The sequence below is a fragment of the Ferrimonas balearica genome (assembly GCF_019802085.1).
Lineage (GTDB): Bacteria > Pseudomonadota > Gammaproteobacteria > Enterobacterales > Shewanellaceae > Ferrimonas > Ferrimonas balearica_B.
The window spans coordinates 56,714-111,531 of record NZ_JAHVHV010000003.1 but is presented as its reverse complement, the minus strand read 5'-3'; the positions used below and the strand labels follow the sequence as shown (position 1 = coordinate 111,531).

56 protein-coding genes (2 of these 56 running past the window's edge) are annotated in these 54,818 nt (G+C 65.0%); 32 read left to right on the top strand and 24 right to left on the bottom strand.

From position 1 onward, the window contains the following. On the bottom strand, window positions 1–3,228 hold the 5' portion of the coding sequence (locus KUV81_RS13250) for a S8 family serine peptidase (protein WP_222544361.1). Its footprint begins 1,731 nt before the window's first position; only the first 3,228 of its 4,959 coding nucleotides appear in the window; the start codon lies at window positions 3,226–3,228; its stop codon lies off the left edge, out of view. Window positions 3,229–3,662: 434 nt separating this feature from the next. Here KUV81_RS13250 and KUV81_RS13245 point away from each other — a divergent pair, with 434 nt between their 5' ends. The 11 genes from KUV81_RS13245 (at window position 3,663) to KUV81_RS13195 (ending at window position 16,092) form a co-directional block, all read left to right on the top strand. Further along, a complete protein-coding gene (locus KUV81_RS13245; protein WP_261389404.1) occupies window positions 3,663–4,598 on the top strand; it encodes a LysR family transcriptional regulator in 936 nt (311 codons plus the stop codon). Between the two features lie 119 nt (window positions 4,599–4,717). Further along, window positions 4,718–5,143 (top strand): autonomous glycyl radical cofactor GrcA, encoded by a 426-nt coding sequence (gene grcA, locus KUV81_RS13240; protein WP_222544359.1) that lies wholly within the window; start codon window positions 4,718–4,720, stop codon window positions 5,141–5,143. Between the two features lie 121 nt (window positions 5,144–5,264). Then, on the top strand, window positions 5,265–6,011 hold the full coding sequence (locus KUV81_RS13235) for an O-methyltransferase (protein ID WP_222544358.1): 747 nt from the start codon (window positions 5,265–5,267) through the stop codon (window positions 6,009–6,011). Between the two features lie 221 nt (window positions 6,012–6,232). Then, window positions 6,233–6,784, top strand: coding sequence for a hypothetical protein (locus KUV81_RS13230; protein WP_261389403.1), 552 nt, complete (start codon window positions 6,233–6,235; stop codon window positions 6,782–6,784). 124 nt (window positions 6,785–6,908) lie between these two features. Next, a complete protein-coding gene (locus tag KUV81_RS13225) occupies window positions 6,909–7,487 on the top strand; it encodes an anthranilate synthase component II (RefSeq protein WP_222544356.1) in 579 nt (192 codons plus the stop codon). An 85-nt stretch (window positions 7,488–7,572) separates the two neighbouring features. Further along, window positions 7,573–10,014: a S9 family peptidase gene (locus KUV81_RS13220; RefSeq protein ID WP_222544355.1), complete on the top strand. Its 2,442-nt coding sequence runs from the start codon at window positions 7,573–7,575 to the stop codon at window positions 10,012–10,014. Between the two features lie 90 nt (window positions 10,015–10,104). After that, window positions 10,105–11,181: an HDOD domain-containing protein gene (locus tag KUV81_RS13215; RefSeq protein ID WP_222544354.1), complete on the top strand. Its 1,077-nt coding sequence runs from the start codon at window positions 10,105–10,107 to the stop codon at window positions 11,179–11,181. A 333-nt stretch (window positions 11,182–11,514) separates the two neighbouring features. Beyond that, the gene (locus tag KUV81_RS13210; RefSeq protein ID WP_222544353.1) at window positions 11,515–12,732 is read left to right on the top strand and encodes an aspartate aminotransferase family protein; all 1,218 of its coding nucleotides are present in this window, start codon (window positions 11,515–11,517) and stop codon (window positions 12,730–12,732) included. A 48-nt stretch (window positions 12,733–12,780) separates the two neighbouring features. Further along, on the top strand, window positions 12,781–13,800 hold the full coding sequence (gene astA, locus KUV81_RS13205; RefSeq protein ID WP_222544352.1) for an arginine N-succinyltransferase: 1,020 nt from the start codon (window positions 12,781–12,783) through the stop codon (window positions 13,798–13,800). Window positions 13,801–13,814: 14 nt separating this feature from the next. Beyond that, the gene (astD, locus tag KUV81_RS13200; RefSeq protein WP_222544351.1) at window positions 13,815–15,275 is read left to right on the top strand and encodes a succinylglutamate-semialdehyde dehydrogenase; all 1,461 of its coding nucleotides are present in this window, start codon (window positions 13,815–13,817) and stop codon (window positions 15,273–15,275) included. Between the two features lie 19 nt (window positions 15,276–15,294). Then, complete coding sequence (locus tag KUV81_RS13195) at window positions 15,295–16,092, top strand: DUF1338 domain-containing protein (protein WP_222544350.1); 798 nt, start codon at window positions 15,295–15,297, stop codon at window positions 16,090–16,092. 153 nt (window positions 16,093–16,245) lie between these two features. Here KUV81_RS13195 and crp read toward each other — a convergent pair whose 3' ends face one another. The 5 genes from crp to KUV81_RS13170 form a co-directional block, all read right to left on the bottom strand. Continuing rightward, window positions 16,246–16,881: a cAMP-activated global transcriptional regulator CRP gene (crp, locus tag KUV81_RS13190; protein ID WP_222544349.1), complete on the bottom strand. Its 636-nt coding sequence runs from the start codon at window positions 16,879–16,881 to the stop codon at window positions 16,246–16,248. Between the two features lie 161 nt (window positions 16,882–17,042). Continuing rightward, window positions 17,043–17,951 carry a phosphoribulokinase gene (locus KUV81_RS13185; RefSeq protein ID WP_222544348.1) on the bottom strand — a complete coding sequence of 303 codons (909 nt, stop codon included), beginning with the start codon at window positions 17,949–17,951 and terminating at the stop codon, window positions 17,043–17,045. A 36-nt stretch (window positions 17,952–17,987) separates the two neighbouring features. Further along, a complete protein-coding gene (locus KUV81_RS13180) occupies window positions 17,988–18,254 on the bottom strand; it encodes a YheU family protein (RefSeq protein WP_222544347.1) in 267 nt (88 codons plus the stop codon). Further along, complete coding sequence (locus KUV81_RS13175) at window positions 18,244–19,224, bottom strand: DUF3187 family protein (protein WP_222544346.1); 981 nt, start codon at window positions 19,222–19,224, stop codon at window positions 18,244–18,246. Before KUV81_RS13175 ends, KUV81_RS13180 begins: the two co-directional genes overlap by 11 nt. A 49-nt stretch (window positions 19,225–19,273) precedes the next feature. Beyond that, entirely contained in the window at window positions 19,274–20,254 is a 981-nt protein-coding gene (locus tag KUV81_RS13170; RefSeq protein WP_222544345.1) for a hydrolase, read from the bottom strand. A gap of 85 nt (window positions 20,255–20,339) precedes the next feature. Here KUV81_RS13170 and KUV81_RS13165 point away from each other — a divergent pair, with 85 nt between their 5' ends. Beyond that, entirely contained in the window at window positions 20,340–20,843 is a 504-nt protein-coding gene (locus KUV81_RS13165; RefSeq protein ID WP_222544344.1) for a TAT leader-containing periplasmic protein, read from the top strand. Next, window positions 20,840–22,417 (top strand): GMC family oxidoreductase, encoded by a 1,578-nt coding sequence (locus KUV81_RS13160; protein ID WP_222544343.1) that lies wholly within the window; start codon window positions 20,840–20,842, stop codon window positions 22,415–22,417. The genes KUV81_RS13165 and KUV81_RS13160 overlap by 4 nt, the downstream gene beginning before the upstream one ends. A 51-nt stretch (window positions 22,418–22,468) precedes the next feature. Here KUV81_RS13160 and KUV81_RS13155 read toward each other — a convergent pair whose 3' ends face one another. Both KUV81_RS13155 and KUV81_RS13150 read right to left on the bottom strand, forming a co-directional pair. Next, window positions 22,469–22,954, bottom strand: coding sequence for a TIGR02444 family protein (locus tag KUV81_RS13155; protein WP_222544342.1), 486 nt, complete (start codon window positions 22,952–22,954; stop codon window positions 22,469–22,471). After that, window positions 22,954–24,852: an ATP-binding cassette domain-containing protein gene (locus KUV81_RS13150; protein ID WP_222544341.1), complete on the bottom strand. Its 1,899-nt coding sequence runs from the start codon at window positions 24,850–24,852 to the stop codon at window positions 22,954–22,956. The genes KUV81_RS13155 and KUV81_RS13150 overlap by 1 nt, the downstream gene beginning before the upstream one ends. A 70-nt stretch (window positions 24,853–24,922) precedes the next feature. Here KUV81_RS13150 and KUV81_RS13145 point away from each other — a divergent pair, with 70 nt between their 5' ends. Further along, window positions 24,923–25,117 carry a YheV family putative zinc ribbon protein gene (locus tag KUV81_RS13145; protein WP_222544340.1) on the top strand — a complete coding sequence of 65 codons (195 nt, stop codon included), beginning with the start codon at window positions 24,923–24,925 and terminating at the stop codon, window positions 25,115–25,117. Between the two features lie 35 nt (window positions 25,118–25,152). On the opposite strand, the gene lpoB is transcribed toward KUV81_RS13145, so the two are convergent. Genes lpoB through KUV81_RS13120 form a run of 5 tightly spaced genes read right to left on the bottom strand, consistent with a single transcriptional unit; the run spans window position 25,153 to window position 28,859 of the window. Continuing rightward, window positions 25,153–25,749, bottom strand: coding sequence for a penicillin-binding protein activator LpoB (lpoB, locus tag KUV81_RS13140; RefSeq protein ID WP_222544339.1), 597 nt, complete (start codon window positions 25,747–25,749; stop codon window positions 25,153–25,155). 23 nt (window positions 25,750–25,772) lie between these two features. Next, window positions 25,773–27,116, bottom strand: a complete 1,344-nt coding sequence (locus KUV81_RS13135; protein WP_222544338.1) for a COG3014 family protein — start codon at window positions 27,114–27,116, stop codon at window positions 25,773–25,775. After that, window positions 27,101–27,619 (bottom strand): peptide deformylase, encoded by a 519-nt coding sequence (def, locus tag KUV81_RS13130; RefSeq protein WP_222544697.1) that lies wholly within the window; start codon window positions 27,617–27,619, stop codon window positions 27,101–27,103. The genes KUV81_RS13135 and def overlap by 16 nt, the downstream gene beginning before the upstream one ends. Window positions 27,620–27,639: 20 nt before the next feature. Further along, window positions 27,640–27,852, bottom strand: a complete 213-nt coding sequence (locus KUV81_RS13125; protein WP_222544337.1) for a SlyX family protein — start codon at window positions 27,850–27,852, stop codon at window positions 27,640–27,642. 26 nt (window positions 27,853–27,878) lie between these two features. Next, window positions 27,879–28,859, bottom strand: coding sequence for an MDR family oxidoreductase (locus KUV81_RS13120; RefSeq protein WP_222544336.1), 981 nt, complete (start codon window positions 28,857–28,859; stop codon window positions 27,879–27,881). Window positions 28,860–29,029: 170 nt separating this feature from the next. Between KUV81_RS13120 and KUV81_RS13115 the strand changes: the two genes are divergently transcribed. Further along, complete coding sequence (locus KUV81_RS13115; protein WP_222544335.1) at window positions 29,030–29,395, top strand: YacL family protein; 366 nt, start codon at window positions 29,030–29,032, stop codon at window positions 29,393–29,395. Between the two features lie 3 nt (window positions 29,396–29,398). On the opposite strand, the gene KUV81_RS13110 is transcribed toward KUV81_RS13115, so the two are convergent. Continuing rightward, entirely contained in the window at window positions 29,399–30,013 is a 615-nt protein-coding gene (locus tag KUV81_RS13110; RefSeq protein WP_222544334.1) for a response regulator, read from the bottom strand. Then, window positions 30,006–31,688 carry a nitrate/nitrite two-component system sensor histidine kinase NarQ gene (gene narQ / locus KUV81_RS13105; RefSeq protein ID WP_222544333.1) on the bottom strand — a complete coding sequence of 561 codons (1,683 nt, stop codon included), beginning with the start codon at window positions 31,686–31,688 and terminating at the stop codon, window positions 30,006–30,008. Before narQ ends, KUV81_RS13110 begins: the two co-directional genes overlap by 8 nt. A 196-nt stretch (window positions 31,689–31,884) precedes the next feature. Here narQ and KUV81_RS13100 point away from each other — a divergent pair, with 196 nt between their 5' ends. The 9 genes from KUV81_RS13100 (at window position 31,885) to KUV81_RS13060 (ending at window position 40,910) form a co-directional block, all read left to right on the top strand. Beyond that, window positions 31,885–32,193: a hypothetical protein gene (locus tag KUV81_RS13100; protein WP_222544332.1), complete on the top strand. Its 309-nt coding sequence runs from the start codon at window positions 31,885–31,887 to the stop codon at window positions 32,191–32,193. A 187-nt stretch (window positions 32,194–32,380) separates the two neighbouring features. Beyond that, on the top strand, window positions 32,381–33,766 hold the full coding sequence (gene nrfA / locus KUV81_RS13095) for an ammonia-forming cytochrome c nitrite reductase (RefSeq protein WP_222544331.1): 1,386 nt from the start codon (window positions 32,381–32,383) through the stop codon (window positions 33,764–33,766). Between the two features lie 96 nt (window positions 33,767–33,862). Continuing rightward, window positions 33,863–34,111, top strand: a complete 249-nt coding sequence (locus KUV81_RS13090) for a GlsB/YeaQ/YmgE family stress response membrane protein (RefSeq protein ID WP_222544330.1) — start codon at window positions 33,863–33,865, stop codon at window positions 34,109–34,111. Between the two features lie 345 nt (window positions 34,112–34,456). Next, the gene (locus tag KUV81_RS13085; protein ID WP_222544329.1) at window positions 34,457–34,795 is read left to right on the top strand and encodes a P-II family nitrogen regulator; all 339 of its coding nucleotides are present in this window, start codon (window positions 34,457–34,459) and stop codon (window positions 34,793–34,795) included. 12 nt (window positions 34,796–34,807) lie between these two features. Then, window positions 34,808–36,061, top strand: a complete 1,254-nt coding sequence (locus KUV81_RS13080; protein WP_222544328.1) for an ammonium transporter — start codon at window positions 34,808–34,810, stop codon at window positions 36,059–36,061. Window positions 36,062–36,195: 134 nt separating this feature from the next. Continuing rightward, window positions 36,196–37,200, top strand: a complete 1,005-nt coding sequence (locus tag KUV81_RS13075; protein ID WP_222544327.1) for a Fe(3+) ABC transporter substrate-binding protein — start codon at window positions 36,196–36,198, stop codon at window positions 37,198–37,200. 3 nt (window positions 37,201–37,203) lie between these two features. Then, window positions 37,204–38,835: an ABC transporter permease gene (locus KUV81_RS13070; RefSeq protein ID WP_222544326.1), complete on the top strand. Its 1,632-nt coding sequence runs from the start codon at window positions 37,204–37,206 to the stop codon at window positions 38,833–38,835. Then, window positions 38,832–39,863 (top strand): ABC transporter ATP-binding protein, encoded by a 1,032-nt coding sequence (locus KUV81_RS13065; protein WP_409995572.1) that lies wholly within the window; start codon window positions 38,832–38,834, stop codon window positions 39,861–39,863. Before KUV81_RS13070 ends, KUV81_RS13065 begins: the two co-directional genes overlap by 4 nt. A gap of 126 nt (window positions 39,864–39,989) precedes the next feature. Next, window positions 39,990–40,910: a Dyp-type peroxidase gene (locus KUV81_RS13060; protein ID WP_222544696.1), complete on the top strand. Its 921-nt coding sequence runs from the start codon at window positions 39,990–39,992 to the stop codon at window positions 40,908–40,910. Between the two features lie 58 nt (window positions 40,911–40,968). On the opposite strand, the gene argR is transcribed toward KUV81_RS13060, so the two are convergent. After that, complete coding sequence (gene argR, locus KUV81_RS13055; protein ID WP_222544324.1) at window positions 40,969–41,439, bottom strand: transcriptional regulator ArgR; 471 nt, start codon at window positions 41,437–41,439, stop codon at window positions 40,969–40,971. Window positions 41,440–41,687: 248 nt separating this feature from the next. On the opposite strand from argR, the gene mdh reads away from it, so the two are divergent. Continuing rightward, window positions 41,688–42,626 carry a malate dehydrogenase gene (gene mdh / locus KUV81_RS13050; protein WP_222544323.1) on the top strand — a complete coding sequence of 313 codons (939 nt, stop codon included), beginning with the start codon at window positions 41,688–41,690 and terminating at the stop codon, window positions 42,624–42,626. 60 nt (window positions 42,627–42,686) lie between these two features. Here mdh and ispB read toward each other — a convergent pair whose 3' ends face one another. Beyond that, on the bottom strand, window positions 42,687–43,655 hold the full coding sequence (ispB, locus tag KUV81_RS13045) for an octaprenyl diphosphate synthase (RefSeq protein ID WP_222544322.1): 969 nt from the start codon (window positions 43,653–43,655) through the stop codon (window positions 42,687–42,689). A 264-nt stretch (window positions 43,656–43,919) separates the two neighbouring features. Between ispB and rplU the strand changes: the two genes are divergently transcribed. The 7 genes from rplU to KUV81_RS13010 all read left to right on the top strand — a co-directional run bounded on the left by rplU (window position 43,920) and on the right by KUV81_RS13010 (window position 48,140). After that, window positions 43,920–44,231 carry a 50S ribosomal protein L21 gene (rplU, locus tag KUV81_RS13040; RefSeq protein ID WP_222544321.1) on the top strand — a complete coding sequence of 104 codons (312 nt, stop codon included), beginning with the start codon at window positions 43,920–43,922 and terminating at the stop codon, window positions 44,229–44,231. Window positions 44,232–44,248: 17 nt separating this feature from the next. Continuing rightward, window positions 44,249–44,506 (top strand): 50S ribosomal protein L27, encoded by a 258-nt coding sequence (rpmA, locus tag KUV81_RS13035; RefSeq protein ID WP_222544320.1) that lies wholly within the window; start codon window positions 44,249–44,251, stop codon window positions 44,504–44,506. Window positions 44,507–44,677: 171 nt separating this feature from the next. Then, window positions 44,678–45,844, top strand: coding sequence for an Obg family GTPase CgtA (gene cgtA / locus KUV81_RS13030; RefSeq protein WP_222544319.1), 1,167 nt, complete (start codon window positions 44,678–44,680; stop codon window positions 45,842–45,844). A 66-nt stretch (window positions 45,845–45,910) separates the two neighbouring features. Further along, entirely contained in the window at window positions 45,911–46,675 is a 765-nt protein-coding gene (locus KUV81_RS13025) for a threonine/serine exporter ThrE family protein (RefSeq protein WP_222544318.1), read from the top strand. Continuing rightward, complete coding sequence (locus KUV81_RS13020; RefSeq protein ID WP_222544317.1) at window positions 46,672–47,136, top strand: threonine/serine exporter family protein; 465 nt, start codon at window positions 46,672–46,674, stop codon at window positions 47,134–47,136. Before KUV81_RS13025 ends, KUV81_RS13020 begins: the two co-directional genes overlap by 4 nt. Window positions 47,137–47,162: 26 nt before the next feature. Further along, window positions 47,163–47,654 (top strand): type 3 dihydrofolate reductase, encoded by a 492-nt coding sequence (gene folA / locus KUV81_RS13015; protein WP_222544316.1) that lies wholly within the window; start codon window positions 47,163–47,165, stop codon window positions 47,652–47,654. A gap of 93 nt (window positions 47,655–47,747) precedes the next feature. Next, entirely contained in the window at window positions 47,748–48,140 is a 393-nt protein-coding gene (locus tag KUV81_RS13010; protein ID WP_222544315.1) for a DUF3718 domain-containing protein, read from the top strand. 60 nt (window positions 48,141–48,200) lie between these two features. Here KUV81_RS13010 and KUV81_RS13005 read toward each other — a convergent pair whose 3' ends face one another. The 7 genes from KUV81_RS13005 to lptD form a co-directional block, all read right to left on the bottom strand. Further along, window positions 48,201–50,231 carry a methyl-accepting chemotaxis protein gene (locus tag KUV81_RS13005; protein ID WP_222544314.1) on the bottom strand — a complete coding sequence of 677 codons (2,031 nt, stop codon included), beginning with the start codon at window positions 50,229–50,231 and terminating at the stop codon, window positions 48,201–48,203. A 134-nt stretch (window positions 50,232–50,365) separates the two neighbouring features. Next, on the bottom strand, window positions 50,366–51,178 hold the full coding sequence (locus KUV81_RS13000) for a symmetrical bis(5'-nucleosyl)-tetraphosphatase (RefSeq protein ID WP_222544313.1): 813 nt from the start codon (window positions 51,176–51,178) through the stop codon (window positions 50,366–50,368). Next, complete coding sequence (gene apaG / locus KUV81_RS12995) at window positions 51,179–51,553, bottom strand: Co2+/Mg2+ efflux protein ApaG (RefSeq protein ID WP_222544312.1); 375 nt, start codon at window positions 51,551–51,553, stop codon at window positions 51,179–51,181. Then, window positions 51,543–52,352 (bottom strand): 16S rRNA (adenine(1518)-N(6)/adenine(1519)-N(6))-dimethyltransferase RsmA, encoded by an 810-nt coding sequence (rsmA, locus tag KUV81_RS12990; RefSeq protein WP_222544311.1) that lies wholly within the window; start codon window positions 52,350–52,352, stop codon window positions 51,543–51,545. Before rsmA ends, apaG begins: the two co-directional genes overlap by 11 nt. After that, complete coding sequence (pdxA, locus tag KUV81_RS12985) at window positions 52,349–53,335, bottom strand: 4-hydroxythreonine-4-phosphate dehydrogenase PdxA (protein WP_222544310.1); 987 nt, start codon at window positions 53,333–53,335, stop codon at window positions 52,349–52,351. Before pdxA ends, rsmA begins: the two co-directional genes overlap by 4 nt. Further along, window positions 53,332–54,624, bottom strand: a complete 1,293-nt coding sequence (surA, locus tag KUV81_RS12980; protein ID WP_222544309.1) for a peptidylprolyl isomerase SurA — start codon at window positions 54,622–54,624, stop codon at window positions 53,332–53,334. The genes pdxA and surA overlap by 4 nt, the downstream gene beginning before the upstream one ends. 92 nt (window positions 54,625–54,716) lie before the next feature. Next, window positions 54,717–54,818: the 3' portion of an LPS assembly protein LptD gene (gene lptD, locus KUV81_RS12975; RefSeq protein ID WP_222544308.1), read on the bottom strand. 2,184 nt of this gene lie beyond the right edge of the window; only the last 102 of its 2,286 coding nucleotides appear in the window; the start codon falls outside the window, past its right edge; its stop codon occupies window positions 54,717–54,719.

Genomic DNA, 54,818 nt, shown 5'->3' with positions numbered 1-54,818 from the left:
GTCACCGCCGATAACGGCCAGGCTGGCCACGATGTGGTCTTCGCCGTTCTTGGGATCCTCACCTTCCCACTTCCAGTTGCCGATCACCGCCCAGTAGGTGCCGGGCATGGGGTCGTTGACGGCACAGAAGTCGCCGTTGTCGGTGTAGGAGTAACAGATCGCCTCGTCCATCCACTGGATCTGGCCGTCGCCGTTGACGTCCATACCGAAGTCGATGCCGGTGTAGGCCACCTTGTCGGCGCTGAGCACCTCCCAGACGATGCGCTTGGTGCCTTCCGGTACGTCGAAGAAGATCACCTCGGAGCCGGGATCGTTCATCACCTCTTCGGTGGTGTTCTGATCCTCGTTGATCCGGGTCAGGGCGCGGGACAGGTGCAGATCGTAGCGCTCACCCTTGGTCAGGCCGGACACGGTGTAGTTGAAGGACTGGATCTCATCGGTCATCAGCATCGGGGTCAGGGTGTGACCGCTCTGACGATGGATGATGCCAGACACCTCTACCGGCAGGGTGTCACCGCTGTAGCGTACGCCCACGGGCAGGTACTGGTCCGGCAGGCTGTCGCTTTGCGGCTTCAGATCCACCCGGCCCAGCAGCTGCAGCATGCTGGTGTCGGCGCCGATGGCTTCCACTTCCATCACCTTGGCGGTCACCATGATCGCCTGGGTCTGACCGGCCATCAGGGTGAACTGCTTGGGTGAGACCTCCACTTCCAGCATCGCGGCGCCGTCCATGGGCAGCGGCTCGGCGCTGACGTCCCAGGTGCCGTCGGTGGTAGCGGTAAAGGTCCGCATCCAGGTGCAGGTACCGGCACAGTTGTCGTTGTACAGGTAGGGCAGGTTCAAGGTGGTGACGTTACCGCCGTTTTTCGGGTTGGCGGCACGGTAGTTGGCACCGGTTTCGTCCAGCAGCAGACCGGCCTTCTGGGCGCGGGCCACGTTGATCACACCACTACCGGCGTCGGCGTAGCCCGCCTGAACCGGATCATAGGGGTAGCCGTCCTTGGACCGGGTCACGCCGTCGAGGGAGGCGGTGGTCATCAGGGCGGACTGGATCATCGCCGGAGTCCAATCGGGGTTGGCCTGTTGCAGCAGGGCCATGGCACCGGCCACGTGGGGCGCGGCCATGGAGGTCCCGCTGATGGCGGCAAAGTCCGTCGGCATCGGCGCGGCGCTGAAGGGCATGTCATCCGCGTAGGCGGCGTAGACGGACACGCCCGGGGCGGCCAGGTTGGGGGACATTACGTCCGGGTTGGCCAGGTTGGGGCCACGGGAGGAGAAGTCCGCCACGTAGTCGGCCAGGGTTTCGGTGGTCACCACCTCGGCGGCGGTGATGGTGGCGGTGTGCCCCATGCCGCTGCCCAGCCAGTTCTTCAGGTCACGACCGACGTAGTAGTCGACGTGGATCCCGGGGATGGCGTAGGCGTCGTTGGCGATGTTGGCGGTATCCCCCCAGCTGGAGGTGTTGTAGAGGATAAAGCCTCCGGCACCACCGGCGGCGGCGTTGACCGCCTTGGTCACCCGGGCGATGTCGCCCCGCTCACACACCACGATGGGGGCGCTGGCGAAGGGGGTGCCGTCGGGATCCAGGTCGAAGGTGCCTTCGGCGAAGGGCTCGTTACAACGGGCGTCACCGTAGTCGGCAGCCAGCACGATGGGGCCGCTGTAGGCGCCGGTGATGCCGCCGCCCTCGACGTCGGCCGGGGCCGGGGTGTCGCCACCGGCCATGCCGGTCAGGGCCTTGTTGATCACCTCGATGCCACGACCGTGGGTGGTGGCCGCTACGGAGGTCAGCCAGGGAGAGAGGTGGTCGATGGCACCGCGGGCCTGGCTGGAGTACTGCGGGCTGTAGGAGTTACCGGCGGAAGCGGCCACGGAGATCCCCGCTTCGCGGGCGGCCAGGAAGGCCATCTCGATGGGGCTCTCCCAGGGGAAGCTGCCGAAGGTGGAGCCGATGGAGTAGTTGATGACGTCCACGCCGTCGGCGATGGCGTCTTCGATACCGGACATCAGGGCGGAGCCGGGGCAGCCGCCGAAGTCTTCACCGTAGCTGCCGTCGTTGGGCCAGCACACCTGGTACATGATCACGTTGGCGCGGGGCGCCACACCGGAGACCATGGGGAACTTGAGGCCGGTGGCGATGCCGTCGGACTCAACGGCAAACTCCGGTACCACGTAGTCCACGTCGTACAGGGTGTTACCGGCGGCGGTGGAGGCGGTGTGGGACCCGTGACCGTGGTAGTCCTCACCGTTGGCGGGACGCACGGGGTTCTCGATGTTCCACCAGGGCTCGTCCGGCTGGTAGACCGGCTCCCAGTACTTGTCGGTGATCACCTCGTAGGAGCGCACGCCGATCAGCTTGTCGTTACACATGCTGACGAACTCTTCCTTTTCACAGTCGCCGAGGAAGTTGCCGCTGCCCAGGGGGTTGGTGTAGGTGTAGCCGTCCTCCGGCATGTCGGAGAAGGAGACGTGGTCGGTGTTGATGCCGGTGTCCAGCACGCCCACGACGATCCCCTCGCCGCGGTGCTCCACGCCGGTCAAGCTGCCGTCCCAGAACTGGTCGGCGCCGATGTGCTGCGGGCCCACGTCGGTCTGCAGCTGGTGGATCTCCTCGAGGGTCACGCTGCGCACGCCGGGCTGGTTGGCCACGGCCGCGGCCTGATCCTGGGTCATCCGCAACGCCATGCCGTTAAAGGCCAGGCTGTACTGACCGATGACCTGGGGGTTGCTGCCAACGATACCGCTGATCTGGCCCAGCAGGGTGTCCTGCTTGCCGCGCAGATAGTGGCTGTACTGCTGTACCGCGCTGCTCTGCACGTTCAGCTTGTTGGCGCCATGGGCGTTGAGAGAGAAGGGGGCGGGGTTGTAGCGCGGTGCGGTGGCCTGCAGACCGGCGATGCCGCCGTGATACAGGGCCGCGGGCTTGTCCGCCAGTTCGATGATGTAGGTTTGCTCGCCGGTCAGGCCCTCTTGATAACGGAAGGGGACCTTGTCATCCGGGCTCAGGGCGATGCCCCGGTGGACGTTTTTGCCGTTGCTGAACGGACGGGTGTCGGTGTTCATGCCGGAACGGGGCGGCCCGTTACGCAGCTGCTCGTTGTACTGCAATATCTCGTCGGTGATCTCGATATTGCGGAACTGGGAGTCTTCCCCCAGTCCTGATGCGCTGGCACCACCGGCCATATACATGGCCGCCAGCGTCATCAGTGTCGCTTTTTTCATTTTCATGATGAAAACCCTCTATGCCCGCAAGGGCATTCCCTGGTCTTGGTTGTTGTTATCTCTCCCGGCGTACCACAGACATCAGACAACCGCGGGGGCTACAGAGGCGGCAGTTATACTGCTCTGCATTCGATGTTGCGCAAATGTAATCATTCGGTCCAATGCAAAATTGGTGTTTGTCTCATGCATAAAAAGTATTATGCTGTTGTGGCGGCCTATGCGGACGATGCATACAAACGAATAAGATTTATTGTTAAAAGCTTGTTGCATGCTGAGCCGATATTTGCGTTGATTAACAGGGCATGGCGGCGCGTATTCGCCGTCCAGATGATAAATGTCGAGTATGTGAAGGACGCATTGATCGGGTAAAACACATAAAACGCGAAACCGATTAATGCCTTATGTGATTGCTTGAGGTAAGTGCTATGCGCACGAGTACAATGGAAATCCGGCACCTGCGTCACTTCTTGATGCTGTGCCGAAAAGGCAGCTTCAGTGCGGCGGCGGAGGCCTTGCACCTGAGTCAACCCAGCCTGAGTCGCAGCATTCAGCGCATGGAGGAGTTGCTGGACGCCCGGCTGCTGGACCGCCAGCGCAGCGGCGTGGCCCTCACTCCCTACGGCGAGTCGGTGCTGCGCCACGGTGAGCGGATCCTGCGGGACGTTCGCCAGCTCAGCATGGAGCTGGAGCTGATGCAAAGCGGCGACTGGAGCGAGATCGCCCTGGGCGCCAGCCCCATCCCGGCGCAGACCCTGATCGGCCCGGTGGTGGGGGAGCTGACCCGTCAGCACCCGACCCTTAACCTGGATCTGCGGGTGGACAACTGGCGCCGCTCCTTGGCCTGGCTGGAAGCGGGTGAGCTCAACTACTTTATCGACGAGGTGGCCGCCACCGGCCTGGATCGCCACGAGGCCCTGGACGTGGTGCCCCTGGCGCCGCAGCCAGCGATCATGTGCTGCAACCCCCAGCACCCGCTGCTGGCCCGCCGGGATCTGCAGCTGGCGGATCTGCTGCAATACCCCCTGGCGCTGCCCCGTAACCTGCCGGATGCTTTCCTGGAGCGTCACATTCCGGGTCTGACCCTGGGGCCCATGGTGGCCGGCCGGCGCATCGTTCGCTTCGACCAGTTCCTGTCGGTCAAACCGGCGCTGTTCGACAGCCACCTGGTGGCCCTGACCCCCTTGGCCAGCGTGCACCAGGAGATCGTCGATCAGAAGCTTGGGGTGCTCAAGGTGGGGGATCTGGACGAGATCCAGGCCAAGTTCGGCATCGTCTCCCTGAAGGGGCGCACCCAGCCGCCGGCTTCGGAGAAACTGGTGGCCGCCATCGTGGCGGAAGCGGAGCGGATCGTCGGCTCCGCCAGCAGCATTCTCTGAAGAAGTTTCGCATGAGGGGCCCTCATGCTCGCGGGGGAAATAATCGCGCGAATTGTAGGGGTATTTCTGTTAGGGTGCGTGACAGTCATCACACATTTTCGCTTGTCCAGAGGTACCCCATGGTTAAAGGCATTCAGATCACGCAATCCGCGGACTCCAACCTGGTTAACAGCATTTGGCTGATCGACGAGGCGGCTCAGCAGGCCCGTTGCCTGGCCGCCCCGGCTCACTACGAAGCGGACCAGGTGGTCGCCCTGGCCGAACTGGGTGAGTTCGAGTCCCGCGAGCTGATGATCCAGACCCCGCCGAGCCGCGAAGGGGGCCAGCACCTGAACGTCAACGTGCTCAAGCGCGAGACCCTGGAGAAGGTGATGCAGGCCCGTGAGCGCATCGAAGCCGGTGAGGCCTCCAACGACGATCACAACATCCTCTCCGAGAACGCCCAGCTGACCATCCGGGTGTCCGGCTACGCCGTGCGCTTCAACTCCCTGACCCTGGAGCAGCAGAAGGACGTGATCACCCGGACCTTCACCCAGAGCCTGTAAGGGCGGGACGCTTCCGGTTAACGGGCCCTGCGGGGCCCGTTTTTGATCCCGCTTCTTAACCCCCTTCGGCTGTGTTAGCTTCCCAGTGAAACCCAGTTAAGGAACGCTACAGGAGTCAGGGATGTTTTGGGGTCAGTTAAAACCTCGGGGTGAGGACACGACGGAGTTGGAGCGCCATCCGGCGGTGGTGCAGTTGTCCAAGGGGGAGTTGTTCCTGGCGGCGTGCATGAACGTGTTTCGCCAGGACTACGGCTTTGTCGAGGCCACCAACGAGGACCTGCCCCGGGACAAGGCCGGCCAGCCCCTGCCCAAGTACACCTACCCGGCCATCGAGTACCTCTGCCAGTTTGATCTGAAGGAGAAGTCGGTGTTCGAGTTCGGCAGCGGGGCCTCCACGCTGTTCTGGATGGCGCGGGCCAATTCGGTGGTCAGCGTGGAGAACAACCGCGACTGGTTTGCCCGGGTGCAGAGCCAGGCCAACGACAAGGTGGAGCTGCTGTTTGCCGAAGGCGACGCCTACCCCCAGGTGATCCAGACCGTGGATCGCCCCTTCGACGTCATCGTCATCGACGGCTACGGCTACCGCTACGACTGCGCCGAGCTGGCGCTGCCCTACCTGGCCGATGGCGGCATGATCATCCTCGACAACGCCGACTGGCACCCCAACACCGCCGCCCGGCTCAAGCGGGCAGGGCTGCTGCAGGTGGACATGACCGGCTTCAAGCCCACCGAGTCCCACACCTCCACCACCTCGCTGTTTTTGAAGCGGGACTTCGATTTCCCCACCCTGGCGGACCGCCAGCCCAGCGTTGGCCTGGGGGGCAAGGATCTGCACTCCGAGCAGTGGGATCGCCGTCAGCTGCCCTGAGCAAAGAGTCCATTGTGCCACTGTGGCCGGCCGGGACAGCAGGTCGGCCAGGACAGGGCGGGCAGGACGCGTGCTCCTGCTGGATTGGGCCCCCGGGCTGGCACAACCCGCCACCGGACCCATTTGCCTGCCGACCGTTGCCCTCTCTATAGTGCCCTGGCGCAGATTTAGGGAGAGTGACAATGAAAAAGTCAGTAGTATTTTCAATTGCTTGTGGATTGATGTTCAGTGCTGCCAGCTCGGCGGCCTTCACCACTTCGGTGCCGGAACAGGACGCCTTCTTCGACAACATCCGGGCCCACTGTGGCAAGGCGTTCGAGGGCCAGGTGGTCTCCGGCGGCCGGGAAGGGGATGGCTTCAGTGATCAGCGACTGGTGATGCACGTGCGGGAGTGCGGTGAGGACCAGATCAAGATCCCCTTCCACGTGGGGGACAACCACTCCCGCACCTGGATCCTGACCAAAACCGGCGCCGGTGTGCTGCTCAAGCACGACCATCGCCACAAGGACGGCAGTGACGACGAGTCCACCATGTACGGCGGTCACACCGACCACCGCGGCTGGGCCAACGCCCAATCCTTCCCCGCCGACGATTACTCCAAGGACCTCTTCACCCGGCTGGGCTTTCCCCAGTCCAACGGCAACACCTGGCACATGTACATCTACCCCGAGGTGTTCACCTACCAGCTGACCCGGGACGGGCGTGACTTCAAGGTGGACTTTGACCTTACCAAGCCCGTGGCCCTGCCGCCGGTGCCCTGGGGTTACGAGTAAACCCGACGCCCCGCCCGGCGCGGGGCTTTACAGCTTCCCCCCACCGCCCCGTCCCCGGGGCGGTTCCCCATCCTGGCGCCGGCCTGCTATCATCCGCCCCCTCTGATGAGGCCCGGACTCCGCCATGCTCTTGATGCTCGACAACTACGACTCCTTCACTTTCAACCTGGTGCAGTATTTTCAGCAGCTGGGTCAGGAGGTGGTGGTGCGTCGTCATGACGAGATCGGCCTCGAGGGGATCGCCGCGCTCAAGCCGGATCACCTGGTGATCTCCCCCGGCCCGAAAAGTCCGGACCAGGCGGGGATCAGCCTGGCGGCGGTGGCCCAGTTTGCGGGCCGGCTGCCGATCCTGGGGGTCTGTTTGGGCCACCAGTGCATCGCCCAGCACTTCGGCGCCGAGGTGGTGCGGGCCGAGCGGGTGATGCACGGCAAGACCAGCGCCATCGAGCACCAGGGACAAGGGGTGTTCAGCGGGCTCAATCGACCGCTGACCGTCACCCGCTACCACTCCCTGGTGGTGGCCCCCGACAGCCTGCCCCCCTGCCTGGAAGTCACCGCCTGGAGCCAGGCCCCCTCCGGTGCCCGGGAGATCATGGGCCTGCGTCATCGCCAACTGCCCATCCAGGGGGTGCAGTTCCACCCGGAGTCCATTCTCACCGAGCAGGGCCTGCAGCTGCTGGACAACTTCCTCAAGGGTTACTGAAAAGTAAGCAATTGTTGCGCACCTATGTGCGGTTCTTTGCGATCGTGGTATAACGCAGGCTCTGCCACGAGCAAGGACAACAACAATGAAAAAATGGATTGTGGCGTGCAGTGTCGCCACGTTGCTGGGCGGCTGCGCCAACCAGCCTGATGCGACCCCCGCCCCCGCTTTGACGCCCCCCGTGACCCTGGCCGCGCCGGTGCTGCCCGACCAGCCCCTGACCCTCAAGCAGGTGATGGCCGATCCCGATTGGATCGGCAATGCGCCGGTGGCCGCCTACTGGGCGGACGACTCCACGGGCGTCTACTACAGCCGCAAGCAAAGCGGCAGCAAACTGATGGATCGTTTCGCCCATGCCCTCAATGGTGAGGCGGCCCCGCTGCCCCTGGCCCAGTGGGGGCAGGTGACCCAGCCGGGCAAGACCAACGCCAGCGGCTCTCTTAAGGCCTGGCTCTACGAGGGCAACCTCTTTGTCCGCAGCCTGCCGGACGGCACCATTCGCCAGCTGACCCGCGACAGCCAGGCGCTCACCGATTTCCGTTTTCTCAATGATGGCCGCATCGCAGTCTGGGCCGGCGAACGGGTGGAGACCCTGGACCCGGCCACCGGCGCCCGGGCCCTGCTGGCGGAGCTGCAGTTTGCCGATGCCCCGGCGCCGGAGCAGGCCGAGGGGTACCTGGCCGAGCAGCAACAGCGGCTGATCCAGTACGTGGCCCAGCAGTACCGGGATGGCGAGCAGCAGCACCAGCGCGAGACCCAGCGTCGGGCCGACGATCCCACCCTGGCGCCGGCCCCCATCTACCTGGGCAGCACCGAGCGCCTGGTGGAGCTGTCGGTGTCCCCCAGTGGCCGTTACCTGATGCTGGCCCTGACCGACGCCGAGGGCAGCTGGCGGGCGGATCACGACATCATGCCCAACTACCTGGATAAGCGCGGCTACGTGGACGCGGTGCCGGTGCGCGCCCGGGTGGCGGAAGCCGAGGTGAAGCCCCACCGACTGGTGGTGGTGGACCTGACCGAGGATCGCCAGATCGACGTGACCTGGGAGGGGCTGACCGGCTTCGACGAGGACGTACTGGCCGAGGTGAAGCGTGAGAACGCCGAAGCCCGGGGCGAGCGCTACCAGAGCGAACCGGCCCTGCGCACCATCCGCCTGATGCAGGACTGGGGCTGGCGTCAGAGCGCCATGGTCTGGCACCCCAGCGCCGACAAGCTGGCGGTGATGCTGGAAGCAGCGGACAACAAGGATCGCTGGCTGGCCAGCGTCAACCTGGGCAAGGGCACCCTGACCACCGAACACCGCCTGCACGACGACGCCTGGGTCAACTACACCCACAACGAGTTTGGCTGGGTGGGTGAGGACAGCCTCTACTTCCTCTCTGAGCACAGCGGCCACTCCAACCTCTACCTCAAGCCCCTGGGCGGGAAAGCCCAGGCCCTGGTCAGCGGGCGACAGGTGGTCAGCAACCTGACCCTGAGCCAGGATCAGCAGCACCTCTACTACAAGGCCAATCCGAATCATCCGGGCCAGTACGAGGTGTTCCGGGTGGCCCTGGCCGATGGCCAGGTGGAGCCGCTGACCGATCTCAAGGGGATGCTGGAGTACCGCCTGAGCCCGGACGAGTCCACACTGCTGCTGGAGTACTCCAGTCGCACCCGGCCGGTGGAGCTGTACGTCCAGCCCCTAGGCGGTGAGGCGCGCCAGCTGACCCGCACCACCAGCGAGGCCTTCCTGGCCTACGACTGGCAGGCCCCCCAGGTGGTGGCGGTGCCCTCCAGCCATCAGGCGGATCCGGTCTACGCCCGGGTTTACCTGCCCGAAGGGTTTGACCCGGCCCAGCGCTACCCGGCGGTGATCTTCAACCACGGGGCCGGTTACCTGCAGAACGCCCACTACGGCTGGTCCGGCTACTTCCGCGAGTACATGTTCCACAACCTGCTGGCGCAGCAGGGCTACGTGGTGATGGACATGGATTACCGCGGCTCCAAGGGCTACGGTCGCGACTGGCGCACCGCCATCTACCGTCAGATGGGCACCCCCGAGGTGCAGGACCTGGCGGACGGCGTGGCCTGGATGGTGGACCAGGTGTCGGTGGATCCCCAGCGGGTGGGCACCTACGGCGGCAGCTACGGTGGCTTTATGACCTTTATGGCGCTGTTCACCCAGCCGGATCTGTTCCAGGCCGGGGCGGCCCTGCGTCCGGTCACCGACTGGGCCCACTACAACCACCCCTACACCTCCAACATCCTCAACACCCCCCAGGTGGACCCCATCGCCTATGAGCGCAGCTCCCCCATCGAGCACGCCCAGGGGCTGACCAAACCGCTGCTGATCATGAGCGGGGTGCTGGACGACAACGTCTTCTTCCAGGACAGCGTGCGCCTGGTGCAGCGCCTGATCGAGCTGGAGAAGCCGATGTTTGAAACCGCCATCTACCCGGTGGAGCCCCACGGCTTCCGTGAGCCCTCCAGCTGGCTGGACGAGTACCGGCGGATCCACCGGCTGTTCGAGACGCACCTGAAGTAAGACCAGTGGGCCCCCCGGGGCCCATTTTTTTCGTCTGCCATCCGGACTATGCTATTGAAACAGGGACAGAACCACTTTCCAGGGACGGGCATGGCGCACACCCACACCGGCAACGAGGCCGGTCATTCCGACAGGGTCACCACGGATCTCAGGAGCCGATTCCTGCACTACCTGATGCTGGAGCGGGCGGTGCCGCCCACAGGCGACGCCCCCGAGCCGGTGGATCCCGAGCAGTGGCAGCACAAGCTGGCGGTGGAGCAGGACGCCCTGCTGGCCCGCTGGCAACACCGCCAGCAGGCCCAGGCCCAGCGCGACGCGGCCCGTCACCAGTTCCTCAATCACTTCCGCCGCCGCCTGGCCCAGACCCTGGCGGAGCCCGGGGCCCTGATCCAGGACACCGCCCTGGCCCGCCCTCAGTTCGAGCTGCTGGACCTTCTGCTCCAACCCCACCCGTCGCGGGCGCGGGTCCTTGGCCTGCTGACGGACATGAGCTGGCTGGGGGAGGCCCTGCTGCGCCACCTGAACAGCCCAAAGGAACGTGCCCAGCGGCGGGATGTGGCGTTCACTGACGCCCGCCTGGCCTGCAACTACTTGGGCATTGAGCAGTTGCAGGCGCTGCTGCCCTGGCTCATCTTCCAGCACTGGGGCCACAGCCGCCACGCTCAGTTGGGGCTGCGTCAGCGCAAGCTGTGGCGCTTTGCCCACCAGCACGGTGAGGCCGCCGCCAAGGTGGCCCGGGCCCGGGGCGTCGCTCCCCAGGCGGCGCGTCTGCTGGCCCTGGTCCGGGCCCTGGATTGGGTGCTGGCGCTGCAGCTCGGCGCCCGGGAGTTCAACCGCCTGCAGGAGCACTGGCTGGAAGAGGCGCGCCGGGAGGGGGCCAAGGCCGCCCATGAGGCGGTGTTTGGCCTTAAGCTGCCGGGCCAGCCCCTGGTGGCGCTGCTCAGCCAGGGGGCGCCCTGGACGCTCCAGTTGCTCAAGGCTTTCGAGCTGGAGGAGAGCCGGCTCTACCAGGAGGTTCGGCGCCTCTATCTGCCCGCCCCGGCGGGCTGGCCGCCGCTGACCCAGGCGGTCAACCACAGCCACGAGGCCACCATGCTGGCCTTTGTGCGCCAGCGCCAGTTGGCCACCCCAGAGGAGCTGGCGCGCTGGCAGCGACCACGCCGCTGACCCCCGTCAAGGGGAAAATTTTGCCTGCATAGATGCGCACTAATTCAGCATAAGCTGAGCCTTTTTTGTATACAGAACAAAATCCTGCCCTTCGAACCCCCTCCTGACTGCCGATGCTTAAGGCCAGTAAAACAGGGATTTATTCAAATAACGCTGGCTTCTGCAGGGGATTCAGGGTTGGCTAAGGGCCTGAATAGAACCGCAAAACTTATAAAAACGCGCCTGTCAGTCAGATTTTGACTCGGGATGTATGTTTTTATACTGTTCGCCGTTATAGGAATGCTAATAACAAGCCGGGAGGGCCCCAATCCGACCGGCAATGAGGAAGACGCAATGAGTGGATCTGAGATGCTGAACCGTGCCCTGTTTGACGATGTGATGGTGCCCAACTACAACCCGGCCGAGGTGATCCCGGTGCGGGGCGAAGGCAGCCGCATCTGGGACCAGCAGGGTCGTGAATTCATCGATTTTGCCGGCGGCATCGCCGTGAACTGCCTGGGCCATTGTCACCCGGCCCTGGTGGCGGCGCTGAATGAGCAGGGCGGCAAGCTCTGGCACCTGTCCAACGTCATGACCAACGAGCCGGCCCTTCAGCTGGCCAAGACCCTGGTGGACAGCACCTTTGCCGAGCGGGTGTACTTCGCCAACTCCGGCGCCGAGGCCAACGAAGCGGCCCTGAAGCTGGCCCGCCGGTATGCCCTGGATCATCATGGCGAGCAGAAAGACCAGATCATCGCCTTCACCCAGGCCTTCCATGGCCGCACCTTCTTTACCGTGAGCGTGGGGGGCCAGCCCGCCTACTCCGACGGTTTCGGTCCCAAGCCCGGTGCCATCGACCACCTGCCCTACAACGACATCGAAGCGTTCAAGGCGCTGATCTCCGATCGCACCTGCGCGGTGATGATGGAGCCGATCCAGGGTGAGGGGGGGATCATCCCCGCCGACGCGGAGTTCCTGCGCCAGGTGCGTGACCTCTGCGACCAGCACAACGCCCTGCTGATCTTCGACGAGGTGCAGACCGGCGTTGGTCGCACCGGCAAGCTGTACGCCTACGAGCACTACGGCATCGCCCCGGACATCCTCACCACCGCCAAGGCCCTGGGTGGCGGCTTCCCCATCGCCGCCATGCTGACCACCGCCGAGGTGGCCACCAGCCTCAAGGTGGGCACCCACGGCTCCACCTACGGCGGCAACCCCCTGGCCTGTGCCGTGGCCAACGCCGTGCTGTCCGTGGTGGACACCGACGAGGTGCTGAGCGGTGTGGCCCAGCGCGAGGCCCTGCTGCGCAGTGGCCTGGAGGCGATCAACGCCAAGTACGACGTGTTCAGTGAAGTGCGCGGCAAGGGCCTGCTGATGGGTGCCGTGCTCAACGAGCGTTTCAAGGGCCGCGCCCGGGACTTCCTGGTGGCCGGTGCCGACGAGGGCCTGATGTGCCTGGTGGCCGGCGCCAACGTGGTGCGCTTCACCCCCTCTCTGGTGATCCCCGAGGCCGACCTCAAAGAGGGTCTGGCCCGCTTTGAGCGCGCCGTCGCCAAGGTCGTTAACGGCTGATGGTTTGGCCCGGCTATGGCCGGGCCACCCTGCATAAGGAGAACCAGAATGTTGTTGATCCGGCCCATTCGCGAAAGCGACTACCCGGCACTGCTGACCATCGCCAAGGAGTCGGGCCACGGCTTTACCTCCTTGCCGGTGGACGAGGCCCTGCTCAAGCGCAAAATCGCCCGCTCCATCGCCAGCTTCGACAAGGCGGTGGAGGTCCCCGGTGACGAAGGCTACCTGATGGTGCTGGAAGACACCGATGCGGGGGAGGTGGTGGGCACCTGCGGCCTGGAAGCCGCCGTGGGCAGCGCCGATGCCTTCTACCATTACCGCCTCGGCACCGACGTGCACGTCTCCGACAAACTGGGGATCCGGCGCGAGGTGCAGACCCTCACCCTGTGTAACGACTACACCGGCGCCAGCGAGCTGTGCACCCTGTTTCTGCGGGACGCCTGGCGTCGCGACAATATCGGCCGGGTGCTGTCCCGCAGCCGATTCTTGATGCTGGCGGCCTTCCCGGAGCGCTTCGGCAGCACGGTGATCGCCGAGATGCGCGGGGTGTCCGATGCCGAGGGCAACTCCCCCTTCTGGCAGTGGCTGGAGGAGCACTTCTTCGGCATCGACTTCCCCACCGCCGACTACCTCACCGGCATCGGCGACAAGGTGTTTGTGGCCGAGCTGATGCCCCGCCACCCCATCTACGTCAACCTGTTGAGCCCCGCGGCCCAGGACGTGGTGGGCAAGGTGCACGACAACACCCGGCCGGCCCTGGCGCTGCTGGAGGCGGAAGGTTTCCGCTGCCGCGGCTACGTCGACATCTTCGATGCCGGCCCCACGGTGGAGTGCGCCCGGGATCAGATCCGCTCGGTGCGCAAGGTGAACCGCTACACCCTGGTGGTGGACGACGCCCAGACCCCGGGCGACGAGTGCATCATCAGCAACGGCCGTCTGCCGGATTACCGGGTGCTGCGCGCCAGCGCCCTGCGGGATGAACAGCGCGGTGAAGTGCGGCTCAACCAGGCCGCCGCCGACGCCCTTATGGTCAAGGCAGGGGATCCCCTCTACCTCCTGCCGTTGTAACGAAGGAACGCAATATGACCCATTTGATCAATGGCCAGTGGTTTGACGGCCAGGGGCCGGAGTTTGTCTCTTTGAACCCCGCCAAGGGCGAGGCGATCTGGCGTGGCCAGGGCGCCAGCGCCGAGCAGGTGAACCAGGCCGTCAAGGCGGCCCGCGACGCCCAGCTGGACTGGTACCTCGGTGGCCTGGGCCAGCGGGTGGCGGTGATCGAGGCCTTCAAGGCCCAGCTGGAAGCCAACAAGGAGACCATCGCCGAGGTGATCGCCGAGGAGACCGGCAAGCCCCTGTGGGAGACCCGCACCGAAGCGGCGGCGATGATCGGCAAGATCGGCCTGTCGCTGAAGGCCTACAACGAGCGCACCGGGGTCAACGAGAGCCAGGCCCCCGCCGGCCGCGCCGTGCTGCGCCATAAGCCCCACGGTGTGGTGGCGGTGTTTGGCCCCTACAATTTCCCCGGCCACCTGCCCAATGGCCACATCGTCCCGGCGCTGATCGCCGGCAACACCGTGGTGCTCAAGCCCTCCGAGCTGACCCCCAAGGTCTCCGAGGTGGTGCTCAAGCTGTGGCAGGCCGCCGGCCTGCCCGACGGGGTGATCAACCTGGTGCAGGGCGAGCTGGAGACCGGCAAGGCCCTGGCGGGCCACCCGGACATCGACGGCCTGTTCTTCACCGGCAGCTCCCGCACCGGCCACCTCCTGCACGAGCAGTTTGCCGGCCAACCGGGCAAGATCCTGGCGCTGGAGATGGGCGGCAACAACCCGCTGATCGTCCGTGCCGTGGAGGACGAAACCGCCGCCGTACACGACATCATCCAGTCCGCCTTCATCTCCACCGGCCAGCGCTGCACCTGCGCCCGCCGTCTCTACCTGCCCCGTACCGAGCAGGGGGATCGCCTGCTGGCCAAGCTGCTCAGCGCCACCGCCAAGATCCGGGTGGGCGAGCAGAACGCCGAGCCGGCGCCCTTTATGGGCAGCATGATCTCCGAGGGCGCCGCCCTGGGGATGGTGGCCGCCCAGGAGAGCCTCAAGGCCCTGGGGGGCGAAGCGCTGCTGCCCCTGACTGCCCTCAAGGCCGGCACCGGCCTGGTGAGCCCGGGGATCATCGACGTCACCGCCATCGCCGAGCTGCCGGATGAGGAGTATTTCGGGCCGCTGCTGCAGGTGATCCGCTACGACGACTTCGACGATGCCATCGCCAGCGCCAACCGCACCCGCTACGGCCTGTCCGCCGGCCTGCTGTCCGACAGCCGGGCCGACTGGGACCACTTCCTGCCCCGCAGCCGGGCCGGCATCGTCAACTGGAACCGCCAGATCACCGGTGCGGCGGGCTCCGCCCCCTTCGGTGGCATCGGTGCCAGCGGCAACCATCGGGCCAGCGCCTACTACGCGGCGGACTACTGCGCCTACCCGGTGGCTTCGGTGGAGTCCGATGCGGTGACCCTGCCCGCCAGCCTGGCCCCGGGACTCGAACTCTAAGCCATTCAAGGAGTGAACCATGGCTCACACTGTAGATTCGCTGTTTAACGCCCTCTGGGCCGACTACCAGACCCAGTGCCCCTCCGCCACCGCGGTGCATCGGCTGCTGGGGGGCGGTCAGCCCATCATCAACGACCACGTGGCGTTTCGCACCTTCAACCTGCCCGAGGTGGAGCTGGACAAGCTGGCGGCCCACTTCCTGGCCCTGGGTTATGAGCCCAAGGGGGAGTACCGTTTCGAGCAGAAGAAGCTCAAGGCCCGCCACTTCGAGCACCCCAACCCCAAAGCGCCCAAGGTGTTCATCTCCGAGCTGCTGCTGGAGGAGTGCAGCGTCGAGCTGCAGGCGACGGTGAAGGCCCTGGTGGCCCAGCTGCCCGCCGGCGCCACCGAGGCCGAGGAGTTCCTCTACAGCGGTGCCCGCTGGCAGGTGTCCCAGGCCCAGTACCGGGCGCTGCTGGCGGAGAGCGAGTACGCCGCCTGGCTGGCGGCCTTCGGCTATCGCGCCAACCACTTCACCGTGAACGTCAATGAGCTGGAGCAGTTCGCCACCCTGGGGGCGGTGAACCAGGCCCTCAAGGACGCCGGCTTCGAGCTCAACGCCAGCGGCGGTGAGATCAAGGGCAGTGCCGAGGTGCTGCTGGAGCAGTCCTCCACCTTGGCGGACAAGGTGGCGGTGCGCTTCAGCGACGGCGAGGCGATCATCCCCAGCTGCTTCTACGAGTTTGCCCTGCGCTACCCCCAGGCGGACGGCACCCTCTACACCGGTTTCGTGGCTGCCTCGGCGGACAAGATCTTCGAGTCCACCGACGCCCGATAAGGCAAAAAAAAGCCGCCCTGATAGGGGCGGCGAAGCAAGCGAACGGGGTTGTGTTCAACCTGAGGTCTGATTCGATACTACGTCGGCCTAGCTGAATGTCAGCCAAACAAAAAGGCACCCACTGGGTGCCTTTTTTGCTGTCTGAACGGGCCCTTAACGGGTGCCGTAGACCACGATGGTTTTGCCGTGGGCCTGGATCAGGTTCTGCTCTTCCAGCATCTTCAGAATGCGGCCGACGGTCTCGCGGGAGCAGCCGACGATCTGGCCGATCTCCTGGCGGGTGATCTTGATCTGCATGCCGTCCGGGTGGGTCATGGCATCGGGCTGCTTGGCCAGGTTCAGCAGGGTCTGGGCAATGCGACCGGCCACGTCCAGGAACGCCAGGTCACCGACCTTCTGAGAGGTGGTCTGCAGGCGGTTGGCCATCTGGGCGGAGAGCTTCATCAGGATGTCCGGGTTCACCTGGATCAGCTGACGGAACTTCTTGTAGGAGATCTCGGCGATCTCACAGGGGGCCTTGGCGCGAACCCAGGCGGTGCGCTCCGGCTGCTCTTCGAACAGACCCAGCTCACCGATGAAGTCGCCCTGGTTGAGGTAGGAGAGGATCATCTCCTTACCCTCTTCGTCTTTGATCAGCACGGCCACCGAGCCCTTGACGATGTAGTAGAGGGTGTCCGCCTCTTCGCCGGCGTGGATCAGGGTGCTTTTCGCCGGGTACTTGTGGATGTGGCAGTGGGACAGGAACCACTCCAGCGTCGGATCGGGTTTTGGCTTGCCGATAAGGGCCATAGTCGTTTTCCCTTCAGTAAGATAAGAAACGGGATAGTTCTCGAAATTCTAAGAGCAAATGTTAAACGGGTAAAGGTCGGCTGGCCATGAGCCAGATCGAACTTTCGTCACAGAGCCGCGATTTGCTCTCAGTTTCGAACATGATTCTTAAGATCCTGAATTCATTGGTGACTGTCAACATCCCCGCCGGCATCGTTTCTAAGAGCCTCTTCCCGCTTGAGTTTCAGGTTGCGGATCATCGGGGTCAGGATGAGTTCCATCGCCAGGGCCATCTTGCCGCCGGGCACCACCAGGGTGTTGACCCGGGACATGAAACTGCCGTCGATCATCCGCAGGTAGTAGGGGAAGTTGATGTCCTGGATCCCGCGGAAGCGGATCACCACAAAGCTCTCGTCCAGGCTGGGAATATCCTTGGCAGAGAAGGGGTTGGAGGTGTCCACCGTGGGCACCCGCTGGAAGTTGATGTGGGTGCGGGAGAACTGCGGCGTCATATGGGCAATGTAGTCGTCCATGGAGCGGACGATGGAGTCCATCACCTTTTCCCGGCTGTGGCCGCGGTCGTTGGTGTCGCGGATGATCTTCTGGATCCACTCCAGGTTGACGATGGGCACCATGCCGATCAGCAGGTCCACGTGCTGGGCCACGTCCAGCTGCTCGGTGACCACGCCGCCGTGCAGGCCCTCGTAATAGAGCAGTTCGCTGCCCTCCGGCAGGGGCTGATAGGGGGTGAAGGTGCCGGGCATCTGGTTAAAGGGCACCGCTTCGTCGAAGGTGTGCAGGTAGTGGCGGATCTGCCCTTCGCCGCTTTCGCCGTAGCGCTGGAAAAACCCTTCCAGGGCCTCGAAGTCGTTGGCCTCCGGGCCGAAATAGCTGATGGTGCGGCCCTCTTCGCGGGCCTTGCGGATCGCCACCTCCATCTCCGCCCGGGTGTAGCGGTGGAAGCTGTCGCCCTCCACCAGCGCCGCGTCGATGTTCAGCTGGCGGAAGATGTGCTTGAAGGCGGTGGTGGTGGTGGTGGTGCCCGCGCCCGAGGAGCCGGTGACCGCAATGATGGGGTGTTTGGCCGACATGATCCTTCTGCCTACGAAATGTCCAAGTTGTGGCTGTTATACGAGGCAATTCCGGTCCGGGTCAAGCTGGGACAGCTCCTCCCGGCGTCGGATCGCCACGCTCTCGTCCGCTTCTGAGTACTCCACCAGCAGGGTGCCGGCGGCCAGGGCCTGGCGCACCTGGGCGATCCCCTGGGCCAGCTTGTCGGGGTCGGCCTGGTCGAAGCCCTCGTCTCCCAGCTGGCGGATCAGGTACTCCCGGCACAGGTTGTCCAGGGTGTCCGGCGCCAGGGCGTCCTTCAGGGTGGGGTAGTCAATCAGCATCGTATCGGTAACTCACTCGAAAATTGAAGGCGATGTCGGCGCTGTTATCCGCGTTCAGCGCGTTCTCCATCATAACAAAGTCCAGCCCCAGCTCGCCCCGTTGATAGCGGTAGCCCAGGTTCACCTCGTGCACCGGGTCCTGCATGGGGCCGAGTCCGTCCAGGGCGCCCTGGGCAAACTGGTACTCGAGGAACAGGAAATGGCGGGGGGTCAGGCGGTAGCGGTACCCCATGGCGGCGTGGCCCAGGTTCTGGACGGTGTCGGTGCCCAGCAGCTGCTCGGCGCCGGTGTGCAGGTAGGCCAGCATGGCGTTGACCCGGTGATCCCGCCACTCGTAGCTGTAATCCAGCTGCAGCCCCAGGTCCAGGTGGTCCCCCTGGCGCTCGATAAAGCGCTGGTCGTTGTACTGCATCGAGGCGGTGACCGCCACCTGGTGACGGAAATACTCGTAGGCCAGAAAGCTGGCCGCCAGCTCGAACTGGTGGGCGAAGGTGCGGTTCTTGAAATCCTCCCGGCGCTCCCCCTGCATCGGCAGATCGATGAGGTAGCGGTGCTTGGGCACCCGGTCGCGGCCGTTCTGATCGATGCCGAACAGCTTATGGAAGCTCAGGGTCAGCTGATCCAGGTGGGCGTCGTCGGTGGTGCGGTGGGCGTAGGAGGCGCTCAGCTGCCAGCGGCGGCTGGGGTTGTAGCGCAGATCGAGCCGGTACTCCACGGTGTAGTAGTCCAGCTCGTAGTGGTAGGGCTTCTCCGGGTCGTCCAGGGCCTTGTCGGTAGCGAACACGCTGCCGGGGTTGACCGAGGCGGCCATCAGGAACTCCTTGGGCTTGTACTCGGTGGGTCGGGCGATGGGGCTCAGCATCAGGCTCTTGATGGGGGCCTGGGAGCGCGCCCACAGGGGATCCGTCTCCGCCGCCGAGAGTCCGGCGGCGAACGACCACAAGAGCATGAGGATCGCAATTCGGCTCATTGGCACTCCTACACCCGTCACAGGGGCAAGTGTAGACGGATTCAATGAGTTAGCCGGGTTGTTCGGCCTCGAAAAAGCGCATCAGGCGACGCTCCAGGTAAAAGCGCGGGGCCCAGGGCCAGCCCCCCTCGATGAAGCCCACGTGGCCGCCATTGGGGCACAGCTCCAGTTGCACCGCCGGGCCGATCGCCTCCCGCGGCGGCACCACCTGGGGGGTCATAAAGGGGTCATCCAGGGCGTGGAGCAGCAGTGTGGGGGTGGTGATGTGGGCCAAAAAGCGGTTGCCGCTGGCCCGGGCGTAGTAATCGTCGGCGCCGTCAAAGCCGTGCAGCGGGGCGGTGACCGCGTCATCGAAGTGGTAGAAGGTGGTCAGCTGGGCCAGTCGGCTGGGGGCCAGGGGCAGGGGCCCCAGGCTGGGATCCGCCAGCTTGGCGGCGGTCTTGCGCTTGAGCCGGCCCACCAGATGGCTCTGGTAGACCTGGGCGAAGCCCTGCTCCATGGCCCGGGCACACTGGGCCAGGTCCAGAGGGGCGGAGACCACCGCGGCCCGCGCGATGGTGCTGTGCTTGCCCTGCTCCCCCAGGTACTTGGTCAGCACATTGCCCCCCAGGGAGTAACCCACCGCCTGCAGAGGGCTGTCGGGGGCCTGGCGACGCAGCTGCTCGAGCACCAGGCCCAGATCGCCGGTCTCACCGCTGTGGTAGCTGCGGGCCAGACGATTGAGCTCGCCGGAGCAGGAGCGTTGGTGCATCACCACGGCACAGCGCTCCTGGGCCTGGCAGGCCAGCAGCAGGCGGCGCACATAGTGAGAGTCGGCACTGCCCTCGAGGCCATGGAGGATCAGCAGCAGCGGCCGATGAGGGGCCGGATGCCCCAGCCAGTCGAGATCGAGAAAGTCGCCGTCCGGAAGCTCCAGGCGCTGGCGGCGCAGATGGGGCCCGGTGCGGGGTTTGGCCAGCAGTGGCCAGATGGTTTGCAGGTGACGATTGCGCCACCAGCGGCTGGGGGAGAAGGGGTCCGGAGCGCTCACTGTTAAACAGATGTTTAAATTTACCTTTGGTTTGATACTCTAGCTTGAGACGCTCTGTGAGGCCAGTGCGCCAAGGAGGAGGGGCATGGAACGACGGCAGTTTCTGATCGCCGGCCTGGTGGGCACCGCCGCGGTGGCCACCGGCGTGGTGCTGTGGCCGGGCGCCGAGCCGGTGGCACCGTTCAGCGACACACAACAGGCGCTGGTGCGGGCCCTGGTGGCCCCGGTGCTGGAGGGGGTGGCCCCGCCAGAGGTGGTGGAGGCGCAAGCCGATGCCGTGGTGCGGGGGGTGGGCGCCACCATCGCCACCCTGCCGCCGGGCAGTCAGGCCCAGCTGCAGCAATTGTTCGAGCTGCTGGACCAGCGCTTGGCGCTGCTGGCGATGACCGGCAGCCTGACCCCCATCCTGGCCCGTCAGCCGGCCGAACTCGCCGCCATGCTGGCGCAGTGGCGCCACCACTTCCTCGACACCCTGGTGGTGGCCTACCAGGGGCTTAAGGAGCTGATCCTGGCGACCTGGTACGCCGAGCCGGATCACTGGGGCCCCCTCGATTACCAGAAGCCCCAGTGGCCGGGAGGGCGCGGATGATTCCGGATCCCATCGTGGCGGGCCTGGCCCGCGGCTGGAAACACATCGACGGCGCCGCCCTGGACGCCCCCCTCAACCTGGAAGCGGACGTGGTGATCGTCGGCACTGGCGCCGGCGGCGGCACCGCTGCCGAGATCCTCACCCAGGCGGGGCTCGAGGTGGTGCTGGTGGAAGCCGGCCCCCTGCGCTCCTCCACCCATTTCGTGATGGAGGAGCGGCGCGCCTACCCCGATCTCTACCAGCAGTCGGCGGCGATGAAGACCCGCGACGGCGCCATCGGCATGTTGCAGGGGCGCAGCGTTGGCGGCTCCACCACCGTCAACTGGACCACCTCCATCCGCACCCCCAAACCCACTCTGGCCCATTGGGCCAGGCACCACCGGGTCGAAGGCCTGAGTCGTGCCGAACTGGACCCCTGGTTCGAGCGGGCGGAGCGGCGACTCAATATCCATCCCTGGCCGGTGCCCCCCAACCGCAACAACGACACCCTGGCCCAGGGCTGTGCCGCCCTGGGGTGGGAGTACACGGTGATCCGCCGCAACGTCAAAGGCTGCGCCAACCTGGGCTACTGCGGCATGGGCTGCCCCATCAACGCCAAGCAGTCGATGCTGGTGACCACGCTGCCGGCGGCCCTGGACGCCGGGGCCACCCTGCTCAGTCGCACCGAGGCCTGGACCTTGAGCCGGGAGGGCGAGCGCATCACCGCGCTGAACTGCCTGACCCGGGATCCCAACCACCAGCGCCGAGAGGTGGGCGTCACGGTGCGGGCCCGTCACTACCTGCTGTGCGGTGGCGCGCTACACAGCCCGGCGCTGATGCTGCGTTCGGCGCTGCCGGATCCCCACCAGCGGGTGGGGCAGCGCACCTTCCTGCACCCCTCGGTGATGTCGGTGGCGGAGTTTGACGGCCCAGTGGCGGCCCACGCCGGCGCTCCCCAGAGCGTCTATTCCGACCAGTTTGTCTGGCCCGAGGAGGGATTGGGCTTCAAGCTCGAGGTGGCGCCGCTGCACCCGGTGCTGGTGGCCACCAACGTGCCCGGCTTCGGCCCCCAGCATCAGGCCCTGATGCAGCGGTTCAACCACATCCAGGGGATGATCGCCCTGGTGCGGGACGGCTTTGACGCCACCAGCCCCGGGGGCCGGGTCCAACTGGATGACCACGGCGATCCCCTACTGGATTACCCCTTAAACGATGCCTTCTGGCAGGCGGCCCGCCGCGCCTTTCTGGCAATGGCCGAAGCCCAGTTCGCCGCCGGGGCCCAGCGGGTGATGACCATGGACGACAGCATGCCCTGGTGGGCCAGCTGGGCCGAGGCGAAAGCGGGGATCCCCCAGCTCGAGCTGGCGCCCCTGAAGACCATGGTGGCCTCGGCCCACATCATGGGTGGCTGCGGCATGAGTGAGGATCCCACCCAGGGGGTGGTGGACAGCCTGGGGCGTCACCACCAGTTGGCCAACCTGTCGGTGATGGACGGCTCCATGCTGCCCACCAGTTTGGGGGCCAACCCCCAGCTGACCCTCTACGGCATCGTCGGGCGCAACGCCACGGCCCTGGCCGAACGCCTGGGCAGCTGAACGCAACAGGCCGCCCGAAGGCGGCCTGGAAAGCGCAAGAAGAGGGGGTGCTCAGCCCGACTGGCAGTCGGGATCCGCCAGCTTGAACAGGTGACTGAGCTGGCCCAGCAGATCGCCGGGCAGGGCCTGGGGATCGATCCCCTGGGCCTCGAGGCAGGCCACCAGGTTGTCCCCTTCGGCGGCCGGTTGCTGGTGGGCCAGCTCCTTGAGAATCAGCTGCTGACTGCGCTTCTCCATCACCAGCTCCACCTCCAGCATCTGTCGATAGCTCGCCTCGGGCAGGCTGTGCTTGGCCAGGCGGCGCAGTTGACGGTAGGGGGTGAGCATCCGCTGGCTCCAGGAGGACTGGGCCAGCTCCAGCTGGCGAAACTGCTGCTCATCGAGAAACTGCCCCTGCTGCTCCAGCATCAGCGCCAGCAGCAAGAGGTTGGGTTCCAGGCCGTAGCGGTCCTGCATCTCCAGGGCGGTGTGCCGGGCGCCGGGTTGGCGCCAGACTCCTTCACTGAATTGCCAGTAGGCGTCGGCACTGATGATCATTACTGCTCCTGATGCGCTTCGCTCAGCTGCTCCATCTGATCCTGCAGATCCAGCCACTCCATCTCCAGCGTCTCGATCCGGTTTTGCAGGTCGCCCCGCTCCTTCAGCAGGTCGGTCAGCTGTGCCTTGTTGTCGTCGTTATATAAGTTACTGTCGGATAACTGGTTTTCCAAGTATTCCCAGCGCTCCTGAGCCCCTGTTAACGCTTTGTCGACCTTCTCTTGCTGTTTCTTTAACGGCGACAGCTTCTGGCGCAGTTCCGCCTCCGCCCGTTTGCGGGCCTTGCGGTCGTCCTGGGGGCGGGGCGCACTGGTCGCGGGGGCGGTGTCGTCCCCCCGCAGCAGCCAGCGGTGGTAGTCCTCCAGATCGCCAGCGAAGGGCTCGACCCGGCCACCGTCCACCAGGTAGAAGTCGCTGCAGGTGGCGCGCAGCAGGTGACGGTCGTGGGAGACGATCACCATGGCCCCCTCGAATCCCTGCAGGGCCACGGTCAGGGCGTGGCGCATCTCCAGGTCCAGGTGGTTGGTGGGTTCGTCCAGCAGCAGCAGGTTGGGCCGCTGCCACACCAGCAGGGCCAGCACCAGGCGGGCCTTCTCGCCGCCGGAGAAGGGGGCCACCGGGCTCAGGGCCTTGTCGCCGCCAAAACCGTAGCCACCCAGGTAGTTGCGCAGCTCCTGCTCCTTGGCCTCGGGGGCCAGGCGGACCAGGTGGTCCAGGGCGCTGTGGCGCGGGTCCAGGGACTCCAGCTGGTGCTGGGCGAAGTAGCCGATCTTCACCCCCTGGCTCATCAGCAGCTCTCCGGCCTGGGGCGCCAGCTCACCGCTGAGCAGCTTGATCAGGGTGGATTTGCCGGCGCCGTTGCGCCCCAGCAGGCCGATGCGGCTGCCGGGCACCAGGTTGAGCTGGATGCGGCTGAGGATGGTGGTGTCGCCGTAGCCCCCCTGCACCTGTTCCATGCGCAGCAGAGGCGAGGGCAGGGCCAGGGGGTCGCGGAAGGCCATCTCGAAGCCGGAGTCGGCGTGGGCCGGGGCCACCAGGGTCAGCTTCTCCAGGGCCTTGAGCCGGCTCTGGGCCTGGCGGGCCTTGCTGGCCTTGGCCCGGAAACGGTCGACAAAGGACTGCATGTGGGCTTTTTCCCGCTGCTGCTTGTCGTACTGGGCCTGCTGCTGGGCCTGACGCTCCGCCCGCACCCGCTCGAACTGGCTGTAGTTGCCCGGGTAGTGGTGCAGCTGTTGCTGGGTGACGTGCACCACTTCGCCCACCACGGCGTCGAGGAAGTCGCGGTCGTGGCTGATCAGGATCAGGGTGCCGTCGTAGCGCTTGAGCCAGCCCTCCAGCCAGATCAGGGTGTCCAGATCCAGGTGGTTGGTGGGTTCGTCCAGCAGCAGCAGATCTGAGGGGATCAGCAGCGCCCGGGCCAGGTTGAGGCGCATGCGCCAGCCCCCGGAGAAGGATTTCACGCTCTGCCCCTGGGCGTGCTGGCTGAACCCCAGGCCATCGAGCAGCTCGGCGGCGCGGGCCGGCACCTGGTAGCCGTGGTAGGCCTCGAAGGCGTCGTGGGCGTGGCCGATGCGGGCGCCGTCACCACTGCTCTGGGCGTCGCCCAGCTCCTGCTCCAGGGCGCGGTAGCGCTGATCGCCATCGAGCACGTAGTCCAGGGCGCTGCAGGCCAGGGCCGGGGTGTCCTGGGCCACGCTGGCCTGGCGCCACTGGCCGGGCACCTGGCACTCCCCGGCGTCCACACCAAACTCGCCCATCAGCAGGCCAAGCAGGCTGGATTTGCCCACTCCATTGGCCCCCACCAGGGCCACCTTGTGGCCGGGGAACAGGGTGAGACTGGCGTCGTCCAGCAGGCGTTTGCCGCCGCGGATGAGTTGAACCTTGTCCAGGGTTATCATAGGGCGTTACTTCACAGGAAAAGTGGCGGGATGATAGCGTATTTCCCGTCCCAGCAGGAAAGGAAAGACCATGGCGATTAAGAAGCGGTTTATCGCCGGGGCGCGCTGCCCCGAGTGCCAGGAGCAGGACTCCGTCATGCTCTACAGCGAGTCCGGTGTCGAGGTGATGGAGTGTGTCGCTTGTGGCTACCGCAAACACCAGGCCCCGGAACCGGCGGAAAAGCAGGCCTCCGGCGAGGTGATCGGGGTGTTCAAACCGGAATGAAAACGGGGCCGAAAGGCCCCGTTTCTGGTTTCGGCTCAGCGGCCGAGGAAGGACTTGGATTTCTGCTTGCGCAGCTCCTTTTCGTCCGCCCACTCAATCAGGCCGGTTTCCAGATCCATCAGGCGCATGGTCATCTTGTAGTAGACGTCCTGGGTGGAGCCATCCCGCTTGACGATGCTGGAGAGGTTGCCGTAGAGCATGTACTGGGCGCCCACCTGGCGGCCGAACTGGATCGCCTTGGAGGGATCCACCAGGCCGGAACTGTTCTGGTAGTCCAGCTGCTTGCGCACCGCGTCCACCCGGGTCATGTCGATAAAGCGGAACTGGCCGGAGCGCAGCAGCCGGGTGCTGATGGTGTCGGTGATGGACTCGGTGTCGATGTGCTCCGAGGTCTTGTTGGTGACGCGATCCACGAAGATGATGGGGCGATCGTTGGCGGTCAGCTGCATCACCGAGGGGGTGGTCAGCATGGAGTCCACCATCTTGGTGGCCACCGCCTGCAGATCGGAGCTGCCGAAGCTGATGTCGACGGTTTCCACCTCGGTGGCGTCGCGGTACTCCACCTTGGACTGACAGCCCGCCAGCACCAAGGCCAGGGTGAGGGGCAACAGGGTTTTGATCGTTATCTTCATGGCTCGATTCCTTTGGAAATCACTTAAATCAGTATGGACTGGATCCGGGTCAGGCGACCCTGACGGGCCACCCAGAGCAAGGTGGTGCGACCGGGGGCCAAGGTCAGGCTGAGGGCCTGGCCATCCAGGGACAGGTCGTAATCGCCGGCGTCCAGGTAGCCGGCCCAGGCCTGGGCCTGGCGGGGCAGGGTGAGCCAGCTGCGCCGGTCCGCCTGCTCGGTGATGGCGTTGAACACCTCCATGGTGAAGGCCCCCAGATCCCCGCCCTTGCGATCCGCCCAGCGGTTGGCGTTGTGCTTGGCTGTCAGTCTAATCCCCTGTCGAACCAGGATAAAGGGGTACTGCTCGTGGAGGGCCCGGGCCGCCATGGCGTCGAGATCCGCCACCGGCTCGGTGCGGACACGGGTCTGGGCCAGCTCAAACTCCAGGGGCGCCGGGGCGGGCCCGCTGCTGCGGTAGGTGGGCAGGGCCACCTGCTGGTAGAAACCGTCCCAGGTAAAGGGGATCCAGATGCTCTCCCGGGCGGGCAGGGCGCCGGCCTCGTAGAGCACCACCAGCCGCCCCTGTCCGTTTTCGGGGCGCACCGGGTCGCCGTAGCGTCGGCTCAGTTCATCGCAGTCGATGGCCAGCTGGCAGGAGAGGCGCACCAGCTCCTGGCGCAGCACCGGGTTGTCCGGGTAGACCTGCAGCGCCTTGCGGATGTCGATCAGGGCGTCGTTGGCCTGGCCGTTGGCCTCGTACAGGGCGGCGTTGCTGAACAGCACGTAGGCGTTGATGAAGGAGTTGGGGGCCTTGCCCGCCTCGGTGTCCAGCTTGGTCAGCTCGGCATCCACCGCCGCGTTGCTGAGGGCCTTGGTGGATTTGAGCGCGTCCTGGTAGGCCTTGAGGGATTCGGTCTGGGCCATGTCCGCCCGCCGCACCTCCACCAGGGCGCCCTCCAGGTCCCGTTGCCACAGGTAGTTGAGGGACTGCTGCTGGTGCAGCATCACCCGCTCGTAGGCTTGGCCGTGGTAGGGGATCAGGTTGTCGGAGACGGTGGCGCCGCCCAACTGGGCGGTGAGATCGGTCAGGGAGACGATCGCCTTCCAGTCGTACTTGTTGTACTCGGCCATCGCCAGTTGGTAGTAGCCCTGGCTGGCGTCGGGATCGCCCCCCAGTGCCGCCACCCGGCCGGCTTCCTGGGCGTAGAGCAGGCCGTCGGCCCCCTCCAGTCCGGGCTTGAGCTGGGCCAGGGCCTGGCCGCTGTCGCCCCGCTCGATGGCCTGTTTGACCGGGGCCAAACGGGCGGGATAGGGCTGAAACAGGCTGCTGCCGGCGCAGGCGCTCAGCAGCAGGGTCAGGAGCAGGGCAATCAGGCGCCTTGGCATTGGCGCTCCCACACCGACTGGGCGATCAGATCGTCCGGGCTGTTGACCTGGTCGAGGAAGGTGCGCCCCTCCAGGTGGTCAAACTCGTGCAGGAAGATGCGGGCGGGAAAGCCGCTGAGGGTCCGCCGTTGGGGCTGACCCTCGGTGTCCAGGTAGCGCAGGGTGACCTCGTTGGGGCGCCACACCCGGCCGCGGATCCCCGGCACCGACAGGCAGCCCTCGACGAAGCTGACCGACTCACCGCCGGTGTGCTCGATCTCGGGGTTGATCAGCACCACGGGGTCCATTTGTGGGGCATCGGGGTAACGGGCATTAGGGCGGGAGGCGATGATCATCAGCCTCAGGGGCTCGAACACCTGGGGCGCAGCGATCCCCACGCCACCGGCCTGTTCCATGGTCACCAGCATTCGCTGCCACAGGGTCCGAATGGCCGGATCCCGGGGATCGGGAACCGGCTGGGCGGGCTGACGTAAGACGGGCTCGCCCAGCTGGGCGATGGCCATGGGGGTCATGGGGTCTCCTGTCAGTAGTGGGGCGGCGGGGTCTCTTCGCTGGCGTCGGCCACCGGGCTCTGGGGCAGGGACTTGAGGCGCTCGGCCAGCAGGCGGATCTGAGCCGCCTGCTTGCTTACCTGCTCGCTCAGTTCGACCACGGTCTGGTTCAATTGTTCTATGGTGCTGTCCTGGTATGCAATTTTGGTTTCCAGTTCGGTGATCCGGGCACTGTTGTCGGTCATGCTGAGCGGCGGCTCCTGTATCGGGTTCAGGGTTTGATCAGCACCCGACCCCGCACCTGGCCCTGGATGATCTGCTGGGCCAGCTGGGGCACCTCCTCCAAAGAGGCCACGGTGCTGAAGGCGTCGTAGTGTTGGGTGCCCAGGTCCTTAAGCAGCCGGTTCCAGGCTGCCTGCCGGCGTTCGAAGGGGCACATCACCGAGTCGACGCCCAGCAATTTTACCCCACGGAGAATAAAAGGCATCACCGTTGTGGGCAGCGAGAAGCTGGCGGCCAGGCCACAGGCGGCCACGGCACCGTCGTAGGCCATCTGGCTGAGCACCTTGGCAAGGATCTCCCCACCCACGGTGTCCACCGCCCCGGCCCAGAGCGCCTTGTCCAGGGGACGGGATTGCCCCTCGAACTGGCTGCGGGGCAGCACGGTGTGAGCGCCCAGCCCCTTGAGCCAGTCGGCGTTGTCCTCGCGGCCGGTGATGGCGTGGACCTCGAAGCCGGCCTTGGCCAGCAGGGTCACCGCCACCGAGCCCACGCCGCCGCTGGCACCGGTGACCAGGATGGGGCCCTGCTCCGGGCGCACGCCCGCCTGCTCCAGGGCCTGGACGCAGAGCATGGCGGTCAGGCCGGCGGTGCCGATGGCCATCGCTTGCTCCGGGCTCATTCCCTGGGGCAGGGGCACCAACCAGTCACCCTGCACCCGGGCGCGCTGACTCATGCCGCCCCAGTGGCGCTCACCCACGCCCCAGCCGGTGAGGATCACCGCATCGCCGCTCTGGTAACGGGGATCCTCGGAGTCGGTCACGGTGCCGACGAAGTCGATGCCCGGCACCATGGGAAAGTCGCGGATGATCTTGCCGGTGCCGGTCACCGCCAGGCCATCTTTGTAGTTGAGGGAGCTGTACTGCACCTCGACGGTGACATTGCCCTGGGGCAGGTGGTGATCTTCCAGTTGCACGATCTCGGCCTGGGTCTTGCCGGCGTCATCTTGTCTCAGTTGCAGCGCTTTGAACATGGGAACTCCCGTGGGTCAGGGCACCGAAAGGGGTGCTGGGTTACAATGGATCCTAGTTGTATAGCGGCGACTTGGATCGCACAAGGCGACCAAGGGCGAAGGGTGGCGTTCTGCCGCCGAGGCCGCATTTTGGAACGGCGTCCACGGGACCCGGAGCACTAAGAGGAAGTATGGAGTACGAATTTCGGCGCGAACTCGGCGGCCAGCCGGTGGCCCTGATGTCCATGGGCCACGAAGCCCTGGGTCGGTTTCTCAGCGAAGAGTGTCAGGGGAGCGAGATGCTCGGCCGCCTGCACTCGGCCATGGCGGCGATCCGTCAGGGCCAGCAACGGGAGTGTCAGCTGACCGGAGCGGAGCAGAGCCTGGTGCTGACCGAGGAGTGGGTGCGGGTGGCGGATCACGCCCTCGGCCAGGTCAATGGCACCGAGCTGGATCCGGAGCTGAGTTTCTACGACGCCGAAAGCGAGGCCCTGTGTGGCCTGGAGGATTTCGAACGCCTGCTGGATAGCTGGCAGGCGTTCCTGGCGGGGCGCTGAGCCTCAGCCCTCGCGCACCATCAGTGCCAGCTCCACCCGGGAGTGGCAGCCGGTTTTGCGCATCAGGTTTTTCACGTGCACCTTGGCGGTGCCCTCACTGATAAAGAGCGCCTCGCCGATCGCCTTGTTGCTCTTGCCCTCGGCGATGAGCTCGGCGATCTGCCGCTCCCGCGGGGTCAGCTGGGCGGCCCAGCCCGCCTCAGCCTCGGCCAGGGCTGCTTCCAGCCGGGGGGTGATCACCGAGGCCCCCGCCAGCACCCGGGCCAGCCCCTCCACCAGCTCCTCCGGTTCACTGTCCTTCACCAGGTAACCGTCGGCGCCGGCATTGAGCACCGACTGGACGTCCCTGGGGTGGTCGGAGACGGTGAACATCACCACCTTGAGCTGGGGAAAATCCCGGCGGATGGCGGTCAGGGTGTCCAATCCGCTCAAGGGCCGCATGTTGAGGTCCAGCAGCACCAGGTCCGGTTGCTGGCGGGCCAGCAGCGCCAGGGCCTCGTGGCCGTTGCCCGCTTCCCAGGGGGGCTGGAAGCGGGGATCCCCGCCCAGCAACTGGCACAGGCCACGGCGTAACATGGGGTGGTCGTCGACCAGCAGCAGCTGCCAGGGTTCAGCCATGGGTTTCCTCCGATTGTTCGTCTAGCGCGACCCGAACCCGCACGCCCCCCAGAGGGGAGTCGTCGATGCACAGCTGGCCGCCCATCTGGCGGGCCCGCTCCTGCATGATGTTCAGGCCGAAATGGTTGTCGGGCTGGGTGGGCTGGGTCATGCCGATGCCGTCGTCCTCCACCGTCATCACCAGCCGGGTGCCCTCACAGTGGCAGCATACCCGGATCTCATTGGCCTGTGCATGCTTGATGGCGTTGACCACCGCCTCGCGCATCAGCTGCAGCAGGTGCACCTGCTGGGCGGCGGAGAGGGTCAGGGGGGGCAGGTGGTAGTCCAGGGTGAGGGTGGCGCTGGCCCGCTCCTGCAGCTCCGTCAGGATGGCACCCAGGGCGCTGGGCAGATCCGGCGCCTCCACCTTGAGGCGGAAGGTGGCCAGCAGCTCCCGCAGCTGGCGGTAGGCGCTGTCCACCGAGCTTTTGAGATCCGCCTGGGCGGTCTGGATCGCCTCGGGCTGACCGGCCAGGGTGGCCCGATCCAGCAGGGTCAGCTGGATCTTCATGTAGGCCAGCAGCTGGCCCAGGGAGTCGTGCAGCTCTCGGGCGATCACCGCCCGCTCCTCCATCAGTCCCAGGCGCTCCTGCAACTGGGCGTCCCGTTGCTGCTGCACCGCCTGGCCCACCAGCAGGGCAAAGTTGTTGAGCAGGCTGAGATCGGCCTGGGCGGCGGGGTAGAGGCGCACCTCGCCCAGGGCCTCGCCGCCCTGGTTCAGCGGCGCCCGGGCCGGCTCGCCCCGCTGACTGCCCAGGCACACCGGTTGGGTGCCCAGCAGCTGCAGGCAGACGCCGTCCGCCGCCAGGTGGCGCTGCAGCTCCCCCATCACCGCGGTCAGTGAGGCGTTGTCGACGCTGCCCCCGTGCAGGGTGCGGGCGGTGTCATAGAGGAAGGTGAGGCGGTCGTGGGCGCGGCGCAGCGCCAGGTCCTGACTCACCACCTTGCTCTCCAGCTGGCGGTAGAGCTGATCCAGTTCACCGGCGGCCCCGGACAGGGTGTGCCCCAGGGTTCTCAGCTCCTGGTACTTGCTGGCGGGGGGCTGGAAGGAGAAGTCGCGGGCGGCGATGGCGTCCGCCCCCCGCTCCAGCATCTGCATCGGCAGGACGAACTGGCGGCGCACGTGCCAGAGGGCGTAAAGGGTCAGGGTGACCATCAGCACCAGGCCGAGGATCTGACTTAAGATCAGCATGTTCAGCTTTTTGGCACTGAACTTCTCCAGGGAGTCGACAAAGGCGTCGATGTCGTCAACGAAGCGCTTCACCTCGCGCACGTAGCGCCGGCTGTTGCCCTCCTGGGCGTAGGCCTTCATCACCTCCCAGCGCTCCTTCACCTTGCGGTAGTGATCACCGCTGTCCTTGGGCATGTACCAGGCTTCGGAGCGGGACAGGGAGGGGGAGTAGAGGATGGTTTCGAACTCCTCCAGCTTGTTCTCAAGGGTGCGCCCCTCGGCGTTGGCCAGGAACAGCAGCTGGTAGGAGCGCATCCGCAGGGAGCCGGAGTCGTTGATGGCCTGGCCATCGCCGATGCTGTAGAGGGCGGTGATCAGGCTGATCCCCCCCTGGAGGCTGAACAGCAGCATGACCAGCAGCATGGTCTGGATCACGCTGGTGGTAAGGCGGGTGGTGCGGGCCATGGTCTCTCCGGTCTGTGCTCTGGGGCCATTGTGCCCAGTGCGGAGGCCCAGGCAAAGTCGTGAGGGAACAGAGTGTGACCGGTTTGGTGTTACATGACGTTCACACCTGGCGCCATGACGCCGTGACCGGGTTCACGGCCACTCCCCGGGCCATGACGATAAAATAATCATAAATATCTGAAACTTGGAGCAGACTATGATCTCAGGAGTCGGGCCTGCGCCCCTGCCAGCGACGCCGGTCCGGGAAAACAAAGACGCCGCACTGGCGGTGGTGGCCCACCAGCAACAGCAGGCGGTGGTGGACGCCTACCTGCTGGGAGCGGGCAAGCAGGACGAAGCGGGGCAGTTCCAGACGGTGCAGGGTTTTGTCGACAGCGTTCATCGTGCCCAGGCGGCCGAGGCCTACGCCCGCCACCACGAGGCGCGGCCCACGCCCACCCCGTTGGAGCGCCGCTACCAAGGAGAGTCCGAGACCAGCGGGACCCTGCTGGCCACCAGTGCCTGAGGCTTAGGGCCAAGGATTCTCTTTTGGATTGAACGGGTTATTCATGAAACCCGCTGTTAACAATTTGATCACCATCAATTAAAGTCCCCTTTTTACTAATGGCTACTTGGGCTCGCGAGATGGGCCCACTAGTCTAGGCTTAGTGAATTATTTTCATTGGCGAGATCCCACAAAAAGGAGAAGGATGATGGTGAGCACATTGAGATGGCAGGCGTGGAGCGCCGCGGCCTTGATGGCCTTGAGTACCTCGGCCATGGGGGCCGGTAAGATCACCGAGGCGGACAGCAGCCAGTTTGCCAAGTTCAAGCACCAGTACGGCTCCTGGCAGCAGACCGCCGAGAGTAAAGAGGTGGTGGACGCGCTGGAAGAGGATCCCATGCTGGTGGTGCTGTGGGCCGGCTACGGTTTTGCCAAGGACTACAACAAGGCTCGGGGTCACCACTACACCATCACCGATCTGCGTGCCACCTTGCGTACCGGCGCCCCCAGCGGCCCGGACGATGGCCCCATGCCGATGGCCTGCTGGTCCTGTAAATCCCCCGACGTGCCCCGCTACATCGATGCCAATGGCGAAGACGCCTACTTCAAGGGCAAGTGGGCCCGTGGCGGTGACGAGATCACCAACGAGATCGGTTGTGGCAACTGCCACGACAACAACGCCCGCCTGCGTTTGTCGGTGCCCTTCGCCGAGCGCGCCATGGACAGCATCGGCATGTCCTGGGACAAGGCCAGCAAATCCGACCGCCAGTCCATGGTGTGCGGCCAGTGCCACGTGGAGTACTACTTCACCACCGACAAGAAGTTTGTGAAGTTCCCCTGGGATAACGGCACCAGCACCGAGGACATGGAGAAGTACTACGACGCGCTGCAGTTCTCCGATTGGACTCATGGCCTGTCCAAGGCGCCCATGCTCAAGGCTCAGCATCCCGGGTTTGAAACCTCGCTGACCGGCCCCCACGGCCGTAACGACGTCTCCTGCACCGATTGCCACATGCCGCGGGTGACCAACGAAGAGGGTCGCAAGTTTACCGACCACAACGTGGGGAACCCCTTCGATCGCTTCGAGTTCACCTGTGCACGTTGTCACGACCAGTCCAAGGAGGACCTGGAAGCCGTGGTGGCCAACTACAAGGAGATGGTGAAGGACGCCAAGCTGAAGGCGGAGAAGCAGCTGGTGCACGCCCACTTTGAAGCCAAGGCGGCCTGGGATGCCGGCGCCACCGAGGCGGAGATGGCCGAAGCACTGACCGCCATCCGTCACGCCCAGTGGCGTTGGGACATGGCCATCGCCTCCCATGGGATCCACGCGCACAACCCGGCCGAGGCCCTGCGCCTGCTGGCCACCTCGCTGGAGCGCAGCGCCGATGCCCGTGCCGCCCTGGCCCGCGTGCTGGCCAAGCACGGTCAGACCGATCCTGTGGCCCTGCCGGACATCTCCACCAAGGCCGCGGCCCAGGTGGCGGTCGGTCTGGATGAGCCGGCGATGCAAAAAGCCAAGGACGCCTTCCTGGAGACCACCGTGCCCCAGTGGGATAAGTCCTACCAGGAGAAGTACGGCACCGATCAACAGTAACGGACACAGCCAGACAGGCCCCCGCCCATGGCGGGGGCTTTTTTTTGCCCAAATCGCGACTAGGGTTAGAAAGCCACTTCGTAACGGGAGTCTGTCATGGGTTTCATCAGCTGGATCATCTTGGGCCTGATTGTTGGGGTGCTGGCCAAGTGGATCATGCCGGGCAACGACGGCGGCGGCATCGTCATGACCATCCTGCTGGGGATCGGCGGCGCCTTTGTCGGGGGCTACATCGGCCAGATCCTCGGCTGGGGCGGGGTCTCCGGGTTTGATCTCGGCTCTCTGGCCCTGGCGGTGCTCGGCGCGCTGCTGGTGCTCTTTATCTACAACAAGCTGCGCAGCTGACCCCACAGCCTCTGCGGCGCACCGGGCCGACTCGGTGCGCCCGATGGGGGCCGAATTGTCCCACCCCGTCATCCTCCCCTGGGCCGGATTCACACGGCTCACCCCCCTTGCTCTTTCTGAGTGTCTCACCCCTGTCTCGGTGATTTTGCTTGGCCATGCAGTTTGCCCGCGGATTTATGCACCATTTTGGTGCCCACCCCAAGAAAGCCGCCTGTTTTCGGTGCATTTTTGTTCAGTTGAGCCAGAGCTTTGTGTGCAAGTTGATGAAAATTAACGATTTTAAAAACTGGCACGAGGGTTGATTGGGTTGCCACACCAGCGAACGCAGGGATTGAGGAGAACGGGATGAAACTGGTTAGCGCAATCATCAAGCCATTCAAGCTTGACGACGTCCGCGAGGCGATTGCCGAGCTGGGGGTCGAGGGTCTGACGGTCACCGAGGTGAAGGGGTTCGGTCGGCAGAAGGGGCACACCGAACTGTACCGCGGTGCCGAGTATCAGGTGGACTTCCTGCCCAAGGTCAAACTGGAGATCGCCACCTCGTCGGACAACGTCGAGCGTCTGATCGAGGTGATCACCGCCGCGGCGGGCACCGGCAAGATCGGTGACGGCAAGATCTTCGTCATCGACCTGGAGCGCGCGGTGCGGATCCGCACCGGGGAAATGGACGCCGAAGCGATTTAAGGAACAAGAATTATGGAACAAGTGACTGCACTGGGTGCCACCGTTGCCGAACTGCGCTTCGCGCTGGACACCTTCTACTTTCTGATCTCCGGGGCCCTGGTGATGTGGATGGCCGCCGGTTTCGCCATGCTCGAAGCCGGTCTGGTGCGCTCCAAGAACACCACCGAGATCCTGACCAAAAACATGTGTCTTTACGCCATTGCCTGTGCCATGTACCTGCTGGTGGGATACCACATCATGTACGTGGACAACCCCGAAGGCAGCTGGTTGCCCAGCTTTGGTGGCCTGATTGGCAGCCAGGCGGAAGACGCCGACCATGCGCTGGAATCCGACTTCTTCTTCCAGGTGGTGTTCGTGGCGACGGCCATGTCCATCGTCTCCGGAGCGGTGGCGGAGCGCATGAAACTTTGGGCATTCCTGGCCTTTGCCGTGGTGCTCACCGGCTTTATTTACCCGGTAGAGGGATATTGGACCTGGGGGGGTGGCTTTGTCTCTGAAAAATTGGGTTTCGTGGACTTTGCCGGCTCCGGCATCGTGCACATGGCCGGTGCCGCTGCGGCAATCGCCGGGGTGCTTCTTCTTGGGGCCCGTCGCGGGAAGTACAACCCGGACGGAACCGTTAACCCCATCCCAGGCTCGAATCTGCCTCTGGCGACCCTGGGGACCTTTATTCTCTGGCTGGGCTGGTTCGGCTTCAACGGCGGTTCCCAGCTGATGGTGTCCGACGCCGAGAACGCCACTGCGGTGGCCAAGATCTTCGTCAACACCAACTCCGCGGCCGCCTTCGGCGCCATCGCCGCGCTGCTGGTGTGCAAGCTGAGCTGGGGCAAGGCGGACCTGACCATGATCCTCAACGGCGCCCTGGCGGGCCTGGTGGCCATCACCGCTGACCCCCTGTCGCCCTCCCTGACCCTGGCGGCCGTCATCGGTGCCCTGTCCGGGGGCCTGGTGGTGTTCTCCATCGTTGGCATGGACAAGATCAAGATCGATGATCCCGTGGGGGCCATCTCGGTGCACGGCGTGTGCGGCCTGTTCGGACTGCTGGTGGTGCCCCTGTCCAATGCCGACGCCAGCTTTGGCGGTCAGCTGGCCGGCGCCGCGGTGATCTTCGGCTGGGTGTTCACCGCCAGCCTGGCCACCTGGGCCCTGCTCAAGGCCACCATGGGGATCCGCGTCTCCCAGGAGGAGGAGTACGACGGCATGGATCTCGCCGACTGTGGCATCGATGCCTACCCGGAGTTCGTGACCGTCAAAGGCGCCAACTGAAGCGGTTCGAATCCTTGACAAAAAAAGCCCCCGGTTGGGGGCTTTTTTGATTTCCATCATTGCGGGGGTTGGGGTTAAGAGGTATCTTAACGTAAAGAAGAATTATTCTTATTTAGAAAATGGAGTTCCCCAACATGGGTCGCATCACATTGTCTGCACTGCTGCTGATGGTCAGCTCTCTGGCTTCCGCGGCGCAAACCGTCACCGTCTACTCCTATCGCCAGCCTTTCCTGGTGGAGCCGATGCTGGAGATGTTCACCAAGGAAACCGGGATCCAGACCCAGGTGGTGTTCGCCCAGACCGGCCTGGAGGAGCGTCTCAAGCGTGAAGGCCGCCTCTCCCCCGCCGACGTGGTTCTGACCACCGACATCTCCCGCCTGGCCACCCTGGTGGAGATGGGCCTGACCCAGCCGGTGCAGAGCGACGTGCTCAACGAGAACCTGCCCAGCCAGTACCGTGACCCGGACAATCACTGGTTCGCCCTGACCCTGCGGGTGCGCAACATCTACAGCTCCAAGGAACGCGTTGGCGCCGCCGAGCACATCAGCTACGAGGCGCTGGCCACCGAGCCCTTCCAGGGCAAGATCTGCATGCGCTCCGGCAAGAACGCCTACAACGTGGCCCTGATCGCCTCCATGATCGCCCACCACGGCGAGGCCGAGACCAAGGCCTGGCTGGAAGGAGTCAAGGCCAACCTGGCCCGCAAGCCCCAGGGCAACGACCGCGCCCAGGTCCGTGCCGTGGCTGAAGGCGCGTGCGACTACGCCATTGGCAACAGCTACTACTACGGTAAAATGCTGCAGGACGACAACCAGCGCGGCTGGGCCGATGCGGTGGTCATCAACTTCCCTAACCAGGACGACCGCGGCGCCCACATGAACGTGTCCGGCGGCGTCATGGCTAAGCACGCCAAGAACCCGGAGGGCGCCAAGGCGCTGCTGGAGTTCCTCTCCGGCGAAGCCGCCCAGGGGCTCTACGCCGAACTCAACATGGAGTACCCGGTGAACCCGAAAGTGGCCCCCTCCGAGCTGGTGGGGTCCTGGGGGCAGTTCAAAGCGGACGCACTGCCTGTCTTCAAATTGGCTGAGCACCATGCAGCGGCAATGAAGCTGCTGGATGAGGTGAAATTTGACCTGTAATCCATGATCCAAACGTTATCGCGACGTTGGAGTGTGGGCGGTTACCTGCTGGTAACCGCCCTGATGTTACCCCTGGTCGCGTTGGTGCTGCAGTCCCTGCAGCCCGATCAGGAGGTCTTCCAACACCTGTACGACACCGTGTTGAACGCCTATGTGGCCAACACGGTGTTGCTGATCCTGCTGGTCTGTCTCGGCGCCCTGGCGCTGGGGTTGCCTGCCGCCTGGCTGGTGGCCATGTGCCGTTTCCCCGGCCAGCGCTGGTTCCAGTGGGCCATGCTGCTGCCGCTGGCGATGCCCGCCTACATCGTGGCCTACGTCTACACCGACATGCTGGATTTTGCCGGCCCGGTGCAGGGGTTGCTGCGGGAACTCGGTGGCTGGCAGCGCCCCTCAGACTACTACTTCCCGGAAGTGCGCTCCCTGGGTGGGGCGGCCATCATGCTCTCCCTGGTGCTCTTCCCCTACGTCTTTATGCTGGCGCGCACCGCCTTTCTGGAGCAGGCCAGTAACCTGATCCAGGCCAGCCGCACCTTGGGCTGCACCCCGACCCAGAGCTTCTTCCGCCTGAGCCTGCCACTGGCCCGTCCGGCCATCGCCGTGGGACTGTCGCTGGTGGCGATGGAGACCCTGGCGGACTTTGCCACCGTCAGCTACTTCGCCGTCAACACCCTGACCACCGCGGTGTACGACACCTGGCTGGGCCACGGCAGCATGAGCAGTGCCGCCCGGCTCTCCACCCTGATGCTGCTCGGGATCGCGGTGCTGATGTTCGGCGAACGGATGGCCCGGCGCCGCCAGGAGCAGTTCCAGAAGGCGGAAGGCAAGAGCGAGGACTACAGCTACCGGCTGACCGGCTGGCGGGCGGGACTGGCCACCGGCTATTGCACCGCGCTGCTGCTGTTCTCCTTCGGTCTGCCCGCCGCCATCCTGCTGGATTACGCCCTGGAGTACTACGATCCCACGGCCCTGAACCAGTTCTGGCGCTACAGCGGCAACAGCCTGCTGGTCTCCTCCCTGGTGGCGCTGCTGACCGTGGTGATCGCCCTGGCGCTGCAGTACCTGGCCCGCATCAGCCCCCGCAAGTGGGACCGCTGGCCCGCCCGCATGGCGGGCTTCGGCTACGCCCTGCCGGGCACCGTGCTGGCCATCGGCGTGCTGATCCCCCTGACCCGGGCGGATTTCGCCATCAACGACCTGGCCGAATGGCTGGGACAGCCGCTGCCGGGACTGGTGCTGTCCGGCTCCATGGTGGCCATTGTCTTTGGCTACACGGTGCGCTTTTTGGCGGTGGCCCTGGGCAGCATCGAGTCCAGCTTTAAGCGGATCAGTCCCTCGCTGGACATGGCCGGCGCCACCATGGGCTATGGCCCGGGGGGCCTGCTGCGGCGGATCCACCTGCCCCTGGCGCGCCGGGGCATGCTGGCGGCGGCGCTCATTGTCTTTATCGAGGCGATGAAGGAGCTGCCGGCGGCGCTGCTGCTCAAGCCCATCGGCTTCGAGACCCTGGCCACTTACGTCTACCAATTTGTGTCGGATGAGGCGCTGGAACTGGGGGCCCTGCCGGCCCTGGTGATCGTGCTGGTGGGCCTCATCCCCGTGGTGTACCTCAATCGCAGTTTGGAGCATACCCACTGATGTCGAAGTTGACGATCCAGGCGCTGGCCTGTGAATACGACGGCAAACGGATCCTCTCGGATCTGAACCTGAACCTGGAGCAGGACGAGATCCTGGCCTTGCTGGGCCCCAGTGGCTGCGGCAAAACCACCCTGCTGCGGGCCATCGCCGGATTGATGGCGGTGCAGGGGGGCGAGATCGCCCTGGATGGCCGGGTGATCTCCGCTGCCGGCAACCTGACCCCCGCCGAACACCGGGGGATCGGAGTGATCTTCCAGGATTACGCCCTCTTCCCCCACCTCACCGTGGCCCAGAACGTGGCCTTCGGTCTGCGCCAATGGCCCAAGGCGGAAGCCGCCGAGCGGGTGGAGGAGATGATCCGGCTGGTGAAGCTGGACGGCCTGGGGGAGCGCTACATCCATGAGCTCTCCGGCGGTCAGCAGCAGCGGGTGGCCATCGCCCGGGCCCTGGCCTACAAGCCCAAGTTGCTGCTGTTGGACGAGCCCTTCTCCAACATCGACAGCCAGGTGCGGGGGGAGCTGATGGCGGAGATCCGGGCGATCCTGCGCTCCCAGGGGGTCAGCGCCATCTTCGTGACCCACTCCAAGGAGGAGGCCTTTGCCTTCGCCGACCGCCTGGCGATCCTGCACCAGGGCAAGGTGGCCCAGAACGGCCCGGCGGAGGAGCTCTACTACCGGCCGGCCAGCCGCTTCGTGGCGGACTTCCTCGGCGGCGGCAACTACCTGGACGCCACCGTGGCCAGCGAGCACGAGGTGCACACCCCGCTGGGGGCGATCCAGAGCGTCAGCCCGCTGCGTTTCCCGCCGGCCCACCAGGGGGAGCTGCTGCTGCGGCCCCAACAACTGGCTTTGGAGCCGGACGCCGAGGGCAGTGGCGTGGTGACCGCCCGTCGCTTCAAGGGCACCTATTGCGACTATCAGGTCAGCGTGGGCCCGGTGGAGCTGGCGGTGCGTTCCGGCCACATCGGCCTGGAGCTGGGGCAACGGGTGGCGGTGGCCGCACTGCCCCACGCGCTGGTGATGTTTTAGTTGGCGTAAATCAAGCTTTTATCCTGAGTACCTTGCCAGTTTGCCGGATGCTGCGCAGACTGTGAGACTGTTGTATTGTTGTCGGCGGTAACCATGTCAACCAAAATGACCCACAAGGAAGGATGCATGCCCAGGGAGCAGGGAGGGATCTGTGCCGAGGGGAACCTGCACGGACTCTATTTGATGTTCAACGCCAGTGAGGGCGCCGAGGCCACCCTGCCCAGGGTGCTGGCCGGTCTGGCGTCCTGGCTGCAGACCTCGGCGGATCGCAATGCCGATTCCGCCTTCAACGGCTTTATCGCCATCGGCGCCAACTACTGGGACACCCTCTACCCCCAAGGGCGGCCCGCCGAGCTGGCGCCCTTCCCGCAGTTCGAGCAGGAGGACCGCATTGCCCCCAGCCAGCCGGTGGATCTCTTTATCCACCTGCGCAGTGACCGCCTGGACATCAACCACGTGGCGGCCATGGAGGTGTGCCGTCGCCTGACCGGTCTGGCGGAGCTGGTGGAGGAGGTGCGCAGCTTCCGCTACCTGGACAGCCGCGATCTGACCGGCTTTGTGGATGGCACCGAAAACCCCACCGGCGCCCACCGCCGGCAGGTGGCCCTGGTGGGCAGCGAGGATCCGGCCTTCACCGGTGGCAGCTATGTGCACACCCAGCGCTACGTCCACAACATGGGCCTGTGGGAGCGTCAGTCCCTCAAGACCCAGGAGGACACCATCGGTCGTACCAAGGTGGACAACGTGGAGTACAAGCGGGAGGACAAGCCGCCCTTCGCCCACATCAAGCGGGTCAACCTCAAGGACAGCGACGGCAACAGCATGGAGCTGCTGCGTCAGAGCATGCCCTACGGCAACATGCAGGAGCAGGGGCTGTTCTTTATCGCCTGCTGCGCCACCCCCAGAAACTTCACTGCCCAGCTGGAATCCATGGTGATGGGCGAGGGGGAGCATTTCGACCACCTGCTCAAGTACACCCAGGCGGTCAGCGGGGCGGCGTTCTTCGCCCCCTCCATCGATTTTCTCGAGCAGGCCGCCGGCCTCTGAGACCTCGACATGAAAACGCCCGGCCTAGGCCGGGCGTTTTGCGTTCTGGGGCGAGCCACTACTCGTGGTAGTTGAACAGCTCCTTGACCATCTCCTGGGTCTGGGGCATCGCCTCGATGCGGCTGGGGGCGATAAAGATGGTGTCGTCACCGGCGATGGTGCCGAGGATCCCCTCCGCCTTGCCCATGGAGTCCAGCAGACGGGCGATCAGCTGGGCGGCACCGGGGCTGGTGCGCACCACGATCATGGCGCCGTTGTTGTCCACGTCCAGCACCAGGTTGCGCAGCTGGGCGTTCGCGGTGGGCACACCCAATTCCGCCGGCAGGCAGTAAACCATCTCCTGCTTGGCGTTGCGGGTCCGCACGGCGCCGAACTTGCTCAGCATCCGTGACACCTTGGACTGGTTGATGTTGCTGAAGCCGGCCGCCTGCAGTGCGGCGACGATCTCCCCCTGAGATCCGAACCTTTCCTCTTTGAGCAAAGACTTGAAGGCGCGGACCAGCTCTTCCTGTGCGTTGGCGTTTCTCATTTATCGTAATCGTTTATGCCTTTTGACAGGGCCACTTTGAATAAGAGCTGCTTAAAAAGCAAGTCATATTCACAATGCGAGAATAAAAATTCATCAATCCCGGGCCGGTCAGAACGACTCATGGGCGACTGTGCCAGGGGTCAAAAGAACCGCCTTAGGTCGCATTGCCATCGGAGTGTGCTTTGGGTATCGTGGGCGCCAGTTGAAAAGATGATCCAAGTCACATCAAAGGAAAGATGGAGAACAAGATGAAAGTTGCAGTACTTGGCGCCGCTGGTGGCATTGGCCAGGCTCTGGCCCTGTTGTTGAAGCTCAACCTGCCCAAGGGCAGCGATCTGGCCCTCTATGATATCGCTCCGGTGACCCCGGGTGTGGCCGTGGACATCAGCCACATCCCCACGGCGGTCAACGCCAAAGGGTACGCCGGTGAGGATCCGACCCCGGCCCTGGAAGGCGCCGATCTGGTGCTGATCTCCGCCGGTGTGGCTCGTAAGCCGGGCATGGACCGCGCCGATCTGTTCAACGTCAACGCCGGCATCATCCGCAACCTGGTGGGCAAAGTGGCTGAAGTGGCCCCCACCGCCTGCATCGGCGTGATCACCAACCCGGTGAACACCACCGTGGCCATCGCCGCCGAAGTCCTGAAAAACGCCGGCGTCTACGACAAGAACAAGCTGTTCGGTGTCACCACTCTGGACGTGATCCGCTCCGAGACCTTTATCGCCGAAGCCAAGGGCCTGAGCCCGGATGAGGTGAAGCTCAACGTCATCGGTGGCCACAGTGGCGTGACCATCCTGCCGCTGCTGTCCCAGGTTGAAGGCGTGTCCTTTACCGATGAGGAGATCGCCAGCCTGACCCACCGCATTCAGAACGCCGGCACCGAAGTGGTGGAAGCCAAGGCCGGTGGCGGCAGCGCCACCCTTTCCATGGCTCAGGCCGCCTGCCGCTTTGGTCTGTCCGTGGTACGTGCCCTCAAGGGCGAGAAGGGCGTCGTCGAGTGCGCCTACGTGGAAGGCGCCGGCGAGCACACCCGTTTCTTCGCCCAGCCGGTGGCCCTGGGGGTCAACGGTGTGGAGAGCATCCTGCCCTACGGCAACCTGAGCGACTTCGAGAAGCAGGCCCTGGACGGCATGCTGGAGACCCTGAGCGGCGACATCAGCAAGGGCGAAGCCTTCGTCAACGGCTGAGCCAGCCGGAACGAAAAAAGCGCCCCTCGGGGCGCTTTTTTGTTGGTCGAACGTCGCCGCTCAGTTGCGGCGGTCGACGGCAATACGGGCCAGGGAGGCCAGGGCCTGGCGGAACGGGGTGTCCGGCAGGGCATCCAGGGCGGCGATGGCCTTGTCGGCCTCCTCAACGGCACGGGCCATGGTGTACTCCAGTGAGCCCACCTGGTTCAGGGTGGCCACCACCTCGTCCACCTCGTCACAGCCCCCGTTCTCGATGGCGGAGCGGATCTGCTGGCTCTGGGCCTTGGGAGCGTTGGCGATGGCGTGGATCAGGGGCAGGGTGGGTTTGCCCTCGGCCAGGTCGTCCCCCAGGTTCTTGCCCAGCTCCTCGGCGTCGGCGGTGTAGTCCAGGACGTCGTCCACCAGCTGGAAGGCGGTGCCCAGGTAGCGGCCGTAATCGGAGAGGGCGTCGCACACCTCGGGGCTCTGATCGGCGATCACCGCCGCCAGGTGGGTGGCGGCTTCAAACAGGCGAGCGGTCTTGCAGTAGATCACCTGCATGTAGCTCTCTTCGGTGGTGTTGGGGTCGTTGCAGTTCATCAACTGCAGCACTTCCCCTTCCGCCAGCACGTTGGTGGCGTCCGCCAGGTCCTCCAGCACCCGGGGGCGCTTGAGTTCGGTCATCATCTGGAAGGAGCGGGTGTAGAGGAAGTCCCCCACCAGCACGCTGGCCTGATTGCCGAACAGGGCGTTGGCGGTTTCCCGGCCCCGGCGCATGGTGGACTCGTCGACCACGTCGTCGTGCAGCAGGGTGGCGGTGTGGATGAACTCGATGATCGCCGCCAGCTTGACGTGGTCCTCCCCCTGGTAATCCACCGCACGGGCGGCCAACACCGCCAGCAGGGGACGCATCCGCTTGCCACCGCCATTGATGATGTAGAAGGACAGCTGATTGATCAGCACCACGTCGGAGTGGAGCTGGTCGTAGATCATCTGGTTGACCATTTTCATGTCGTGGTCGGCGAGGTCGCGGATGGCGTTCAGGTCCATATCGATCCCAAGGTCTGGATTCTGAGGGCGTAAGCCTACTATTATTGTGGTACGGCGGCGCAGAATTCTACCGCAAATCCGACCGGTTAACAGTGCAATTCCTCCCCAGTTAAAGTGATCCCGATCCTCCTCGCGATCTTTTTGCAAAGGGCCCTTGCCTGTTTAGTGTCCATGGCGTAGAATGCGCGCCCATTGTCAAACAGTTTTAGACACACCCTGGCCCCCATCAGAGGCGGTTACAGCGTGTGCAATAGCGGAGTTATTATGTACGCGGTTTTCCAAAGTGGCGGTAAGCAACACCGTGTCGCCGAAGGCCAAACCCTGCGTCTGGAGAAGCTGGACGTAGAGACCGGTGCCACCATCGAGTTCGACCAGGTTCTGCTGATCGCCGACGGTGAAGAGATCAAAGTAGGTGCCCCTCTGGTAGATGGTGGCAAAGTGGTAGCCGAAGTGGTGAGCCACGGTCGTGCCGACAAGGTGAAGATCGTGAAGTTCCGTCGCCGTAAGCACCACCGCAAGCAGATGGGCCACCGTCAGTGGTTCACTGAAGTGAAGATCACTGGCATCAACGCTTAATCGAGGAGCACTGAGAGATGGCACATAAAAAAGCTGGCGGTTCTACTCGTAACGGCCGCGATTCCGAAAGCAAACGTCTGGGTGTTAAGCGCTTCGGCGGCGAGTCCGTCCTGGCGGGTAACATCATCGTTCGTCAGCGTGGCACCAAGTTCCACGCCGGTGACAACGTAGGTGTTGGTAAAGACCACACCCTGTTCGCCACCGCCGACGGCAAAGTGAAGTTCGAAGTGAAAGGCAAGAACAACCGCAAATTTGTGAGCATTGTTGCCGAGTAAGCCGGACTGACCGGATGAGAAAGCCCCGCTTTGGCGGGGCTTTTTGCGTACTGAAGGTATACTTAGAAACCGATCCCCAATTCATTGGTTCGCTTGCGACACCGCGCCCTGCCGGGGCCCTGTCCGGCGGCGAAGAGGGGCCAACGAATTGGGCTTGATAGGGGCTGGATCATGAAGTTTGTAGATGAAGTCACCATCCGGGTGGAAGCGGGCGACGGCGGCAGCGGTATCGTCAGTTTCCGACGGGAAAAATACATCCCCAAGGGGGGACCGGACGGCGGTGACGGCGGCGATGGCGGCGACGTCTTCCTGCTGGCCGACGAGAACCTCAATACCCTGGTGGATTACCGCTTCGAGCGGTGTCACCGTGCCGTGCGCGGCGAGAACGGCCGTGGTGCCAACTGCACCGGCAAGCGTGGCGAGGACAAGATCCTCAAGGTGCCGGTGGGCACCCGGGCGGTGGATGCGGACACCGATGAGGTGATCGGCGATCTGACCCAGCACGGCCAGAAACTGCTGGTGGCCAAGGGCGGCTTCCACGGCCTGGGCAACACCCGCTTCAAAAGCTCCGTCAACCGGGCGCCTCGGCAGAAGACCCTGGGCACCAAGGGCGAGCACCGCGAGGTGAAGCTGGAGCTGATGCTGCTGGCGGACGTCGGCCTGCTGGGCCTGCCCAACGCCGGCAAGTCCACCTTCATCCGCTCCGTCTCGGCGGCCAAGCCCAAGGTGGCCAATTACCCCTTCACCACCCTGGTACCCAACCTGGGCGTGGTGCGGCCGGAGCCCAACAAGAGCTTCGTCATCGCCGACATCCCGGGCCTCATCGAGGGCGCCTCCGAAGGCGCCGGCCTCGGCATTCGCTTCCTCAAGCACCTGGAGCGCTGCCGTGTGCTGCTGCACATCATCGACATGGCCCCCTTCGACGAGAGCGATCCCGTGGCCGGGGCCAAGGCGATCCTGGCGGAGCTGAAGGCCTACTCGCCCAAGCTCTATGACAAGCCGCGCTGGCTGGTGCTCAACAAGCTGGATCTGGTGCCGGAGGAGGAGCGCGAAGCCCGTACCCAGGCGATCCTCGAGGCGCTGGAGTGGGAGGGCGAGGTGCACACCATCGCCGCCATCAGCAAGCAGGGCACCGACCTGCTCTGCCTCAAGGTGAATCAGCTGCTGGAGAGCCTGCCTCAGGAGATGGTCGAAGAGGCCGCCGAAGAGGAGGTCAGCTTCAAGTGGGAGCACTACCACGAGCAGCAGATGAAAGACGCCGTGGTGGAAGAGGACGACGAGGACTGGGACGACTGGGACGACGACGATTACGACGTCGAAGTGGTGTACCAGAAGTAAGCGGCCTGACCGCCATATCGGGGACCCTTGGGGTCCCCCTTTTATTGAGCACAATGATCGACCGAGATGGACGTACAAACCCAGAATGAGATCACCCGGGTGGCGGTGCGAGCCGCCCAGCAGATGCTGGCCTGGGGGGCGGAGAGCGACCTGGTGGAGGACATCGGCCAGCGCATGGGCCGGGCCTTTGGCATGGACAGCGTGGAGCTCTCCATCTCGGCCAACGCCCTGGTGATGACCACCCTGTTCGAGGGCCGCTGCGTCACCACCACCCGTCGCCTGCGGGAGCATGGCCTCAACATGCACATGGTGTGCGAGATCCAGCGGATCTGCGTCCAGTCGGAGAAGGGGATCCTCGACCTGGCCGCCGCCAGTCGTCGGCTCAAGCGCCTCACCCCCTGGACCTGGAACCGCTGGGCGGTGGTGGCCATCATCGGTCCCTCCTGCGCCGCCTTTGCCCATTTCTTCGGTGCCGACCTGGCCGGGTGCCTCATTACCGCCCTGGCCGCCTCAGTGGGCATGGTGGTGCGCCAGAGCCTGGCCCGGCGTCACTTCAATGTGCTGATCAACTGGGCAGTGACCGCCTTTATCGCCACCCTGGTGACCCGCATCGGCGGTTTGGTGGAGTGGACCCAAACCCCGGAGATCGCCTCCGCCGCCTGCGTGCTGATGCTGGTGCCCGGCTTCCCCATGATCAACGCCGTGGCGGACATGGTGAAGGGCCACTACAACGTCGGCATCGCCCGCTGGGGTCAGGCCACCCTGATGACCATCTCCGCCGCCATCGGCATCACTCTGGCGATGCAACTGACCGGGTTGGGCTGGCTATGAGCGCACTTCTCCTATTGCTGACCAACGCCCTGATCGCTGCCGTACCGGCGGTGGGCTTCGCCATGGCGTTCAATGTGCCCCAGCGCTATTTGTGGCGCTGTGGTGCGGCCGGGGCCCTGGGCTTTGCGGTGCGGGGCAGCCTGATGGCGGTGGGGGCCCCCATCGAGTGGGCCACCTTCGTGGCCGCGGCCTGCATCGGCTGGGTGACCGCCCTCTGGGCCCGGCGCACCCTGGCGCCCATGCAGCTTTACGGGGTGGCGGCGATCATTCCGATGATCCCCGGCAGTTACGCCTTCAACACGGTGATCGGCCTGGTGGAGATGAGCGCCGTGGGCGCCAGTGAGCCGCTGATGGAGCAGGTGCTGGTCAACGGCATCAAGACGGTGTTCATCGTCGGTGCCCTCAGCGTCGGTCTGGCCCTGCCCAGCCTGCTGTATTACCGTAATCGCTCCATCGTCTAGACCAACCATTACAAGGAATGACCGCGATGCGCATCGCCATGATCGCCTGCATGGCCCAAGACCGGGTTATCGGCATGGACAACCGGATGCCCTGGCACCTGCCGGCGGATCTCAAGCACTTCAAGGCCGTGACCCTGGGCAAGCCGGTGGTGATGGGCCGCCGCACCTTCGAGTCCATCGGCCGCCCTCTGCCCGGACGCCACAACATCGTCATCAGTCGTCAGTCGGACTACGCCCCGGAGGGGGTCAGCGTGGTGGCGGACATCGAGGCGGCTCTGGCCGCCGCCGGTGACGTGGAGGAGCTGATGATCATCGGCGGGGGCCAGCTCTATCAGGCCCTGCTGCCCCGGGCCGACCGTCTCTACCTCACCGAGGTGGCGCTGGAAGTGGCCGGTGACACCCACTTCCCCGAGTACGCCCACCTGGGCTGGCGTGAGGTGGCGCGGGAGCACCGGCCCGCCGATGAGGCCAACCCCCATCCAATGACTTTTCTCACCCTGGATCGTGCCGCCGGCTAAAGATATACCTTTATTTTTCCGCCTGTTATAAGCTAGCCGTTAACAGACCCAAAAGAAGTCTGTAACAGCAGTTCAACTACAGGGAGTAAAATGATGCGCATCTCAGCCTTGCTGGTCGCGGCGGGAATCACCGTGGCCAGCTTGTCCTACACCCCGGCCGCCCAGGCCAACGTCGATCAGCTGGTCGCCAGCATGTGTGACTATGTGATCAACGACGAGAAAAACCGCCTTCGCAAGAAACTCAAGGACGCCCGCGTGAAGCTGCGCGCCATCTACGACGGCGTCACCTGCAACGGCAACAGCCTGGTCCGCACCGCGATGATCAACAACGCCCAGGACGTGGGCGTGTTCCTGGTCAAGCAGCTGCCTCGCAATACCCTGAACACCGCCGAGGCGGACGGTCAGACCCTGCTGCAGTGGGCCGAGAGCCAGGGCCACGGCGCCAGCGCCATTGCCGCGGAGATCACCTCCCGCGCCAACGAGTGAGTTTCACCCTTCAACAAAAAAGGCGGCCCGTGGGCCGCCTTTTTTATTGGGGTGCCGGGCTCAGACCCGGAACTCCCGCACCTGCATCTGCAGCTCTTCGGCCAGCTGGGCCACCTGCTGGCTGGAGGTGGCGGTCTGCACTGCACCGGAGCTGGTCTCCTCGGCGATGCCGGCGATCTGCTCCAGGCGCTGGGAGATGGTCTGGGAGACCTGGTCCTGCTCCTGGGCCGCCTGGGCGATCTGGTTGCCGGCGGTGTAGACCCGGTCCACCGCCTGGGCGATGGCCTCCAGCATGCGGTTGGCCTCCTCGGTCTTGGCCACGCTCTGGCGGGCCTGACTCTGGCCCTGCTCCATCACGGTAACCGCCTCCTTGGCCCCCTGCTGCAGCACCTCGATCATCTGCTGGATCTCCGCGGTGGAGTCCTGGGTGCGGGACGCCAAAGAGCGCACCTCGTCCGCTACCACGGCGAAGCCGCGGCCCTGCTCCCCGGCCCGGGCTGCCTCGATGGCGGCGTTCAATGCCAGCAGGTTGGTCTGCTCGGCGATGCCCCGGATCACGTCGAGGATCCCGCCGATGGCGGCGCTGTCCTCGTGCAGCTTGTTGATCACGCCGCTGGCCCGCTCCACCTCGCTGGCCAGGGCCTGGATGGTGGCGCCATTTTCGGCGGAGATCCCCTGCACCTGCTTGGCTTCGTCGTCCGCCAGCTTGATCTCCCCCAGGGCATCGCTGGCCCCGGTGGCCACCTGGGTGGCGGAGGCGGAGAGCTCGGTGGTGGCGCTGGCCACCTGGTCCACCTGGCTCTTCTGCTCCTGGATCCCGGAGGTGGTCTGGGCGGTCACCGCGGAGGTCTCCTCGGCGGCGGTGGCCAACTGGTTGGCGCGATCGATGATGGACTGGATCAGGGTACGCAGGCTATCCACCAGCTTGTTGGTGTTGCCCACTAAACGGCCAAACTCGTCCCGATGGGGGTAGCTCAGCTTCTGGGTCAGGTCGCCTTTGGCCAGCACCGACAGGGCCTCGTTGACCTGGTTGAGGGGGCGGGTGATGGCGCGGATGGTGAACCAGCCGACGCTGGCGGCCACCAGGATGGAGATGAGCATCACCAGCAGGGTGCGGCTGCGGCTGTCGGAGAGGGCCTGCTGGGCCTGGTCACCGGACTGGTTGCTGATGGTCACTACCTGGCTGTGCAGGCCGTCCATGCGGTTTTGCAGCTCCGCCAGGGTGGCCCGGGCGCTGTCCAGGGCGCTGCTGGCCTCCAGCTGGGCCTGAATGCTGGCCCGGCGCTGGGTGATCACCCCCTGGCCCTCGTCGAAGGCCGCCAGGATGCTGGCCAGGTTGGCGTCGATCTCTTCGGCGACGTCGGTGTCGATGCGGTCAGTGCCGTCGGTGCGCTGCCACTCGAGGTTGCTCTGCAGGTACTCCAGGTTGCTGAGCAGGTAACTCAGCTCCCCCTCGATGGTGTCCACCAGGCTCAGGCTGTCGGCCTTCTCCAGCTCCAGGGCGATGGAGATGATCCCCATCAGGCTGGTGTCCAGAGTGTTGGCGTGGCCGGCCAGGGCCTGGTCGCTGGCATCGTTGGAGTACTCCAGGTCCATCACGTCCAGCAGGGCGGAGCTGGTGTCGTCGATGGTCTCCTCGAGCTGGCCCAGATCCACGCTCAGCGCGCTGGCCTGGCTCAGGGCGGTCTGGCGGGCGCTGAGCAGGGTGCTGACCTGCTGCCAGTAAGCCTGGTACTGGCTCTGGATCTGGTCCACCGGGGCGGTGAGGGCGGGGCGGCCACTGACCAGTTGGGACAGGGCGGTGAGGTTGGCCTTGAGTTCGGCGTTCAGTTCGCTCAACACCGCCTGGTGGCGGCCCAACTGGGTGGCGTCGGCGCTGTGGTAGGCGCCCAGCACCTCAAGTTGCTCGGCGTTGAGCAGACGCTCCAGGCTGCCGGTGCGATCCTTGGCGGGCAGGGAGAAGGATTGGAAACTCTCGGTCTCCTGGCTGACGGTACCGATGCTCATCAGCGACAGGCCCCCCATGATCAGCAACAGCAGGGTGACCAGTGCGAAGCCCCCGATGATGCGCGCGGCAACCGTAATTCTCATATCCCTCTCCCCGAGTTATTGTTTTTGCTTCCTTTTTCCCCACATGTTATCAGCCTGATAGGAAAATCACAGGGGGCCAAAAAAGGTTATCGACCGGGGCGGCGAAAAGTTGAGCGTTGTTGTGGGATATGGGGTCAGGCGAGGGCGGTCTGGCAGTGGCGCTGGTCGTCCTCCAGGCACCAGAGGGTGAGGTGGTTGCCCCAGCAGCAGCCGGTGTCCAGGGCGATGGCGTTGGCATTCTGAGTTCGACCCATCAGGGCCGCCCAGTGGCCGAACACCAACCGATGGCTCTGCAGCAGGGTGTGGCCCGGGTAGCGGAACCAGGGCATCAGCTGATGCTCCTCCTCCGGTGGCCGCTTGCTGGCAAAATCCAGGGCGCCATCGGGGTGGAGGAATCGCATCCGGGTCAGGGCGTTCACCGTGTAGGTCTGGCGGGCCATCTCGTCCAGTTCGACGTCGTCCCGGTCTGGCTTCTCGCCGTACATCTGGGCGATGAAATCCAGGTAGTGATCGCTTTTGAGGGTGCGGGAGACCGCCTTGGCCCGGGCCTTAGCGGTGGCCAGATCCCAGTGGGGTGGCACTCCGGCGTGGCTGAGCAGCAGCTTGGCCTTCTTGATGCTGTGCAGCAGAGGTTGCTGGCGCAGCCAGTGGATCAGCTCCGGCAGGTCCGGGGCCTCCAGCAGGGGGGTGACCCTGTCCCGGGGCTTGTACTTTTTCAGTCCGGCGGCCACCGCCATCAGGTGCAGGTCGTGGTTGCCCAACACCGTCTGCCCCGCCTCGCCCAACTCTCGGAACAGGCGCAGCACCGCCAGGGAGTCGGGCCCCCGGGCCACCAGATCGCCGCAGCCCCAGAGCACGTCTTGGGTGGGATCGAAGTGGACCCGGTCCAGCAGCAGGCGCAGTTCGTCGTAGCAGCCCTGAACGTCACCGACAAAGTAGTTGGCCATTCAGTGCAGGGCTCCAGGCATGGAGAGGCGGAACCGGGGGATGGGCGCGCGCACCGCCCCGTTGCCCCCCTCCAGGGTGTAGTGACCCATCATGCTGCCCAAAGGCGTGGGCAGCACTACGGAGCTGGTGTAGCGAAACGCCTGACCGGGCACCAGGGTCGGGGTCTCCCCCACCACGCCGGCACCCTCCACCTCCATCTGCTCGCCGTTGCCGTCGGTGATGAGCCAATGGCGGCGCTTTAGGGTGAGCGAGTGCTCACTGACGTTGGTGATGGCGATGGTGTAGTGGAACAGGTAGCGGCCCTTAGCCGGCTCGGACTGGTCCGCCACGTACTGGGTGTCGACCTCGATGGCCAGCGGCGATTCAGGCTGCATTGCGCCGGCTGATCAGGTTGGCCATGGCGACGTACTGGGCGACGGTGATCCGCTCCGGTCGCAGGCTGGGATCGATCCCAAGCTCGGCGAACTCCTCGTCGTTGATCTGGCCCTTGAAGTTGTTGCGCAGGGTCTTGCGGCGCATGGCGAAGGCGCTGGCCACCACCCGCTCCAACGTGGCCACGTCGTCCGCCGGATGAGGCTTTTCGGCGTGGGGCACCAGGCGCACCACGGCGGAGTCCACCTTGGGCGGCGGGGTAAAGCAGCCCGGCGGTACCTCCAGCACGGGGATGCACTGGCAGTAGTACTGGGCCATCACCGTCAGGCGACCGTAGTTCTTGTGACCCGGCCCGGCGCACAGCCGCTGCACCACCTCTTTTTGCAGCATGAAGTGCATGGAGGCCACGCTGTCCACCGTCTCGAACAGGTGGAACATCAGCGGGGTGGAGATGTTGTAGGGCAGATTGCCGAAGATCTTCATCCGCTTGCCCGGCTCGGCCAGCTGGTTGAAGTCGAACTTGAGGGCGTCACCTTCGTGGATGGTCAGCTTCTGGCCCCAACGGGGCTGATGGCGCAGCCGCTCCGCCAGGTCGCGGTCCAGCTCCACCACGTTGAGGTGTTCCACCTGCTCGGCCACCGGCTCGGTCAGGGCGCCCAGGCCCGGACCGATCTCCACCAGGATGTGGTCGTTGTCCGGACCGATGGCGGCGACGATGCGATCGATCACCGAGTGGTCGTGGAGGAAGTTCTGTCCGAAGCGTTTTCGGGCTCGGTGACCCAGGTGTACGTTGTTACTCATGAATTTTGATGTGTTGCCAGCTCTATCGCTTTGCTCAGGGCGACCCGGAAGCTGCCGGAATCGGCCTGGCCGGTGCCGGCCAGTTCCAGGGCAGTGCCGTGATCGACGGATGTGCGGATAAAGGGCAGGCCCAGGGTGATGTTCAGGGCGCGCCCAAATCCCTTGTATTTTAGCACCGGCAATCCCTGGTCATGGTACATGGCCAGGACCACGTCGGTTTCATCCAAGTACTTGGGTTGAAACAGGGTATCCGCCGGCAGCGGACCTGTGAGCAACATCCCTTCGCTGCGCAGGGTGGCCAGGGTCGGCTCGATCACTTCGAGCTCCTCCCGGCCCAGGTGGCCCCCCTCCCCGGCGTGGGGGTTGAGGCCGCACACCAGGATCCGCGGTTGGGCCAAGCCAAACTTGGAGCGCAGATCCTGATGCAGGATGCGGATCACCTTCTCCAGCCGGGCCGGGGTGATCGCCTTGGAGACGTAGGCCAGGGGGATGTGGGTGGTCACCAGGGCCACTTGCAGCCCCTCGGTGGCCAGCATCATCACCACGTCCTGGCAGCCGGCCTGTTGAGCGAAAAACTCGGTGTGGCCGGAGAAACTGATCCCCGCCTGGTTGATGATCCCCTTGTGCACCGGGCCGGTCACCACGGCGGCGAACTCGCCGCTGAGGTTGTGCTCACAGGCAAACTTCAGGGTGTCCACCACGTAACCGCTGTTGCCCTCATCCAACTGGCCCAATTTCACCGGCTCCTTGAGGGCGGTGGGGGCGATGGTCAGGGTGCCCGCCTGCTGAGGCTGGGGGGCCTGACCCGGCTGGTAGGGGCGCAGGGTCAGGGGGTAGCCCAGCCGCTTGGCGCGCTGGGTCAGAAGATCGGGATCGGCGCAGACCACCAGCTCCACCGGCCAGTCCTGCTGGGCCAGTTCGACCACCAGATCGGGACCGATCCCGGCGGGTTCTCCCGGGGTGACGGCGATGCGCACCGTCATGAGCGGCTACCGCGCCCGCCCCGCTCCAGCACCTCGATGTAGGCTCCGGCGCGCATCTCCTCTTGCCAGGCGTTAACCTGCTCACCGAATTTACGGCGGAACAGCAGCTGGTAGGCGCGGTCGGTATTGGCCTGATCGGTGGCGTCGGTGACTCGGCGATCCACCAGCTGCACCACGTGCCAGCCGTGGGAGGAACGGAAGGGCTCAGAGTACTCACCCACGTCCAGCCGGTTCAGGGTGTCGCGAAACGCCGGCACGTACATGTTGGGATCGGCCCAGCCCAGGTCGCCGCCGCGGGCGGCAGAGCCGGGATCGTCGGAGTGCTGACGGGCCAGCTCGGCGAAGTCGGCGTCGCCGGCCTTCACCTCGGTCATGAACTCCTCCAGCAGAGTCTGAGCCATGTCTTCGCTCAGGATGGGGGAGGGCTTGAGCAGGATGTGGCGGGAGTTCACCTCGGCCAGCTCCTGAACTTCCTGTCCCCGGGTGTCGAAGATGGTGATGACGTGGAAACCGGCGCCACTTTTCACCGGGCCGATGATGTCGCCCTTCTTGGCGTCCTTGATCACCTCGGCAAACAGGGTGGGCATCTCATTGATGTTCATAAAGCCCCAGTCACCGCCCTCCAGGGCCTTGGGGCCGGAGGAGGCGGCCAGCGCGGTTTGGCCGAAGTCGGCGCCGTCGTTGAGCATCTCCAGCACCTTGTCGGCGCGCTCCCGGGCGGCGGTTTCGTCACCGGCGAAGTCGATCAGGATGTGCCCCACGTGGAACTCGGCGTCCTGCAGCCCCTGCTCGTTAATCAGATCCACCAGGGTGTTGATCTCCTGGGGGGAGATCTGGATGCGACGCTGCACCTGGATGCGCTGCACCTGGCCGATGGTGATCTCCCGGCGCACGCTCTCCCGGTAGGCGGCGTAGTTGGTGCCGTCGGACTCGATCTCTTCGCGCAGGGTCTCCAGGGTCAGATTCTGCTCCCGGGCCATGTTCTCCAGGGTCTGGTCCAGCTGGATGTCGCTGATCACCAGGCCCATGCGCTCGGCCATCTGCAGCTGCAGGCTCTCGGCGATCAGACGGTCGATCACCTGGGTGCGCAGGGCGGAGTCGGAGGGCAGTTGCTGGCCAGATTGCAGGGCGCCACGCTTGACCGAGGTCATCCGGTCGTCGATTTCGCTTTTCAGGATCACGCCGTCGTTGACCAGCACCGCCACCTCATCCAGGGGTTGGGGTTGGGCCAGGGCCTGACCGAACATCAGGGCGGCCGCGGCGCCCATCAGCAGGTTACGTAGTTTCATTCTCAAGTCCATCTTGTCGGTGTCCGCGGTCTTGGCCGCGGATCGGTAATGTGCGCCCACAGAGGATTTGCACTCTATCACACTCTGCTCCGTCAGTTACGCAGGTAATAGGGGCGGCGGTAGTTGAACAGCCCCTCGTCCAGCATGTCCTGCAGCCCCAGCGGGCCGGTGGAGCCCAGCCCCTTGAGAACGAA

What these genes read in the sequence shown, in the direction of transcription:
- KUV81_RS13245 (WP_261389404.1), top strand. Translation starts at nt 3,663, where the DNA reads ATGGAAATCCGGCACCTGCGTCACTTCTTGATGCTGTGCCGAAAAGGC.
- grcA (WP_222544359.1), top strand. Translation starts at nt 4,718, where the DNA reads ATGGTTAAAGGCATTCAGATCACGCAATCCGCGGACTCCAACCTGGTT.
- KUV81_RS13235 (WP_222544358.1), top strand. Translation starts at nt 5,265, where the DNA reads ATGTTTTGGGGTCAGTTAAAACCTCGGGGTGAGGACACGACGGAGTTG.
- KUV81_RS13230 (WP_261389403.1), top strand. Translation starts at nt 6,233, where the DNA reads ATGTTCAGTGCTGCCAGCTCGGCGGCCTTCACCACTTCGGTGCCGGAA.
- KUV81_RS13225 (WP_222544356.1), top strand. Translation starts at nt 6,909, where the DNA reads ATGCTCTTGATGCTCGACAACTACGACTCCTTCACTTTCAACCTGGTG.
- KUV81_RS13220 (WP_222544355.1), top strand. Translation starts at nt 7,573, where the DNA reads ATGAAAAAATGGATTGTGGCGTGCAGTGTCGCCACGTTGCTGGGCGGC.
- KUV81_RS13215 (WP_222544354.1), top strand. Translation starts at nt 10,105, where the DNA reads ATGGCGCACACCCACACCGGCAACGAGGCCGGTCATTCCGACAGGGTC.
- KUV81_RS13210 (WP_222544353.1), top strand. Translation starts at nt 11,515, where the DNA reads ATGAGTGGATCTGAGATGCTGAACCGTGCCCTGTTTGACGATGTGATG.
- astA (WP_222544352.1), top strand. Translation starts at nt 12,781, where the DNA reads ATGTTGTTGATCCGGCCCATTCGCGAAAGCGACTACCCGGCACTGCTG.
- astD (WP_222544351.1), top strand. Translation starts at nt 13,815, where the DNA reads ATGACCCATTTGATCAATGGCCAGTGGTTTGACGGCCAGGGGCCGGAG.
- KUV81_RS13195 (WP_222544350.1), top strand. Translation starts at nt 15,295, where the DNA reads ATGGCTCACACTGTAGATTCGCTGTTTAACGCCCTCTGGGCCGACTAC.
- crp (WP_222544349.1), bottom strand. Translation starts at nt 16,881, where the DNA reads ATGGCCCTTATCGGCAAGCCAAAACCCGATCCGACGCTGGAGTGGTTC.
- KUV81_RS13185 (WP_222544348.1), bottom strand. Translation starts at nt 17,951, where the DNA reads ATGTCGGCCAAACACCCCATCATTGCGGTCACCGGCTCCTCGGGCGCG.
- KUV81_RS13180 (WP_222544347.1), bottom strand. Translation starts at nt 18,254, where the DNA reads ATGCTGATTGACTACCCCACCCTGAAGGACGCCCTGGCGCCGGACACC.
- KUV81_RS13175 (WP_222544346.1), bottom strand. Translation starts at nt 19,224, where the DNA reads ATGAGCCGAATTGCGATCCTCATGCTCTTGTGGTCGTTCGCCGCCGGA.
- KUV81_RS13165 (WP_222544344.1), top strand. Translation starts at nt 20,340, where the DNA reads ATGGAACGACGGCAGTTTCTGATCGCCGGCCTGGTGGGCACCGCCGCG.
- KUV81_RS13160 (WP_222544343.1), top strand. Translation starts at nt 20,840, where the DNA reads ATGATTCCGGATCCCATCGTGGCGGGCCTGGCCCGCGGCTGGAAACAC.
- KUV81_RS13155 (WP_222544342.1), bottom strand. Translation starts at nt 22,954, where the DNA reads ATGATCATCAGTGCCGACGCCTACTGGCAATTCAGTGAAGGAGTCTGG.
- KUV81_RS13150 (WP_222544341.1), bottom strand. Translation starts at nt 24,852, where the DNA reads ATGATAACCCTGGACAAGGTTCAACTCATCCGCGGCGGCAAACGCCTG.
- KUV81_RS13145 (WP_222544340.1), top strand. Translation starts at nt 24,923, where the DNA reads ATGGCGATTAAGAAGCGGTTTATCGCCGGGGCGCGCTGCCCCGAGTGC.
- lpoB (WP_222544339.1), bottom strand. Translation starts at nt 25,749, where the DNA reads ATGAAGATAACGATCAAAACCCTGTTGCCCCTCACCCTGGCCTTGGTG.
- KUV81_RS13135 (WP_222544338.1), bottom strand. Translation starts at nt 27,116, where the DNA reads ATGCCAAGGCGCCTGATTGCCCTGCTCCTGACCCTGCTGCTGAGCGCC.
- def (WP_222544697.1), bottom strand. Translation starts at nt 27,619, where the DNA reads ATGGCCATCGCCCAGCTGGGCGAGCCCGTCTTACGTCAGCCCGCCCAG.
- KUV81_RS13125 (WP_222544337.1), bottom strand. Translation starts at nt 27,852, where the DNA reads ATGACCGACAACAGTGCCCGGATCACCGAACTGGAAACCAAAATTGCA.
- KUV81_RS13120 (WP_222544336.1), bottom strand. Translation starts at nt 28,859, where the DNA reads ATGTTCAAAGCGCTGCAACTGAGACAAGATGACGCCGGCAAGACCCAG.
- KUV81_RS13115 (WP_222544335.1), top strand. Translation starts at nt 29,030, where the DNA reads ATGGAGTACGAATTTCGGCGCGAACTCGGCGGCCAGCCGGTGGCCCTG.
- KUV81_RS13110 (WP_222544334.1), bottom strand. Translation starts at nt 30,013, where the DNA reads ATGGCTGAACCCTGGCAGCTGCTGCTGGTCGACGACCACCCCATGTTA.
- narQ (WP_222544333.1), bottom strand. Translation starts at nt 31,688, where the DNA reads ATGGCCCGCACCACCCGCCTTACCACCAGCGTGATCCAGACCATGCTG.
- KUV81_RS13100 (WP_222544332.1), top strand. Translation starts at nt 31,885, where the DNA reads ATGATCTCAGGAGTCGGGCCTGCGCCCCTGCCAGCGACGCCGGTCCGG.
- nrfA (WP_222544331.1), top strand. Translation starts at nt 32,381, where the DNA reads ATGGTGAGCACATTGAGATGGCAGGCGTGGAGCGCCGCGGCCTTGATG.
- KUV81_RS13090 (WP_222544330.1), top strand. Translation starts at nt 33,863, where the DNA reads ATGGGTTTCATCAGCTGGATCATCTTGGGCCTGATTGTTGGGGTGCTG.
- KUV81_RS13085 (WP_222544329.1), top strand. Translation starts at nt 34,457, where the DNA reads ATGAAACTGGTTAGCGCAATCATCAAGCCATTCAAGCTTGACGACGTC.
- KUV81_RS13080 (WP_222544328.1), top strand. Translation starts at nt 34,808, where the DNA reads ATGGAACAAGTGACTGCACTGGGTGCCACCGTTGCCGAACTGCGCTTC.
- KUV81_RS13075 (WP_222544327.1), top strand. Translation starts at nt 36,196, where the DNA reads ATGGGTCGCATCACATTGTCTGCACTGCTGCTGATGGTCAGCTCTCTG.
- KUV81_RS13070 (WP_222544326.1), top strand. Translation starts at nt 37,204, where the DNA reads ATGATCCAAACGTTATCGCGACGTTGGAGTGTGGGCGGTTACCTGCTG.
- KUV81_RS13060 (WP_222544696.1), top strand. Translation starts at nt 39,990, where the DNA reads ATGCCCAGGGAGCAGGGAGGGATCTGTGCCGAGGGGAACCTGCACGGA.
- argR (WP_222544324.1), bottom strand. Translation starts at nt 41,439, where the DNA reads ATGAGAAACGCCAACGCACAGGAAGAGCTGGTCCGCGCCTTCAAGTCT.
- mdh (WP_222544323.1), top strand. Translation starts at nt 41,688, where the DNA reads ATGAAAGTTGCAGTACTTGGCGCCGCTGGTGGCATTGGCCAGGCTCTG.
- ispB (WP_222544322.1), bottom strand. Translation starts at nt 43,655, where the DNA reads ATGGACCTGAACGCCATCCGCGACCTCGCCGACCACGACATGAAAATG.
- rplU (WP_222544321.1), top strand. Translation starts at nt 43,920, where the DNA reads ATGTACGCGGTTTTCCAAAGTGGCGGTAAGCAACACCGTGTCGCCGAA.
- rpmA (WP_222544320.1), top strand. Translation starts at nt 44,249, where the DNA reads ATGGCACATAAAAAAGCTGGCGGTTCTACTCGTAACGGCCGCGATTCC.
- cgtA (WP_222544319.1), top strand. Translation starts at nt 44,678, where the DNA reads ATGAAGTTTGTAGATGAAGTCACCATCCGGGTGGAAGCGGGCGACGGC.
- KUV81_RS13025 (WP_222544318.1), top strand. Translation starts at nt 45,911, where the DNA reads ATGGACGTACAAACCCAGAATGAGATCACCCGGGTGGCGGTGCGAGCC.
- KUV81_RS13020 (WP_222544317.1), top strand. Translation starts at nt 46,672, where the DNA reads ATGAGCGCACTTCTCCTATTGCTGACCAACGCCCTGATCGCTGCCGTA.
- folA (WP_222544316.1), top strand. Translation starts at nt 47,163, where the DNA reads ATGCGCATCGCCATGATCGCCTGCATGGCCCAAGACCGGGTTATCGGC.
- KUV81_RS13010 (WP_222544315.1), top strand. Translation starts at nt 47,748, where the DNA reads ATGCGCATCTCAGCCTTGCTGGTCGCGGCGGGAATCACCGTGGCCAGC.
- KUV81_RS13005 (WP_222544314.1), bottom strand. Translation starts at nt 50,231, where the DNA reads ATGAGAATTACGGTTGCCGCGCGCATCATCGGGGGCTTCGCACTGGTC.
- KUV81_RS13000 (WP_222544313.1), bottom strand. Translation starts at nt 51,178, where the DNA reads ATGGCCAACTACTTTGTCGGTGACGTTCAGGGCTGCTACGACGAACTG.
- apaG (WP_222544312.1), bottom strand. Translation starts at nt 51,553, where the DNA reads ATGCAGCCTGAATCGCCGCTGGCCATCGAGGTCGACACCCAGTACGTG.
- rsmA (WP_222544311.1), bottom strand. Translation starts at nt 52,352, where the DNA reads ATGAGTAACAACGTACACCTGGGTCACCGAGCCCGAAAACGCTTCGGA.
- pdxA (WP_222544310.1), bottom strand. Translation starts at nt 53,335, where the DNA reads ATGACGGTGCGCATCGCCGTCACCCCGGGAGAACCCGCCGGGATCGGT.
- surA (WP_222544309.1), bottom strand. Translation starts at nt 54,624, where the DNA reads ATGAAACTACGTAACCTGCTGATGGGCGCCGCGGCCGCCCTGATGTTC.